General features: G+C 36.1%; 67 protein-coding genes (2 of these 67 only partly in view). 17 read left to right on the top strand and 50 right to left on the bottom strand.

Translation table 11 applies throughout. The features are described from left to right. The 6 genes in view from YQ22_RS12125 to YQ22_RS12100 are tightly spaced (at most 54 nt apart) and all read right to left on the bottom strand, a layout consistent with a single transcriptional unit that may run on beyond the window. Positions 1-1,063: the 5' portion of an MBL fold metallo-hydrolase gene (locus YQ22_RS12125; protein WP_071341404.1), read on the bottom strand. The gene continues 344 nt to the left of window position 1, outside the view; only the first 1,063 of its 1,407 coding nucleotides appear in the window; the start codon lies at positions 1,061-1,063; its stop codon lies off the left edge, out of view. A 54-nt stretch (positions 1,064-1,117) separates the two neighbouring features. Next, on the bottom strand, positions 1,118-2,866 hold the full coding sequence (locus YQ22_RS12120; protein WP_071341403.1) for a SulP family inorganic anion transporter: 1,749 nt from the start codon (positions 2,864-2,866) through the stop codon (positions 1,118-1,120). A 52-nt stretch (positions 2,867-2,918) separates the two neighbouring features. Then, entirely contained in the window at positions 2,919-3,263 is a 345-nt protein-coding gene (locus YQ22_RS12115) for a TfoX/Sxy family protein (RefSeq protein WP_071341402.1), read from the bottom strand. A gap of 3 nt (positions 3,264-3,266) precedes the next feature. Beyond that, entirely contained in the window at positions 3,267-4,040 is a 774-nt protein-coding gene (locus YQ22_RS12110; RefSeq protein ID WP_071341401.1) for an SOS response-associated peptidase, read from the bottom strand. 27 nt (positions 4,041-4,067) lie between these two features. Further along, a complete protein-coding gene (locus YQ22_RS12105; protein WP_071341400.1) occupies positions 4,068-4,853 on the bottom strand; it encodes an aldose epimerase family protein in 786 nt (261 codons plus the stop codon). Beyond that, entirely contained in the window at positions 4,846-6,141 is a 1,296-nt protein-coding gene (locus tag YQ22_RS12100) for a M20/M25/M40 family metallo-hydrolase (RefSeq protein ID WP_071341399.1), read from the bottom strand. Before YQ22_RS12100 ends, YQ22_RS12105 begins: the two co-directional genes overlap by 8 nt. 132 nt (positions 6,142-6,273) lie before the next feature. Between YQ22_RS12100 and YQ22_RS12095 the strand changes: the two genes are divergently transcribed. Both YQ22_RS12095 and YQ22_RS12090 read left to right on the top strand, forming a co-directional pair. Then, positions 6,274-6,516, top strand: coding sequence for a type II toxin-antitoxin system ParD family antitoxin (locus tag YQ22_RS12095; protein ID WP_071341398.1), 243 nt, complete (start codon positions 6,274-6,276; stop codon positions 6,514-6,516). Next, entirely contained in the window at positions 6,503-6,796 is a 294-nt protein-coding gene (locus YQ22_RS12090) for a type II toxin-antitoxin system RelE/ParE family toxin (protein WP_071341397.1), read from the top strand. Before YQ22_RS12095 ends, YQ22_RS12090 begins: the two co-directional genes overlap by 14 nt. Positions 6,797-6,808: 12 nt before the next feature. Here YQ22_RS12090 and YQ22_RS12085 read toward each other — a convergent pair whose 3' ends face one another. Continuing rightward, positions 6,809-8,050, bottom strand: coding sequence for an ABC transporter permease (locus YQ22_RS12085; protein WP_071341396.1), 1,242 nt, complete (start codon positions 8,048-8,050; stop codon positions 6,809-6,811). A 3-nt stretch (positions 8,051-8,053) separates the two neighbouring features. Between YQ22_RS12085 and YQ22_RS12080 the strand changes: the two genes are divergently transcribed. Continuing rightward, positions 8,054-9,289 carry an exo-beta-N-acetylmuramidase NamZ family protein gene (locus YQ22_RS12080; protein WP_071342574.1) on the top strand — a complete coding sequence of 412 codons (1,236 nt, stop codon included), beginning with the start codon at positions 8,054-8,056 and terminating at the stop codon, positions 9,287-9,289. On the opposite strand, the gene YQ22_RS12075 is transcribed toward YQ22_RS12080, so the two are convergent. The 4 genes from YQ22_RS12075 to YQ22_RS12060 all read right to left on the bottom strand — a co-directional run bounded on the left by YQ22_RS12075 (position 9,278) and on the right by YQ22_RS12060 (position 12,143). Continuing rightward, on the bottom strand, positions 9,278-10,150 hold the full coding sequence (locus tag YQ22_RS12075; RefSeq protein WP_071341395.1) for a sterol desaturase family protein: 873 nt from the start codon (positions 10,148-10,150) through the stop codon (positions 9,278-9,280). The two genes, YQ22_RS12080 and YQ22_RS12075, sit on opposite strands and share 12 nt — an antisense overlap. Positions 10,151-10,350: 200 nt before the next feature. Continuing rightward, positions 10,351-10,851: a hypothetical protein gene (locus tag YQ22_RS12070; protein ID WP_071341394.1), complete on the bottom strand. Its 501-nt coding sequence runs from the start codon at positions 10,849-10,851 to the stop codon at positions 10,351-10,353. A gap of 52 nt (positions 10,852-10,903) precedes the next feature. Continuing rightward, positions 10,904-11,626: a tRNA-uridine aminocarboxypropyltransferase gene (locus YQ22_RS12065; protein ID WP_257786204.1), complete on the bottom strand. Its 723-nt coding sequence runs from the start codon at positions 11,624-11,626 to the stop codon at positions 10,904-10,906. A gap of 25 nt (positions 11,627-11,651) precedes the next feature. Then, the gene (locus tag YQ22_RS12060; RefSeq protein ID WP_071341392.1) at positions 11,652-12,143 is read right to left on the bottom strand and encodes a YkgJ family cysteine cluster protein; all 492 of its coding nucleotides are present in this window, start codon (positions 12,141-12,143) and stop codon (positions 11,652-11,654) included. 33 nt (positions 12,144-12,176) lie between these two features. On the opposite strand from YQ22_RS12060, the gene YQ22_RS12055 reads away from it, so the two are divergent. Then, on the top strand, positions 12,177-12,932 hold the full coding sequence (locus YQ22_RS12055) for a class I SAM-dependent methyltransferase (RefSeq protein WP_232231176.1): 756 nt from the start codon (positions 12,177-12,179) through the stop codon (positions 12,930-12,932). A gap of 44 nt (positions 12,933-12,976) precedes the next feature. Continuing rightward, entirely contained in the window at positions 12,977-13,888 is a 912-nt protein-coding gene (locus YQ22_RS12050; RefSeq protein ID WP_071341391.1) for a hypothetical protein, read from the top strand. A gap of 12 nt (positions 13,889-13,900) precedes the next feature. Here YQ22_RS12050 and YQ22_RS12045 read toward each other — a convergent pair whose 3' ends face one another. Further along, a complete protein-coding gene (locus YQ22_RS12045) occupies positions 13,901-14,533 on the bottom strand; it encodes a 7-carboxy-7-deazaguanine synthase QueE (protein ID WP_071341390.1) in 633 nt (210 codons plus the stop codon). Between the two features lie 170 nt (positions 14,534-14,703). Between YQ22_RS12045 and YQ22_RS12040 the strand changes: the two genes are divergently transcribed. The 5 genes from YQ22_RS12040 to YQ22_RS12020 all read left to right on the top strand — a co-directional run bounded on the left by YQ22_RS12040 (position 14,704) and on the right by YQ22_RS12020 (position 18,410). Continuing rightward, the gene (locus YQ22_RS12040; protein ID WP_071341389.1) at positions 14,704-16,209 is read left to right on the top strand and encodes a helicase HerA-like domain-containing protein; all 1,506 of its coding nucleotides are present in this window, start codon (positions 14,704-14,706) and stop codon (positions 16,207-16,209) included. Between the two features lie 3 nt (positions 16,210-16,212). After that, positions 16,213-16,767, top strand: coding sequence for a hypothetical protein (locus tag YQ22_RS12035; RefSeq protein WP_071341388.1), 555 nt, complete (start codon positions 16,213-16,215; stop codon positions 16,765-16,767). 65 nt (positions 16,768-16,832) lie between these two features. Then, on the top strand, positions 16,833-17,672 hold the full coding sequence (locus YQ22_RS12030; protein ID WP_071341387.1) for an alpha/beta fold hydrolase: 840 nt from the start codon (positions 16,833-16,835) through the stop codon (positions 17,670-17,672). A gap of 58 nt (positions 17,673-17,730) precedes the next feature. Then, a complete protein-coding gene (locus tag YQ22_RS12025) occupies positions 17,731-17,982 on the top strand; it encodes a DUF7218 family protein (protein WP_071341386.1) in 252 nt (83 codons plus the stop codon). A gap of 2 nt (positions 17,983-17,984) precedes the next feature. Then, positions 17,985-18,410 (top strand): VOC family protein, encoded by a 426-nt coding sequence (locus YQ22_RS12020; protein WP_058103790.1) that lies wholly within the window; start codon positions 17,985-17,987, stop codon positions 18,408-18,410. 89 nt (positions 18,411-18,499) lie between these two features. Here YQ22_RS12020 and YQ22_RS12015 read toward each other — a convergent pair whose 3' ends face one another. The 3 genes from YQ22_RS12015 to YQ22_RS12005 form a co-directional block, all read right to left on the bottom strand. Next, a complete protein-coding gene (locus YQ22_RS12015) occupies positions 18,500-19,471 on the bottom strand; it encodes an aldo/keto reductase (RefSeq protein ID WP_071341385.1) in 972 nt (323 codons plus the stop codon). Positions 19,472-19,611: 140 nt separating this feature from the next. After that, the gene (locus tag YQ22_RS12010) at positions 19,612-21,342 is read right to left on the bottom strand and encodes an alpha/beta hydrolase-fold protein (protein ID WP_071341384.1); all 1,731 of its coding nucleotides are present in this window, start codon (positions 21,340-21,342) and stop codon (positions 19,612-19,614) included. Positions 21,343-21,450: 108 nt separating this feature from the next. Further along, positions 21,451-22,503, bottom strand: coding sequence for a sensor histidine kinase (locus tag YQ22_RS12005; RefSeq protein ID WP_071341383.1), 1,053 nt, complete (start codon positions 22,501-22,503; stop codon positions 21,451-21,453). 213 nt (positions 22,504-22,716) lie between these two features. Here YQ22_RS12005 and YQ22_RS12000 point away from each other — a divergent pair, with 213 nt between their 5' ends. Beyond that, positions 22,717-22,863 carry a hypothetical protein gene (locus YQ22_RS12000; RefSeq protein ID WP_156894565.1) on the top strand — a complete coding sequence of 49 codons (147 nt, stop codon included), beginning with the start codon at positions 22,717-22,719 and terminating at the stop codon, positions 22,861-22,863. Positions 22,864-22,914: 51 nt separating this feature from the next. Here the strand turns inward: YQ22_RS12000 and YQ22_RS11995 are convergent, their stop codons facing one another. From YQ22_RS11995 to YQ22_RS11985, 3 genes are all read right to left on the bottom strand, one after another. Further along, entirely contained in the window at positions 22,915-23,799 is an 885-nt protein-coding gene (locus YQ22_RS11995) for a bifunctional 5,10-methylenetetrahydrofolate dehydrogenase/5,10-methenyltetrahydrofolate cyclohydrolase (RefSeq protein ID WP_071341381.1), read from the bottom strand. Positions 23,800-23,832: 33 nt separating this feature from the next. Further along, a complete protein-coding gene (gene ffh / locus YQ22_RS11990; protein WP_058103796.1) occupies positions 23,833-25,170 on the bottom strand; it encodes a signal recognition particle protein in 1,338 nt (445 codons plus the stop codon). 234 nt (positions 25,171-25,404) lie between these two features. Beyond that, positions 25,405-27,177 carry a hypothetical protein gene (locus YQ22_RS11985; RefSeq protein WP_071341380.1) on the bottom strand — a complete coding sequence of 591 codons (1,773 nt, stop codon included), beginning with the start codon at positions 27,175-27,177 and terminating at the stop codon, positions 25,405-25,407. A 106-nt stretch (positions 27,178-27,283) separates the two neighbouring features. On the opposite strand from YQ22_RS11985, the gene YQ22_RS11980 reads away from it, so the two are divergent. The 3 genes from YQ22_RS11980 (at position 27,284) to YQ22_RS11970 (ending at position 31,417) form a co-directional block, all read left to right on the top strand. Beyond that, the gene (locus YQ22_RS11980; RefSeq protein ID WP_058104315.1) at positions 27,284-27,796 is read left to right on the top strand and encodes an RNA polymerase sigma factor; all 513 of its coding nucleotides are present in this window, start codon (positions 27,284-27,286) and stop codon (positions 27,794-27,796) included. A 209-nt stretch (positions 27,797-28,005) separates the two neighbouring features. Beyond that, positions 28,006-28,917, top strand: a complete 912-nt coding sequence (locus tag YQ22_RS11975; protein WP_071341379.1) for a FecR family protein — start codon at positions 28,006-28,008, stop codon at positions 28,915-28,917. Further along, positions 28,898-31,417, top strand: a complete 2,520-nt coding sequence (locus YQ22_RS11970) for a TonB-dependent receptor (RefSeq protein ID WP_071341378.1) — start codon at positions 28,898-28,900, stop codon at positions 31,415-31,417. Before YQ22_RS11975 ends, YQ22_RS11970 begins: the two co-directional genes overlap by 20 nt. Before the next feature lies 1 nt (position 31,418). Here YQ22_RS11970 and argS read toward each other — a convergent pair whose 3' ends face one another. Then, positions 31,419-33,200: an arginine--tRNA ligase gene (gene argS, locus YQ22_RS11965; protein WP_071341377.1), complete on the bottom strand. Its 1,782-nt coding sequence runs from the start codon at positions 33,198-33,200 to the stop codon at positions 31,419-31,421. A gap of 113 nt (positions 33,201-33,313) precedes the next feature. Here argS and YQ22_RS11960 point away from each other — a divergent pair, with 113 nt between their 5' ends. From YQ22_RS11960 to YQ22_RS11950, 3 genes are all read left to right on the top strand, one after another. Beyond that, positions 33,314-33,739 (top strand): hypothetical protein, encoded by a 426-nt coding sequence (locus tag YQ22_RS11960; protein WP_071341376.1) that lies wholly within the window; start codon positions 33,314-33,316, stop codon positions 33,737-33,739. Next, positions 33,736-35,169: an SDR family oxidoreductase gene (locus YQ22_RS11955; protein WP_071341375.1), complete on the top strand. Its 1,434-nt coding sequence runs from the start codon at positions 33,736-33,738 to the stop codon at positions 35,167-35,169. The genes YQ22_RS11960 and YQ22_RS11955 overlap by 4 nt, the downstream gene beginning before the upstream one ends. Positions 35,170-35,286: 117 nt before the next feature. Beyond that, on the top strand, positions 35,287-36,153 hold the full coding sequence (locus YQ22_RS11950; protein ID WP_071341374.1) for a lysophospholipid acyltransferase family protein: 867 nt from the start codon (positions 35,287-35,289) through the stop codon (positions 36,151-36,153). On the opposite strand, the gene YQ22_RS11945 is transcribed toward YQ22_RS11950, so the two are convergent. From YQ22_RS11945 to rpsC, 31 genes are all read right to left on the bottom strand, one after another. Further along, positions 36,150-38,330, bottom strand: a complete 2,181-nt coding sequence (locus tag YQ22_RS11945; protein ID WP_071341373.1) for a xanthine dehydrogenase family protein molybdopterin-binding subunit — start codon at positions 38,328-38,330, stop codon at positions 36,150-36,152. The two genes, YQ22_RS11950 and YQ22_RS11945, sit on opposite strands and share 4 nt — an antisense overlap. Next, a complete protein-coding gene (locus YQ22_RS11940) occupies positions 38,331-38,825 on the bottom strand; it encodes a (2Fe-2S)-binding protein (RefSeq protein ID WP_071341372.1) in 495 nt (164 codons plus the stop codon). Positions 38,826-38,834: 9 nt separating this feature from the next. Beyond that, on the bottom strand, positions 38,835-39,443 hold the full coding sequence (locus YQ22_RS11935; protein WP_071341371.1) for a hypothetical protein: 609 nt from the start codon (positions 39,441-39,443) through the stop codon (positions 38,835-38,837). A 106-nt stretch (positions 39,444-39,549) separates the two neighbouring features. Then, entirely contained in the window at positions 39,550-40,479 is a 930-nt protein-coding gene (gene ctlX, locus YQ22_RS11930; protein WP_071341370.1) for a citrulline utilization hydrolase CtlX, read from the bottom strand. Between the two features lie 19 nt (positions 40,480-40,498). Beyond that, entirely contained in the window at positions 40,499-41,413 is a 915-nt protein-coding gene (locus YQ22_RS11925) for a dimethylarginine dimethylaminohydrolase family protein (RefSeq protein WP_071341369.1), read from the bottom strand. A 92-nt stretch (positions 41,414-41,505) separates the two neighbouring features. Continuing rightward, complete coding sequence (locus YQ22_RS11920; RefSeq protein WP_058103808.1) at positions 41,506-42,792, bottom strand: citrate synthase; 1,287 nt, start codon at positions 42,790-42,792, stop codon at positions 41,506-41,508. 115 nt (positions 42,793-42,907) lie between these two features. Then, complete coding sequence (locus tag YQ22_RS11915; RefSeq protein ID WP_071341368.1) at positions 42,908-44,443, bottom strand: glycogen synthase; 1,536 nt, start codon at positions 44,441-44,443, stop codon at positions 42,908-42,910. Between the two features lie 119 nt (positions 44,444-44,562). Then, positions 44,563-45,855 carry a phosphopyruvate hydratase gene (gene eno / locus YQ22_RS11910; RefSeq protein ID WP_071341367.1) on the bottom strand — a complete coding sequence of 431 codons (1,293 nt, stop codon included), beginning with the start codon at positions 45,853-45,855 and terminating at the stop codon, positions 44,563-44,565. A 104-nt stretch (positions 45,856-45,959) separates the two neighbouring features. After that, the gene (gene carA, locus YQ22_RS11905; protein ID WP_071341366.1) at positions 45,960-47,087 is read right to left on the bottom strand and encodes a glutamine-hydrolyzing carbamoyl-phosphate synthase small subunit; all 1,128 of its coding nucleotides are present in this window, start codon (positions 47,085-47,087) and stop codon (positions 45,960-45,962) included. 95 nt (positions 47,088-47,182) lie between these two features. After that, positions 47,183-47,737, bottom strand: a complete 555-nt coding sequence (gene rplQ, locus YQ22_RS11900; RefSeq protein ID WP_071341365.1) for a 50S ribosomal protein L17 — start codon at positions 47,735-47,737, stop codon at positions 47,183-47,185. A gap of 59 nt (positions 47,738-47,796) precedes the next feature. Then, entirely contained in the window at positions 47,797-48,789 is a 993-nt protein-coding gene (locus YQ22_RS11895) for a DNA-directed RNA polymerase subunit alpha (RefSeq protein WP_058103813.1), read from the bottom strand. A gap of 17 nt (positions 48,790-48,806) precedes the next feature. After that, positions 48,807-49,412, bottom strand: a complete 606-nt coding sequence (rpsD, locus tag YQ22_RS11890; RefSeq protein ID WP_058103814.1) for a 30S ribosomal protein S4 — start codon at positions 49,410-49,412, stop codon at positions 48,807-48,809. 88 nt (positions 49,413-49,500) lie between these two features. Next, positions 49,501-49,893: a 30S ribosomal protein S11 gene (gene rpsK, locus YQ22_RS11885; protein WP_027064807.1), complete on the bottom strand. Its 393-nt coding sequence runs from the start codon at positions 49,891-49,893 to the stop codon at positions 49,501-49,503. Between the two features lie 9 nt (positions 49,894-49,902). Next, positions 49,903-50,277 carry a 30S ribosomal protein S13 gene (gene rpsM / locus YQ22_RS11880; protein ID WP_036152167.1) on the bottom strand — a complete coding sequence of 125 codons (375 nt, stop codon included), beginning with the start codon at positions 50,275-50,277 and terminating at the stop codon, positions 49,903-49,905. A gap of 2 nt (positions 50,278-50,279) precedes the next feature. After that, entirely contained in the window at positions 50,280-50,396 is a 117-nt protein-coding gene (ykgO, locus tag YQ22_RS18965; protein WP_013305171.1) for a type B 50S ribosomal protein L36, read from the bottom strand. A gap of 8 nt (positions 50,397-50,404) precedes the next feature. Continuing rightward, on the bottom strand, positions 50,405-50,620 hold the full coding sequence (gene infA / locus YQ22_RS11875) for a translation initiation factor IF-1 (protein WP_013305172.1): 216 nt from the start codon (positions 50,618-50,620) through the stop codon (positions 50,405-50,407). Positions 50,621-50,623: 3 nt separating this feature from the next. Beyond that, positions 50,624-51,967 carry a preprotein translocase subunit SecY gene (secY, locus tag YQ22_RS11870; RefSeq protein ID WP_071341364.1) on the bottom strand — a complete coding sequence of 448 codons (1,344 nt, stop codon included), beginning with the start codon at positions 51,965-51,967 and terminating at the stop codon, positions 50,624-50,626. Positions 51,968-51,981: 14 nt separating this feature from the next. Further along, positions 51,982-52,434 carry a 50S ribosomal protein L15 gene (rplO, locus tag YQ22_RS11865; RefSeq protein ID WP_071341363.1) on the bottom strand — a complete coding sequence of 151 codons (453 nt, stop codon included), beginning with the start codon at positions 52,432-52,434 and terminating at the stop codon, positions 51,982-51,984. A gap of 12 nt (positions 52,435-52,446) precedes the next feature. Beyond that, entirely contained in the window at positions 52,447-52,626 is a 180-nt protein-coding gene (rpmD, locus tag YQ22_RS11860; protein WP_027064811.1) for a 50S ribosomal protein L30, read from the bottom strand. Positions 52,627-52,636: 10 nt separating this feature from the next. After that, the gene (rpsE, locus tag YQ22_RS11855) at positions 52,637-53,161 is read right to left on the bottom strand and encodes a 30S ribosomal protein S5 (protein ID WP_058103817.1); all 525 of its coding nucleotides are present in this window, start codon (positions 53,159-53,161) and stop codon (positions 52,637-52,639) included. A gap of 9 nt (positions 53,162-53,170) precedes the next feature. Continuing rightward, on the bottom strand, positions 53,171-53,527 hold the full coding sequence (rplR, locus tag YQ22_RS11850; RefSeq protein ID WP_058103818.1) for a 50S ribosomal protein L18: 357 nt from the start codon (positions 53,525-53,527) through the stop codon (positions 53,171-53,173). Positions 53,528-53,539: 12 nt separating this feature from the next. Next, positions 53,540-54,082, bottom strand: a complete 543-nt coding sequence (gene rplF / locus YQ22_RS11845) for a 50S ribosomal protein L6 (protein WP_058103819.1) — start codon at positions 54,080-54,082, stop codon at positions 53,540-53,542. A gap of 19 nt (positions 54,083-54,101) precedes the next feature. Further along, positions 54,102-54,500: a 30S ribosomal protein S8 gene (gene rpsH, locus YQ22_RS11840; RefSeq protein ID WP_058103820.1), complete on the bottom strand. Its 399-nt coding sequence runs from the start codon at positions 54,498-54,500 to the stop codon at positions 54,102-54,104. A 65-nt stretch (positions 54,501-54,565) separates the two neighbouring features. Next, a complete protein-coding gene (gene rpsN, locus YQ22_RS11835; protein ID WP_058103821.1) occupies positions 54,566-54,835 on the bottom strand; it encodes a 30S ribosomal protein S14 in 270 nt (89 codons plus the stop codon). Between the two features lies 1 nt (position 54,836). Beyond that, positions 54,837-55,388, bottom strand: coding sequence for a 50S ribosomal protein L5 (gene rplE, locus YQ22_RS11830; protein WP_058103822.1), 552 nt, complete (start codon positions 55,386-55,388; stop codon positions 54,837-54,839). A 2-nt stretch (positions 55,389-55,390) separates the two neighbouring features. Beyond that, positions 55,391-55,705 carry a 50S ribosomal protein L24 gene (gene rplX, locus YQ22_RS11825; protein WP_058103823.1) on the bottom strand — a complete coding sequence of 105 codons (315 nt, stop codon included), beginning with the start codon at positions 55,703-55,705 and terminating at the stop codon, positions 55,391-55,393. Between the two features lie 13 nt (positions 55,706-55,718). Beyond that, positions 55,719-56,087, bottom strand: coding sequence for a 50S ribosomal protein L14 (rplN, locus tag YQ22_RS11820; protein ID WP_027064819.1), 369 nt, complete (start codon positions 56,085-56,087; stop codon positions 55,719-55,721). Between the two features lie 3 nt (positions 56,088-56,090). Beyond that, positions 56,091-56,348: a 30S ribosomal protein S17 gene (rpsQ, locus tag YQ22_RS11815; RefSeq protein ID WP_058104316.1), complete on the bottom strand. Its 258-nt coding sequence runs from the start codon at positions 56,346-56,348 to the stop codon at positions 56,091-56,093. 12 nt (positions 56,349-56,360) lie between these two features. Then, positions 56,361-56,552, bottom strand: a complete 192-nt coding sequence (gene rpmC / locus YQ22_RS11810) for a 50S ribosomal protein L29 (protein WP_058103824.1) — start codon at positions 56,550-56,552, stop codon at positions 56,361-56,363. Positions 56,553-56,564: 12 nt separating this feature from the next. Beyond that, on the bottom strand, positions 56,565-56,993 hold the full coding sequence (gene rplP / locus YQ22_RS11805; RefSeq protein ID WP_058103825.1) for a 50S ribosomal protein L16: 429 nt from the start codon (positions 56,991-56,993) through the stop codon (positions 56,565-56,567). A 20-nt stretch (positions 56,994-57,013) separates the two neighbouring features. Then, a protein-coding gene (rpsC, locus tag YQ22_RS11800; protein WP_058103826.1) for a 30S ribosomal protein S3 crosses the window boundary here: on the bottom strand, positions 57,014-57,263 show its 3' end. The gene runs 467 nt beyond the window's last position; only the last 250 of its 717 coding nucleotides appear in the window; the start codon falls outside the window, past its right edge; the stop codon is at positions 57,014-57,016.

Raw genomic sequence — 57,263 nt, 5'->3', positions numbered from 1 at the left:
CTGCCGCTTTCCAAGCTTCTATTCCGCCTTTTAAATATCCGATGGCAGCATCAAATCCTACTCGGGACAATCTAGTAATAGCCTCTTCTTCTTTACCTTCAGGAATCACCAATAGTAAAGGCTGTTTGGTATCGGCAATTAAATCGCCCACCCAAGGAGCAAAATCACCGTTCAATCCTATAAATATAGACCTTGGTATATGACCTTTTACAAATTCATCTTGGTGTCTAACATCTAACACCAAAGCCTCAGTATCATTAGCTGCCTTTTCAAATGCACCCGGCGATAATTCAACATTACCACGATTAAGCACATCGTCTATATCTTCATATCCCTCCTTATTCATTTTTACGTTTAAAGGAAAATATTTAGGTGGAGGCAAAAGACCATCAGTTACTTCTTTAATGAATTCTTCCTTGGTCATATCCGCTCTAAGAGCGTAATTCATTTTTTTCTGATTACCCAGGGTATCCACCGTTTCTTTCATCATGTTCTTACCACATGCAGAGCCGGCACCATGTGCAGGATATACGGTAACATCATCAGCCAAAGGCATTATTTTAGTACGCAAACTATCAAACAACGTACCTGCCAATTGCTCTTGGGTCATATCAGCAGATTTCTGTGCTAGATCCGGTCTACCCACATCACCTAAGAACAAGGTGTCACCAGAGAAAATTGCATGATCTTTACCATTTTCATCACGCAACAAATAAGTAGTACTTTCCATAGTATGCCCCGGTGTATGAAGCACTTTAAAAGTAAGATTGCCCAACTTAAATTCTTGACCGTCTTCGGCAATGATAGCGTCAAAAGTAGGGTTAGCGGTGGGACCGTAAATAATAGGAGCTCCTGTTTCTTTTGAAAGCGTTACGTGCCCGCTGACAAAATCTGCATGAAAATGGGTTTCAAATATGTACTTGATCTTGGCATTGTCATTTTCAGCCCTTTGAATATAAGGCGTTACCTCACGTAACGGATCAATAATGGCAACTTCCCCATCACTTTCAATATAATATGCTCCTTGAGCCAAACAACCTGTATATATCTGTTCTATATTCATACTAAACTACTTTATATTTTAACAATCGCTACACCTTTAAGGTACAAGATTTTTTTAATTTATATTCCTTTTGGCCTTGGCCATTCTACTATTTTCATAGGCTACTTTCGCTGCCAATAAGGATATCTCATTGGGGTCATCAAAGAAATCGACAGCCTCTTTTGTTTTTACGAACAAAAATTCTCGCTGTAATTCCTTGATAATACCTGTACTAAAAATAATATCCCTTGTTGGTCCAATGGCGCCTGCAATGTAAAATTGCAGTTCACGTTCCCTAATATCGTGTATTAATTTAGTCAACATATCCGCAGCGGTGGCGTCAATGTAATTTATGGATTCTGCATTCAAAATAATTCCTTTAAGTGCCGGACCTTTTGCCTTTATATGCTTAAGCAATTGTTTTTTAAAATAAGCTGAATTACCAAAATACAACTGAGAATCGAACCTAACGATCAAAAGATCGTTACGCACCACCACCTCATCTGCAAAACGAATTACATTTTTATAATAGTCGGAATTGCCAATATTGCCAATCTCTACAAAATGGGGTTTAGAAGTCCTATAGACCATTAGCAATAAAGAGCATAGAACACCTATTAAAATACCTTGTGTAATACCGATGAACAAAGTAATTAAAAAAGTCACCAGCATCACAAAAAATTCATCTTTTCTGTTTGACCATAAATATTTAAAGTACTTAATATCTATAAGTTTTACTACGGATACCATAATGATACTAGCCAAAATAGCATTCGGTAAAAACTTAAACAACGGTGTTAAAAAAAGTAAGGTCAGCACCACCAAAATAACACTGAAAATAGCACTTAAATTGGTTTTTGTACCAGCATCAAAACTAATTGCTGATCTAGAAAAACTTGCTGTCACTGGATACCCTTGAAAAAAAGAACCCACAATATTTGATGATCCTAAGGCTATTAATTCTTGATTTGCCTTTATGGTATCTTCCCCTGTTTTATCTTCCATGGCCTTACCTATAGAAATAGCTTCTAAATAGCCCACCAATGCCAATGCTATAGCAATTGGCGCCAGTTGCTTTACATCTTCAATATTCAATGTAGGCATTATAAAAGATGGCAATCCACTAGGTACGTTTCCTACCAATTTAATTCCGTAAGTTTCTAGCTGAAAAAAGTAAACCGCCACAATCCCCAACACTACGATAATTAATATACCGGGAATATTCTTGGCCCACTTTTTAAACCCAAGCAACAAGGCTATACCAACAAGACCGATTGAGAAATCCACATAATTTATTTCTCCTAGCTTATAAAAAATATTAATTACGGTCTTGTAGATTCTATTACTGCCTACTACGGAAATACCCAACAAATGTTTCATTTGGCTAAAAACAATTATAATAGCCGCGGCAGATGTAAACCCACTTATTACCGGTTTTGAAAGAAAATTGACCAAGAAGCCCATTCGCAAAACCCCCAACAAAAACTGAATAACACCTACCATTAAAGCAAGTACCACCACCATTTTTATATAGTTTTCTACCCCGGTTATAGCCAAGGTACCCAAACCTACAGCCACCAAAAGTGAATCCATGGCCACAGGACCAACCGCTATTTTTCTTGAGGTGCCTAAAAGTGCATAAACAAGGACAGGAAATAAAGAGGCATAAAGACCATGTACGGGTGGCAAACCTGCTATCATTGCATATGCCATACCTTGTGGCACCAATACAATACCTACGGTAATACCCGCCAACAAATCTTTTACAAAGTCGGTTTTTTTATAGGATGAAATCCAATCCAGAAAAGGAAAAATGTTTTTCACGCCGTAAATTTAATCATTTCATAGGGCATGAAAGCCTATTTGACAGCCAAGATCATGTATTTAAAAGTGTATTAAACTCCAAAGCTTTCGCCACCCAAAAATCCAGGTCATTTTCATTATCGAACCCATCAGGTCCAACAAACAAAAAACCACGTGAAGGCTTACCCGTAAAATCCATTGGGCTACTACCCGGTTTATTTAGCAGTTCTTCATAATTGAGTTTCCCTACTCTTACCATTAGCTTGTCTTCTTCGGTTTTTTTATCGAACATAATACCGATGCACATTTTTCCATTGACCATAAAAATGAGTCCGCCCATCATTTTCTTCTCCTCTACAAACCCCTTGCCCTTTAATCTTGGCCTTACCCTATCTGCCAAATATTCATTGTATGCCATTTTCTAAAAGTCCAATCCGTTAGTTTCAAGTTCCATGTATTTTACCTCATCGGCAATTGAAGCAATATTGCCTGCATAATTTTTACCTCGAAGCTTGCCCACGGTATGTGCCTCTAATTCCACCTTGTCATTTCTGTTCAATAGTTCTTTTAATTCCTTTTCAAAATCCGAATGTGAGGAAAGCCATTGCTCTTCCAAATCATCGGATAGTATTAATGGCATACGGGGTTCTTTTAATTTAGGGTTATTATGAATTTTAGACATCATGCCATTTCCAACGGTGGTTACAATTGAAAATGAATGGATAGTACCACCATGTTCAGGGTGTATCCATTTAGACCATAATGCAGCCAAAGCTAATGGTTCATTGTTTTTTCGGTGGATGAAAAATGGATAGGTGTTATTTTTAAAATGATGATGCTCATAAAATCCGTCCACATAAAGTATACAACGTTTCTCATTGGCTGCATCCCTAAAGGCGGGTTTTTCAAAAATGGTTTCTACCCGAGCATTTAATGTACTGTTCCAAATTTTCTTTTGTTGATCCACATTATTTACCCAATGCGGAATTAACCCCCAAGTAGCTACTATGGGATAAAAACGATCTTGATTAGTGTAGATCAACACTTCTGGATGTGAAAACCCCGATGCATGATGAAGCGGTAGATCGGTCAACGGCCCTAATTTTTCAACAATTTCTTCAATTGCCTTTAAATCTTGATTACGTTTCGCTCTTTTTAGCTGCGCTTCCAAACTGGTTTTCACATCATAACACATACGTCTGTTCTTAACGGTAATTTTTGACTACAATGGTTTTAAACTTACCTTAAAAATGGCACGCTCATCTTTTAGCACCATAAATCCTTCCGCTAAATTCTGTTGTGCCACGGCATACGGATAAAAGGTAATCGGCTCTATACAAACCATATTTGGCACCTCTGTCCAAAGCATAAAATGGCTAAATCCTTCAGATGTTATTTGAATGGATTTCTCATCTTTTAAGATAATGGTATCCGTTTTAGGCACTTGTAGCGCCCTACTACCCACCGCCATTACTTCTGGAATAGTTATATCTTGATTGTCCGTTGAGATTACGGCATTTTCTGAATGTAGCATAAATGCCGGGTGATAACCCAACATAAAAGGCATACCTTCTTCTCCTGAAATAGAAAACGTAACTTCTAAAGTATTGTTCACCAATTCAAGTGTTTTTACGAACTCAAAATCATAAGGCCAACTCAACTTTTCTGCAGTTGATTTTGCTGGATATTTAGAGTTTAAAATCTCCGTATTCGCGCTATATGTTTTAGAAAATACGGCTTTACTATCAGTACTATCTTTAAGTACATATTCCATCTCACGCAATAGACCATGTTGATCTTGGGTAGCGAATCCTTTTGGAGTATTTACCTTAAAGTCCGCTTCATTGGTAGGACCGATCAACGGAAACATTTCAGTGTCTACACTTCGCCAACCAGGGTTCCCTTTTTGATGCATAAACTCATGACCAGAAACTTGGTAGCCTACCAATTCTCCTGCTTCAATTTTAACCTGATGTTCTCCTACTTTTAATGTTGTTATATTACTCATTTATCAATCTATAAATTAATAATGCCGTTCTTTTTGTTAATGCTTCTATCGTATTTAAGTTCACTGTTTCCTCAGGAGTATGGGCTGCATTTCCCATAGTACCCAATCCGTCTAAACAATCCACATATTCCGCTACAAAAGAAGTATCTGCCGCACCTCTTTTACCGGGATCATATGCAATTACCTCACCTTGTTTCAAATCAAGGCTTACTTGATTTAGCTTTGCCAACAAAGCTTTATTTCCTTCTGTAGGTTGCATTGCCGGATAACTATCTTTGAAAGTCACCTTTGCAGATGTATGTGGTAAATTGTTAGCAACAACCGTTCTCATATTGTCACGGGCACGTTCCTTTTGTTCTTCGGATATAAAACGCAATCCGCCACGCACCTCTGCTTTTTGCGCTACTACATTGGTCTTACCGAACACCCTACCCTTACTGGTCATTTCATCAAATTCAACAAACGTTCCTCCCACTAAAGTTCCAGGGTTAAAGGTCAATAAATCTTCTCCCTTAACATCGGTATAAAAACCGTTCAATATTCTTGACATTTCAAAAATGGCACCAGCACCCGTGTCTTCACTAAAAATACCCGATGAATGAGCTCTTTTACCTTCCACCTCAACTTTCCAGCCAGATGATCCTCTACGGGCAACGGTAGCATAATTGAACCCTGTAGAAGTTTCAAAACCCAGACCAATATCACTTCTTTTTGCTGCTTCAATTAAATCGTGCCTACTTTTTTCCAATGGGCTACCTGTACTTTCTTCATCTCCGGTAAAAGCTACTATAATCTGGGCATCATCCAGCAATCCGTTTTCCCTTAATGCTTTTAATGCATAGAGCACAATGACATTGCCGCCTTTCATATCATTACCTCCCGGCGCATGGGCAATAGAATCGTTCACCATTTTAAATGTTTGAAACGGACTATCTTCTTCAAAAACCGTATCCAAATGACCTATTAATAATAATTTCTTTCCTTTGGTCCCTTTGATTTCCGCAAATAAGTGTCCCGCTCTATTCATTTCTTCGGGCATAGGTATCCATGTACTTTCAAAACCAATATCAGTAAAAGCAGTAGCAAACTCTTTTCCTACCATTTCTACCCCTTTAAGGTTTAAAGTTCCGCTATTGATATTGACGACTTTCTCCAAGAATGAAATTGCCTGGGCATTATTTTTTTCGATGGTTTTTACAACCTTCTTTTCGTTCTTAGAAAGCTTTTGCGCATTGCTAGTGGTCACTAACAACAATGTAAATAGTGTAAAAAGTAACTTTTGATGCATGTGGTCTGTTTTACATCAAATTTACCAAAAACGCTCAAGTTAATGCTAGAATAAATCACTAACTGTGTTAAGTTTAGAACAGTGTATAATGTGGTGCAAATAATTACTATATTGCACCAAAATCTCTTTTTTATGGCAACGATACGAAAATCTATAACCTTTACTGATCAGCAAGATAATTGGATAAAGTTAAAAGTAGAGAGTGGCGATTACACTAATGACAGTGAATATATACGTGATTTGGTTAGAAAAGACCAACAAGAAAATATGAAATTGGCAGAATTAAAAAATGCCATTGATGAAGGTTTACAGAGCGGAAGAAGTTCGTTAAAAATCACTGATATTATTGAGCAAGTAGATAATGGCAAACTATAATTTATCTACAAAAGCACAACAAGATTTAATTGCTATTTATAAATATGGTATTAAATTTTTTGGACAATCGCCAGCAACAAGTTACCTACAGGAGTTAGAAAATTTTCTGTTGGAATTATCTGACAGACCTAGCTTAGCCAAAAATGCATCACCAATTGCAAATGGATTAAAGTTCTATAATTTCAAAGCTCATGTTATATTTTACCAATTTGAAAACAAGAACGAAATCTATGTGGTAAGAGTTCTAGGAAAACGAATGAACTTTGTAGAACATCTATAATTCAAACTTCTACTACTCAAATCGTATCGCCTTTACCGGTGTAATTCTGGTTATTATATATGATGGAATCAGTAACATCAATAAACATAATAACAAAACACCCGCATTTAAAAGAAGAATAGTCCACAGATCTATACTTACAGGTATGTACTCAATATAATACTCCTTTGGATTTGGAAATTTAAATACCCTAAACTGATCCTGAATAAAGATAATACCCAAACCTATAAGGTTGCCCCAAAACAAACCTACCGCAATCAAATAAGCCGCATTATATAAAAAGACCTTTCTAATACTCCAATTTGTGGTACCTAATGCCTTTAATATACCGATCATGGGCGTTCGTTCTAAAATAAGCACCAACAATGCAGTAATCATATTAATACCGCCAACTATAATCATAATGCCTATGATCAGGGCAATATTAAAATCAAAAAGTCCGATCCATTCAAAAATTTTATAGTACTTATCTTTTATGGTCTTGGTATCTAAACTAGCAACCGTTTCTCCGTAAATCTCATTTGCTTTTTGATCAATATCATCAAAACTGTTCAAGAATATCTCAAAATTACCAACTTCGGTATCTTCCCACTTATTCATGCGTTGAATATGCCTTATGTCGGTGAAAATATAGAGTCCGTCAATCTCTTCAAATCCGCTATCAAAAATACCGGTAATGGTGAACTTCCGCTGATTGGGTATTTTATCCGCTGCATCATCCCGTAAAAAAAAGGTGAAAAACGAGTCGCCCACTTTAAAATTGAGTCGATTTGCCATTATCCTGGAAATCAGCACATCTGAATTCAACTCCCCGGAATAATCTGGCAATACCCCGTCAATAAGAAACTCTTCAAACGGTTTCCAATTATAATCCTTACCTAAACCTTTGGCAATTATACCTTCAAAAGTATCTTCCGTTCTTATAATACCCGCCTTGGTGGCCACCGCCTGAATGTGCTGCACCCCATCTACCATTTTAAAATCCGGATAGAACTCTTGTTCCGTACTCACAGGCACCACAGATACTTCAGAATTATTATTATCGTAATTGTAGATTTGTACGTGACCGTTAAAAGCGGTCACTTTTTCACGGATTTTTTCTTTTAAACCCAACCCCGTAGCAATAGCGATCAACATCATAACCACCCCAATAGCAATTGCGGCAATAGCTATTTTTATTATTGGTGCGGATATACTAATTTTATGCTCCTTACCCTTTATAAGCCGTTTGGCGATAAAATATTCTAGATTCAAATGATGTTATTTTTATCCAATTTCAAAAGTACAGTTTTATTATGGTTTTTGGTATTGGCTACTTGCGGAAACGATTCCGAAAATGTAGCCGAGCGCACGCAAAGCCAAACCGAGCCACAAATAGTACAAGAGAAAAAAGAAATAGTTGTAGCCGCTAACTGTACGGAAGCCTATCTACCAATTTTAAAAGGAAAAAAAATAGCCGTTGTCGCCAACCAGACCAGTGTCATTTTTAAACCTGAAGGTCACACCCATTTGGTTGATAGCCTACTATCTTTAGGTGTGGACATCAAACACGTTTTTGCCCCAGAACACGGATTTAGGGGGAATTTTGATGCCGGTGAACACGTGAACAATAGTAAAGACATAAAGACAGGGCTAGAACTGATATCCTTACATGGAAAAAATAGAAAACCAAACCAGGATCAATTAGAGGGTTTAGACTTAGTTCTGTTCGATATACAAGATGTGGGCGTTCGTTTTTACACTTATATTTCTACCATGCAATTAGTGATGGAGGCCTGTGCAGAAAAAGGTATTCCCGTTTTGGTATTGGATAGACCAAACCCGAACGCACATTATGTAGATGGCCCAACGATGGAAGCAGAACACACTTCTTTTCTTGGCATGACCCTAATACCTTTAGTGTATGGTATGACCATTGGTGAATATGCAAATATGATCAATGAAGAAATGTGGCTTGAAGGAAATAAAAAAGTAAATCTAACAGTAATTCCTCTAGAAAACTGGGCGCATGACATGTTCTACAGTTTACCTATTAGACCTTCGCCAAACTTGCCTAACGATACTTCAATTACCCTATACCCGAGTTTAGGAATGTTTGAAGGTACCAATATCAATGCCGGGCGTGGAACGGAGTTTCAGTTTCAACGTTATGGAGCGTCATTTTTAGATTCAAAAGTGTATGATTTCACCTATACCCCTGAACCTAATTTTGGTTCTAAATACCCAAAGGAAGAGGGAAAACTTTGTTACGGCAAAGATTTATCGGAAACCGAACGAATGAACCAAGTAACGATGGATTTTATTATTGACGCCTATACCAATACCTTGGACAAAAGTAAATTCTTTTTAACGAGCGGATTTACCAAACACGCAGGCAACAATAGACTTCAAAAACAAATTGAAGCCGGTGCTACCAATGCCGAAATTAAAGCGACTTGGCAAGAAGACATTGAAAAGTTTAAAAAAATAAGGGCAAAGTATCTACTTTACTAAAGGCTGTTCATTTACAACGTCTGCTAGGTTACTACCATCTGTGGTAGGTTTTCTATACCCAACAAAAGGATACTTTAGCAATGGTCCAATTTTACCATTGGCAACCTCATCAGGAAAAGTGTCTACGCCGTAGGTAATTTTCTCTCGATCTAAATGCATGTACGTACCGAACAAACGATCCCACCAAGAAAAAATATTACCGTAATTAGAATCTGTATATGGTAACACGTAGTGGTGATGTACTTTATGCATATCTGGCGAAATCAACACCCAGCTAATTGCTTTGTCCACACTTTTTGGCAATTTTATGTTCGCATGGTTAAATTGCGACAATACTACAGATAAACTTTGGTACAACATTATAATGCCTATAGGCGCACCAACGATAAAAACCCCAACAAGGGTAAACATATACCTGATCAAACTTTCTAAAGGGTGATGTCTATTTGCTGTAGTAGTATCCACATTATGATCTGTATGATGCACCAAATGAACCATCCACAACGGTTTTACACGGTGCTCTACCAAGTGGGCCAAATATGCCCCTATAAGGTCAAGCAAGGCAACACCTAAAAACACATAAGCCCATAGTGGCATTTCTGGCAACCAATTAATAATTCCGAAATCATTGGCAACCGTCCAGTCAGACGTTTTCAAAAGAAAAAATGCCAACGGAAAGTTTACGATTATGGTGGTCAAGGTAAAAAAGAAATTGGGTATGGAATGTTTCCACTTATTATAAGCACCATTGAATAAGGGGACAATACCTTCCAGTATCCAGAAAAAGGTAATACCACCCACCAAAATTAAAGAGCGGTGTACAGCAGGTATCGATTCAAAATAGGTTATTAATTGTTCCATTAAATAAGTAAGTAGTTAAATTATAAACTGCAGAAATCAACCTGCAACTCAATTATAGTATCATCAGTAAAATATTCAAATTCTAATGATTTTGTAATTAATTACGTAATATAATAAAGTTTTATTGATTTAACCCGCTACAAATACAGGATACGTATACCATGTCATCCTTGAATTAATGACATTAAAAAATTAAAATTTTACAACAGGGTAAACTTTATTGGGTCCATTACCCGCCAAGTATCTTGTATTTTATATGACTTTTTTAAAACGATCAGAAACTTCTTATCGTTACTTGAACATTCCATAGTAATACTTCCTCTTTCAATAGGCACGTTATGATCAGGGTTACTTTTATAACTTACTTTTTCTAAAATTATATCTTTCCACAATACCCCGAAAGAGTTTCCCCTTTTGCTAATGTTTTTAAAATTCTCGATAGCTTTAATCTCAAAGTTTGAAATTATGGTATCTACTGAAGGAATATTTTCATTAGTCTGAGCATTTTTGACCATTGGAATCAAATATTCCACTTCGTTTCTAGTAGGTAAGATTTTTAAAAATTCTTTTTCACTCTGAGATTTCAGGGCATTAAAAACAGTATTTACAAGCTCAGTATTTCTAAAATCTTCTTGTGCAACGGAAGTATAGGTTACCAATAAGGAAATCATCAATAAAGAAAAATAAAGGGTACGTTTCATCAATAAAGTTTTGGTTGAATAGTATATCTGAGGTAAATGATAAAGCTATTAGCTAATCTAATTCAAAAACAACATTTCTTTCGGTATTTGTCTTATACCTGATTTTGGGAGCAATCTCTAAACTAGCACCATAGCGATAATTTTTACTATTTGGGTTTAGCATATAATCAAGTTGATGTTCAATCATTTTTTCAAACGGGACTAGGAAGTCCGCCGTATCACATTGTTCAATCGTTCCTTTATTCAACAAGTTTAAAACGGTATAGACCGATTCTATGGTGCTAAGACAAAGTGCTTCTGGTTGTTGTTTGATGATGAATTTTGATGCTATGCTATTATCAAAACTAACCCTATTTAACTTTTGCAAGTTCTTACTCAATTTAAGCATCTTTCTAGCACAGGGCCAGGTACCATCAAGAATGTAGATGTTTGCACCTTTACCTATAAAATTATGCATTTCAGCACTACTTTTTTGAGATAGGTTAAAACTGTTTTTACCCGGGTAAAGTAAAAATGAATTTTCATTACTGTCCAATAATTCATTTACACGAGTATTATCACTAAAATCTACGCCCACTATTATTTCAGAATTTTCAAGTTGAAGATTCGTCATGTAGCCTGTACCGTTCCTTTCCTTTTTATACTCCTTAGGGTGCATTAAAATAATGAAACGTGTTTTAGTTTTTACGGCTCTAATATGTTCACAAATACAGGTACTTGAAGGTCTCATGCATTGGTAACATTTTACTCTTGGATTATTTATATCAACTAGCAATCTTAATTTATTTTCAATATTCTACTTACCTAATCAACTTCTTCATCTCCTCTACAATATTATAAGCAGCAGGACAAATAGCCACATTTTTTAAGGTAAGATTACTAATTTGCTGAAACTTCTTTCTATCCGTATGCGGAAATTCTCGACATGCTTTTGGGCGTACATCATAGATAGAACAATAATTATCCGCTCCCAAAAAAGTACATGGTACTTGCTGTAACACATAATCGTTCTCCTCATCTATACGCAAATAGCTTTCAATGAACTTCTGTGGTTTCATTCGGAAAGATTTTGAAATACGTTCCACATCTGCGTTGGTAAACAACGGCCCTGTAGTTTTACAGCAATTGGCACAGGTTAGGCAATCGGTATGTTCAAATTCCGCCTCATGCAGTTCTTGCATGGTATAGTCCAAATCCTTTGGCGGTTTTTTCCTTAGTTTGGCAAAGAACTTTTTATTTTCATTATGTTTTTCCCTTGCCTTTTTGGGCAATAGACGTAAAACCTCTTCCATGTATCAAATTAATTCTTCAAAACTAGGAAAGTAGTGCCAAAAAGCGAGACTTTTGCAGATAGAAATACTAGAATTTTGGACAAGGACATTTTAGGAACAGCGCTCTTAGATTATCAACAAGGTAATTATTCAGAAGATATCATCACCAATTCTTCGCTTGAAGAAGAAGATGTATTACCAATACCCTATATGTTCAGAAATTTTAGGGAAATGCCTAAGATTGAACAAAAAGCTCTGAAATTAAGTAAGGGCAAGGTTCTGGACGTTGGTTGTGGCGCAGGTAGCCACGGTCTATATTTACAGGAAAAAGGTCTATTGGTCACTGGTTTAGATGCATCGGAAGGCGCAATATCCGTAAGCAAGCAACGTGGACTTAAAAGCACATCACATTCAGAACTTTTAAAATACGAAGGAGATAAGTACGATACTATTCTCATTTTGATGAATGGCGTTGGTTTGGCAGGTACTTTAAACGGCTTAGAACCCTTTTTCAGTAAGCTAAAGTCACTACTTAATGAGAACGGACAAATTCTTTTAGACTCCAGCGATATTATCTACATGTTCGAAAATGACGAAGATGGTGGTTATTGGATACCCGATAATGTTAATTACTACGGTGAAGTGAACTTTAGTATGGAATATAAAAACGAAAAAAGCGCTACTTTCCCTTGGCTCTATGTTGATTACAACACGCTTCAAAGGGCTGCAAATTATAGCAATTTAACATGTAATCTTGTAATGGAAGGCGAACATTACGACTATTTAGCAAGATTGACCCATATGAAGTAATAGGTCAACTTTTTTTTCGTTATCCTATGCATACATATATTATTATGACCAAATACAAAGGTTTATTGCTGTTAGGTATTCTACTATTTACCTTTTCTTGCTCTAAAAGCTCTTCTGATTCTGAAGATGTTAACGCTACAACACAAGTGGATAAGAGCGGTAATCTTTTGGCAACAGGAGATTCTGCCTTTGATATACTTTCAAATGACAATTTTGACAAACTTTTAATAGTGATAGCTTACGTAAGTGGTTTCAGACCAACGGAGTCAGCTATGACCCAATTCACCGATTACTTGAAACAGCATACGTTCAAAGAAGATATTGAATTGGTTTACAATGAACTATCCAGTCCGTCAGAAGACGAACTTACCCTTCAAGAAATTGCAGATTTAGAAACTTCTAACAGAACCGTATTTAATACGGGCAGCACTTTGGCAATTTATATTTATTTTGCCGATGCCCCTGCGGAAGGTGATGATCTTGATGGAGGTTTAGTAACCCTAGGTTCGGTATATAGAAACACTTCAATGATCATTCATGAGGTAACCGTTAGGGAATTGGCAAGTTTAAGTTCGTCGATCAACGAGAGCGATGTGGAGACAACAACCCTAAACCATGAATTTGGGCATTTATTCGGGTTAGTGGATTTAGGTACTGAAATGGTCAATGACCACCAATCTCAATCTGAAAACGAAGATGGTCAATTAGTGGGTGATAACCATTGTAATCAAGAGGGATGCCTTATGCGAGCAGAATTACAATTTGGAGGTTCATCAGGAAAATCTTTATCCTCAAATGCTTTGGCCAAGTATGAGGCCGGTATAACATCCGGTTGTACTTTATCTGGAGCCACCGTATTACATCTTTTACAGCAAAACACTGCAAAAGGTGTTGCCACAGTAGGTTTAGACCCAGAATGTTTATTAGATATACAAGCAAATGGCGGTCGCCAATAAGCAAAAAATCAGTTAAGGAATATTAAGGTATTTATGGGTCTGTAAAGACACTTTCCATTTAGGGTTGTTCATTACATAATCTACGATCATTGGAACCACCTTGTCTCTAACACTCCATTCGGGCTGTAAGTACAAAATACAATTTGCATTGGTATTGGCAGCTTGCTCCTCGGCAAAAATTAAATCGTGTTTGTTATAGACAATTACTTTAAGCTCATGCGCTTCGTCATAGATACGACCTTCCGGTAATTTGTTTTTCTTTGGTGACAGGCAGATCCAATCCCACTCACCCGATAAGGTATATGCACCCGAAGTTTCAATATGAGTCTTTAGCCCCTTTTCCTTTAAGGCCTTTGTAATGGGGTTCATATCCCACATTAATGGCTCTCCTCCGGTAATGACAATAGTATCTGAATATTTGGCGGCATTATCCACAATATGTTCTATAGCCGTAGGCGGATGTGTTTCTGCATTCCAGCTTTCTTTCACATCACACCAATGGCAGCCTACATCGCATCCGCCAACACGAATAAAATAAGCTGCAGTTCCCTTATGGAATCCTTCACCCTGTATAGTATAAAACTCTTCCATTAAGGGTAAATACACCCCTTTATTCACTTTCTCCAGTACCTCCTCATTTTTCATTCGGCAAAGATACGCTTTAGTTCACAATTTATATAAGAAGAACATAATGCTTAATTCTGCCTTAGACTAGTACTATAGCCGCGTACAATGTTAAAAAGTAGTGATATTTAAGGGTGATGTTGTTTTTTGGTTTGGTGAAAAATGCCCTATTTTTATCGAAAATATAGAAAATGGCCGGTACCGAAGATTTTTTTGACCATATAGAAAAAGGATATGCCACAAAGGGCGATTATATAAATATGGGTGCTGCCATGTTAAATGGTGAAGCCGTAAAAAATGCCTTCGTAAAAATACCTTTAAAAACCTTAAATAGGCACGGGCTTATTGCCGGAGCTACCGGTACAGGAAAAACAAAAACATTACAGGTTTTGGCAGAAAATTTATCTGACAAGGGTATTCCGGTAATGTTGATGGACCTTAAAGGTGATTTAAGTGGATTGGCACAACCTAGTCCCGGTCATGCAAAAATAGACGAGCGCCATGAAAAAATAGGCTTCCCTTTTGAGGCCAGTAGTTTTCCCGTGGAAATACTTTCGTTGTCAGAGCAAGATGGCGTAAAATTGAGAGCCACAGTTTCCGAATTTGGTCCTGTGCTGTTATCAAGAATACTAGACCTTTCCGAAACGCAATCTGGTATTGTGTCCGTGGTATTCAAATATTGCGATGACCAAAAAATGCCCCTATTGGACCTAAAAGATTTTAAAAAGGTATTACAATACGCAACGGGTACTGGCAAAGCAGAATTCACCAAGGAATATGGTAGAATATCTACAAGCTCTACCGGTGCAATTCTTAGAAAGATCATTGAGCTGGAACAGCAAGGTGCTGAATTGTTCTTTGGTGAAAAATCTTTTGATGTAAACGACCTTACCCGAATAGATGATGAAGGACGAGGCTATATCAATATTTTACGACTGACCGATATTCAAGATAGACCTAAGCTTTTCTCTACTTTTATGTTGAGCTTACTTGCAGAAATCTACGATACCTTCCCTGAACAAGGTGATAGTGACAAACCAGAATTAATTTTGTTCATAGATGAAGCCCACCTTATTTTCAAGGAAGCTTCAAAAGCACTGTTAGATCAAATAGAGAGTATTGTAAAACTAATTCGTTCAAAAGGAATAGGTTTATATTTTGTAACCCAAAACCCTACAGATGTACCAAATGATGTTTTATCTCAATTAGGGCTAAAAGTTCAGCATGCGTTAAGAGCGTTTACCGCCAAGGACAGAAAGGCTATCAAGCTAACGGCAGAGAACTACCCGGAATCTGAATATTACGATACTAAAGAAGTGTTGACTTCCCTTGGTATAGGCGAAGCATTAATTTCAGCTTTAGATGAAAAAGGCAGACCTACCCCACTTGCAGCAACCTTACTACGTGCACCAATGAGCCGTATGGATGTTTTAACAAAAAAAGAATTGAACGAAGTAGTCAACAGCTCTTCATTGGTTAAGAAATACGGTGAAATAATCGATAGGGAAAGTGCCTATGAAATTTTGAACGAAAAAATTGAAACTGCCGAAAAGTTAGCGGAAAAGGAAAAAAACAAACCTGCTGTTCGCAAGACCACCAAAAGAGCCAGTACCAGACAAAACCCCGTAATAAAGGTGTTAACCAGCGCTACATTTATAAGAGGTGTACTTGGAGTATTAAAAAAAGTGATGAGATAACCTATGAAGTTTAGATATACCCTTATATTGATTATTTGTTGCATACTAGCAACTAGTTGTGCCGACCAACAGAACAATGATTTTAAAATTACCGGCAACCAAGTTGGCAAATTATCAAAAGAAAGCTTGGCAAGAGATATAGAGTTAATTTTTGAAAAAGACTCTGTAGTTCAAGATACCGTTAAACTAAATTTTGGCAATGGCGCCAGTAAAATCAAAATCTATGAAAAAGGTGGGGCTTTGCTATTGACCTTAACACCTAATAACGATAGTATAGCCACTATACAAAACGTACTTGTTAACGATGAAAGATTTGAAACCGACAAGGGCATCTCTAAAATGTGCACATTTAAAGAGATTCGTGAAAACTATTCCATAAAAAAGATTATTACTTCTCTTAACAATGTAGTGGTATTGTTAAAAGACAATGACCTTTATTTTACCATAGATAAAAAAGAGTTGCCCGAAAGCCTTAGGTATAATGCCAATAACAATATTGAGGAAGTACAAATACCTGATAACGCAAAAGTAAAATATATGATGATTGGCTGGGACTAACAGAAAACCCTACAAATAAACAGTGATTACCACATCAATAGTTACTAATTTCAAAAAACTCATAGGTGCCCTTATTTCTTCAAAAACTTATTCCTAAACTATACGGCCTATACTTTAATATTCTTGTTTGGTTTGCTCCAAAGAAAACTGCCCACAAAGCTTTTACGGTATTTGCAACCGTACGAAAAGGCAGGGTCTTGCCAAATCAAAAACAATACTTGGACAATGCCAAATTAGAAGTCGTTACCACTGGTGATCACAAAATACAAGTTTATAACTGGCCCGGAAATAATGAAACAGTATTATTGGTACATGGCTGGGAAAGCAATACATGGCGATGGCATAAACTTATTGAAAAACTACAAAGGGAAAATTACAATATCATTGCATTTGATGCCCCTGCCCATGGATATTCTACAGGAAAAATACTTCATGCCCCTTTATACGCTGAATTTGTACAGGTCATGTTACAAAAATACAAGCCCACAATTGCGATAGGGCATTCTATGGGAGGTATGACCATTTTGTACAATGAGTATCAAAATCCAAATTTAGTTTTAGAAAAAATGGTAACCATAGGTTCACCTTCTGAATTTCATGAAATACTAACGCATTACAAAAACCTTCTTGGTCTAAACAGTAAGGTCGTTAACGCTCTCAAAAAATTTGTACATAAAAAATTCAATTTTACAACAGATGAATTTTCAAGTGCCAAATTTGTTGAGAACAATACTAAAAAAGGATTGCTCTTTCATGATCGATTTGATAAAATTGCACCTTACCATGCATCTGTTGATGTACATAAACATTGGAAAGGGAGTGAATTTATAAGCACTGAGGGATTTGGACACTCCATGCACCAAGATGAGGTCAACAACAAAATCATTTCCTTTTTAGCGGAGTAATTTCTTGTTGTATACAGCACGTTCACAGACCATTAATTATTTATTTTTAAAATAAAAAATGGCAAAATCAAATAACATACCGCAAATTAAAAACGAAGAGCAATATGAAGCATTGGTAGACAAGGGCTATAGCAAAGAAAAAGCAGCTAGAATCGCCAATACTGAAAATGCGGGCAAAAAAGGTGGTAAAGCATCTACTTATGAAGACAGAACAAAAGATGAGCTTTACGAACAAGCGAAGAAAATTGGTATTGAAGGACGTTCTAAATTGAATAAAAAAGAGTTAATTTCAGCATTAAGAAACAACTGAATATGCAAAACGTTACACCTTTTCACATTGCCATTCCTGTACACAACTTAGCGGAATGTAGAACTTTTTACAGAGAAATATTGAATTGCGAAGAAGGCCGTAGTAGCGACCACTGGGTAGATTTTAATTTATTCGGACATCAATTGGTGATACACTACAAGCCTAAATCTGAAACCGAAACCGTACATCACAACCCTGTTGACGGTCATGATGTACCCGTACCGCATTACGGAGTTGTTTTACCTTGGGATACATTTCAAAGCTTTTCAGAAGAGCTAAAATCCAAAGGTGTACAATTCGTCATTGAGCCTTATGTGCGTTTTGCAGGTAAAACAGGAGAGCAAGCTACCATGTTTTTTTATGACCCAGCGGGTAATGCTTTGGAATTTAAAGCTTTTAAAGATATGGGACAGTTGTTTGCGAAGTGATTTAACAGCATAACAATATTTAGAAAGCCATCAACTATATATTATGTTGATGGCTTTCTAGATGTAGCGAATATCTTTTAAAAAAATAACTACTGCGACCAAGAAGTAGGCACTCTATCCCAACGATGCTTTAATAATTCTTTGTACAATTCGTTAGATAACAATTTACCATCACTTGTTGCTGTATTCGCCAAGACATTACGTTGTTTACGCATACCTGGAATGGTAGTACCAACATTATCGTTCATCAAAATAAAACGCAGTGCCATTTCGGCCATGGTCATACCTTCAGGAATTAGCGGTCTTAAGGCATCGGCATGCTCTACCGAAGAAATTAAATTCTCAGGCACGAAGTAGGTACCACGCCAATCCCCTTCAGGGAACGTAGTTTCCTTCGTCATAGTTCCTGTCAAAGTTCCTTCATCAAAAGGTACGCGTGCAATGGTTGCGATATCCAACGCTTTACAAAGTGGAAATAAATTATCTACAGGCGCTTGATCGAATATGTTATAAATGACCTGAACGGCATCTAACATTCCTGTTTTTAAGGCTTTTATTCCATTTTCCGGTTCCCAACGATTCATACTAATGCCCATTGCAGCAACTTTACCTGAGGTTTTTAAATCTTCAATAACACGTTGCCATTCTTCTCTGTCGCTCCAACCGTCATCCCAGGTATGAAATTGCATAAGGTCTATTTGCTCCAACCCTAAATTCTTTAAAGTCTTATGGGTGTATTCCATAATATGCTCCGTAGGATAAGATTCCTCAAAAGCATATTCTGGTTTTGCTGGCCACTGAAAGTTTTTAGGTGGAATTTTACTAGCCGTGTATAATTTCTTGGAAGGGTGTCTTTTTACCAACTCGCCCAACAGCTCCTCACTATGACCTTCCCCGTATCCCCAAGCGGTATCAAAGAAATTGACGCCATTTTTAACCGCTAAATCCAACGATCTTGTAGATTGAGCATCGTCACTAGCCGTCCAACCGGCCATTCCCCACATTCCATATCCAACTTCGCTTACCTGCCAATCTGTTCTTCCGAATCTTCTGTATTTCATTACATCTTTACACTATAGTTATTATACATATTTTAAATAGCGACAAGCATCTTTGTATACAGAAACGCTTCTCGATACTAATTTTTCGTGCCTCAAAATTCACTCGAAGTGACATCCTTATTTTGACTGCACAACTAGCATTACTTATACCTCCAACTTGTTAAATCGGCATCTTTTGGAGCACTTTTCTCAATACGCTCCATAATCTTTGGCACATACATACTATTGTAACGTAGGCGCGTTATGGCATTGGGTTGATCAGGATCACCGTTCCAGCAATGTTCATCACGGTCGCCGTATTTTACTTCGCCTTCATAATAAGGATCTGTTGTGCTTTCAAGAAAATCTTCCATTAGGTAGACAGCGTTGTTTAAGTAGTAATTATCCATATCACCACAATAGATATGAATTTTACCTTTTAAGTTATCGCCCAGTTTATCCCAATCACGTTCAAGAATATGTCTTAGATCAAAATTCTCTTTCCAATACTCGGCAACCTCATGGTCTATATCTCCTGTCATTTTATCCCAAATTCTTTCAGGATAGCCATCTTTGCCCTGTGGGGAATAAGTTGCTTCCCAAATATCCCATTGTTGCCCTGATCTAGATTTATCTCCCAACACCAACTCTAAGTGATTTCCCTGTCTTAAGGTAGATTGAATTTGCCCTAAGTAATTTCTATGTGAGGGCACTTCTAATTTTTTATGCGCGCTTGGATAGTAATATGCATTTTCATCTTCATAAATATTGGTCAAGGTATACGCCCTAAAATCTATAGGGTCGGGGCATGCCGCAAAGCACCCATTGTATTCCTCTGGATATTTGACCTGTACCGCCAAAGCTTCCCAACCGCCGGTTGATCCGCCGTATAAAAAACGAGACCACCCCTCTCCCATACCCCTAAACTGTTTTTCAATTTCCGGAATAAGTTCATAGGTAATAGCATCTCCATAAGGACCTTGACTAGCAGAATTTACTGCATATGAATCATCATAATATGGGGTTGGGTGTTGTATTTCAATAATTAAAAAGCGAGGAAAATCGGGCTCGTTCCATCGTTTGTAAAAATCGTAGGCTTCTTGCTGTTGAATAATATTATACCCTTCTAAACTAAAACGCTCAGAATACTCTGGCTTTAAATTAGGGTCTGGTGGTGTAGTTCTAAATCCGCCAAAATCCGAAGGAAAATGACCGTGAAAAACCATCAGTGGGTACTTGGCCTCAGGATGCTCGTTAAATCCCTTAGGCAACAATACATGAGCTCCTAAATAGATATCCCTTCCCCAGAACTCGGATAATTTTTCAGATTTCACCTTTATATGCTTGATCCACTCGGTATCTTTTGGTTCTTCAATGGGCGGAATCACCTGATCTAGTTCTACAGACACATTCTCAAACCCGTTGCTAGCAACCCTTATCTTAAAAGGCTTGCTATATAAATTACCTGGTGATTTATTCCATTGTTGTCCCTCGCCATTATCCATAGGCAACTTTACGGTATGCCCGGTAGAAAGGTTAAACGTTTCATACACATTAAGAAGTGCCTGTACATTATACTCCCCTGGCGGTACATCTTTTAAACTTTCATAAGGGTAACCAAACACAGATTCATCAAAGGTCAAAATAGAATCTTGAACCCAATTCTCTACATTCATACCGAAAATGAGTTGAGTGTTGAGTCCGTCATTAATTTGAAATCGAGGTTCATCACTATCATCAGACGATAACATTAGCAATAAACGACCATCTACAGATTCCTGACCAATATCATTACTAAAAGATACTTGTATAGTTTGAACAGGCTCTACAACCTTTTCACAACTTATAAAAAGACCTAATACCAATGCTACTGCTATTACTTGTTTTATCATGGCAAATAAATTTACATGCTTAAAGATAATTAATGAAACCACTCAAGTGGATATTCAGAAACATTATTATGCCATATTTACCAAGATAATAATACCGGACAGTAAAAATTAGTGCGTAGGAAAAACAATGGTAAACAAAGCCCCTTTATTTAGCTCGCTATCCACCGTGATCGTACCGCCTAGACTATTAATTTGATTATGTATTAAATAAAGACCTACGCCTTTGCCATCTTGTTCGGTATTAAAACGTTCATTTAAACCAAAAATCTTGCTGCCATTTTTAATCATATCAAAGCCTTGACCGTAATCTTTGAAATATAGAACTATCTTACCATCTACAAATTCCGTTTTAATTTCAATTCTTGGTGCTTCACCAGGAATAGTATATTTAATAGCATTGGTAATCAAGTTCAAGAAGATACTTTCCAAATAAGAATTATCGAACAAAACACTTTTGCAAAGTGTAAAATCATAAGAAATTGAGGTTTTAGAATTCTTGATAATCGAACTTAATACGTTTTGGGTTTTGGCAAGTACATTATCAAAATAAATCTCCGTTAATGTGTTTAGCCCTTTACGTGCATTTTCAATTAATTTTAAATAATTCTCCAAAGACTCTTTCACCCCCTTGGCGGAAATCTCCATGTATCTCAAAATCTGCAGCGTATCATCATCTAGGACATTGTAATCGAGAACATCAAAAAGGGAAATTAAGTTATTTAATGGCGCCCTTAAATCATGTGAAGTAGTATAATTTAGCCTTACCAGATCATCGTTGACCGTTTTCATTTTTGCAAATTCAAGAATTCTAGCATTCTTTAAATTCATTTCATGGGTAATGTCCTTGGCTATAGCATAAACAAGTTTTTCACTATCTACCGGTACTGCGCTCCAAGATAACCAGACCACACCGCCGCTCTTGGTCACATACCTATTTTGAAAACTGATTAATTTTTTGTTTTCGTGCAAGCTAGCCCTTGTCTGTTGCGTTACCTCTTTATCCTCTTCAAAGACAAAATCATTAATTTTTCTGGACATTAATTCTTCTTTATCATACCCTAGTAGTTTGATAAATGCCGGATTTACATCTTCAAAGTATCCATCATAATTAGCTATACAAAGCATATCTATGGATGCATCAAAAAAATGGTTCAATTTCATATTCTAGAAGTGTAAAAAAGAAGCCTAAGCGATTGCTAATCACCTAAACCTCTGCTAAACATAGACAAATATCTGTCAGCCTAATAAATACTTATGAAAATTTAACAACCTAACGGTCTCTTATGCATTAATTATTTGGGTTTAAAAACATACCAAATTAACGATAAGAACGTTTTAGTTAAACATTGGGTGATAACATTAAACGTAGTTGTTATGAAAAAAGTAATTTACGCGATTATATTAAGTTGTTCTATAACCATCATGGCAAGCTGCGATTATGATGACAGCAACGATATTGATATTTTAACCCCAAATGACACTACAGAAACCGGAGCAGTGATAAAAAAACTACCTGCATAAAAAAAGCCCTGCGATTGTTCCGCAAGGCTGATTTCATCATTTTATTAGATACTAGTTTCTACTTCTATGTCTCTCACGAGCCAGTAAAGTGTTTTTCAACAACATGGCAATCGTCATAGGACCAACCCCACCTGGTACAGGTGTAATATATGATGCTTTTTTACTAACGTTTTCAAAATCAACATCACCGGTTATATAGTATCCTTTTTCTTTTGTATCATCTGGAACTCTTGTAATACCTACGTCTATAACTACGGCATCATCTTTTACCATCTCCGCCTTTAAAAAATTAGGTACACCTAGAGCTGAAATTACAATATCCGCTTGAGAAATAATCTGGGTAATATTTTTAGTGTGACTATGAGTTAAGGTCACTGTAGAGTTACCGGGCCAACCTTTTCTACCCATTAAAATACTCATTGGTCTACCTACAATATGGCTACGACCAATAACTACTGTATGCTTACCCTTGGTATCAACTTTATAACGCTCCAATAATTCTAGAATACCAAATGGTGTTGCGGGTATGAACGTACTCATATCCAAAGCCATTTTACCGAAGTTGGTAGGGTGAAATCCGTCAACATCCTTATCTGGATCAACGGCCATAATTACCTTTTGGGTATCTATTTGTTTCGGTAAAGGCAATTGAACAATAAAACCATCGATATCATCATCAACGTTCAATTCCTTGATCTTGTTCAATAATTCTTGTTCAGAAGTGGTACTGGGCATTTGAATTAACGTAGATTCAAAACCAATACGCTCACAAGAACGCACTTTACTACCCACATAGGTTAAACTGGCACCGTCACTACCAACAATTATTGCCGCTAAATGTGGTACTTTTTCACCACGCTCTTTCATCTTGGCAACCTCAGCCTTGATTTCTTCCTTTATTTGATTGGATACTTTTTTACCATCCAATAATTCCATATCCGTCTCTTTTTTAGTTGTGTTGTTCGCTTATTATTTCATTCCTTTCATGGCGCCCATCATCTGCATCATCTTTTTACCGCCACCGCCTTGCATCATTTTCATCATCTTGCTCATTTGATCAAATTGCTTTAACAATTGATTGATCTCTTGAACTTCCCTACCGGAACCTTTTGCAATACGTTTTTTTCTACTGGCATTTAATTTAGATGGTGTAGAACGTTCATCTGGCGTCATTGAATATATAATCGCCTCAATATGTTTAAAGGCATCATCATCAATATCCAAACCTTTAAGGGCTTTACCTGCACCAGGTATCATCCCCATAAGGTCTTTCATATTACCCATTTTCTTGATTTGCTGAATTTGGCTCAGGAAATCATCGAAACCGAATTTATTCTTTGCAATTTTCTTTTGGATCTTTCGAGCCTCTTCTTCATCGAACTGTTCTTGAGCTCTTTCTACAAGTGATATTACATCACCCATACCCAAAATACGGTCCGCCATACGTGATGGATGAAAAACATCAATAGCTTCCATCTTCTCACCAGTACCAATAAACTTAATTGGTTTATCAACTACGGACTTAATGGATATAGCCGCACCACCACGGGTATCACCATCTAATTTTGTTAATATAACCCCATCAAAGTTCAAGATATCGTTGAAAGCTTTTGCCGTATTCACAGCATCTTGCCCTGTCATAGAATCTACAACGAACAATGTTTCTTGAGGTTCAATGGCTTTATGTATGTCAGATATCTCTGCCATCATTTTATCATCTACCGCCAAACGACCTGCGGTATCGATTATAACAACATTGTTACCGTCCGCTTTTGCCTTTGCAATACCAGCTTTTGCGATAGCTACAGGATCGGTATTATCCCTGTCCGAATATACCGGAACCCCTATTTGCTCGCCTACTACATGCAATTGATCTATTGCCGCCGGGCGATACACATCACAGGCTACCAATAATGGGTTCTTTGATTTTTTGGTCTTTAGAAAATTTGCAAGCTTCCCAGAAAACGTTGTTTTACCAGAACCCTGCAAACCGGACATTAATATTACCGATGGTTTGCCCGATAAATTTATACCCTCTGACTCACCTCCCATTAACTGGGTAAGTTCATCTTTGACAATTTTCACCATTAACTGACCTGGCTGTAAGGTCGTTAATACGTTTTGCCCCAATGCCTTTTCTTTTACCCTATTGGTAAATTCCTTGGCAATTTTAAAGTTTACATCGGCATCCAATAAGGCACGGCGTACTTCTTTGGTAGTCTCCGCAACATTTATTTCTGTAATTTGACCATGACCTTTTAGTACATGTAAAGCCTTATCTAGCTTATCGCTTAAATTATCGAACATTCTTTTCTTTTTTAAGGGGCTACAAATTTAATAATATCAATGCTAATTCGGTAGCAAGTACCACAAAATATACAAAACAAAAAGAGCACCCATACTAAAATGGATGCTCTTAACTTAGTTGTGGGGCAAAAAAGGAATTACATTTTCATAAATTCCCGTAATAAAACCTCCATCAATACCGCCAACGAGGCCCAACTCTTTACTGTTGACGGTATATTTCTGGATGTTTTAATCTTACTCTCTTTCTAAGACCAGTTGATCATAAAAACCTGTCTCATTCTCATGCTTTAGCTCAATCCTTGTTTCCTCGATCTCAAGAATTTGATAATCATTTGCCAATGGCAAGTAATTACTGCCTGTTTCAAAAGAAATAATCATTTCTAGTTTACCGGTAAAGGCATTTCTATACACAAACCAGTTTCCAGTACTGAAAACGTCTCCGTTTAGGTCTCTTACTTCTAAGGTACCATCATTCTCCATATATAACTTTACATCTGCATAAAGTGCTGTTGACACATCGTTATTTTCTGCGAAGTAAGCTACCTCCCAAGCTGCATTATCAAAAATGTTCTTAATGAACGTAATATCTTCTTCCACATCGTCATCCACCAAACATTTTTTAACGATGACCAATTCATAAAAAGTTTCTTCAACGTTGAACTTAATTATTCGGTCTTTTAAATCTGTTAACAACCATTCAAAACTCACGGCACCTTCATCACCCATAGTAATGGCAACCACAAAACGACCTTCTGCATTTGTAGTAATTTCCCAAGTACCCTCAGTAACGGTTGTATTGTTGGTCAACGTAATTACACCTTCCGCTTGAAATTCAAATTCACCACCTAGTAACCTATTGATATGATCTCCGTTATTTTTAACTCTTTTAATAACCCAAGAACAATCTCTTAAAGTCTCTCTAAGATCTTCAACCGTTATTTCCAGCAAGTCTTCTTCACAGAATTGTTTCATTATAATTCTGTTACCGGCATCATTATATAACTTAATTTGATCATCACCTAAGTCATATACCGTCCACTCTAAATTAAAATCAGTATTAGACTTAAAATCAATGGTTAATTTAGCGCCATCATCGCCCACCGTACTGCTCCAAGTACCTTCTACCGTTGTAGCTCCTCTAAAACCGGTTACTACGGTACCATCTTCTTTAAAGTTTAATATATAATTTACATATTGAGGCGTCTGATCTACATCGTTTCGTATAAAATCTGTTACGAACCAAACACATTCAACAAGTTCTTCTTTAAACTCATCTTCATCAAAGTCATCGTCATTGTAATCATCATCGTCGTCTTCATCACAATCGTCTTTTGCATTTTCAATAGCAATAGCCAATTCTTGATTGCTTTCAACAACAATAGTTGTTTCATCATGTAACTTAAGTGTCACAGGAAAATCAAAACTTACCAAACTATCGTCATCCAAATCTTTAAAGAACAAACGTAACTCACGATCACTAGATACTTCTACGGTATTTGTTTGTTCTAAGTTGACATTAAAGGTGAACATGGTCATTGGATACACAAAATCTATACATTCTATATCATCATCGTCGCCACCTTCTTTACAGTCGGCCGCTAAATCACGTAGATCTTCTAAACCATTAATGGTAATCTCGGTAAAATCACCTGATGTTACCGTAATAGGAAAAATAATGTCCAATAGATTTTCATCATCGTCTATACTATCGAATATATCTTCTATTTGCTCTATATCTTCCTCAGAATCAATAGTCAATTGAATTCCATTTACCTCAACAGCGTACGGAAAATTGATTTCAAAGCAACTGGTACCATCTACAATATTATCACCAGAACCATCATTAGAACTGGTACGTTGTATTAAATCTGCAGTGGAAGAACTTGCGGTTATTGCTTGTGGCTCTTCACCTGTATTGATTTCTTCAAATTCATCTTGACATGCAGTAAAACTAAGTGCAATAGTTAGTAGGCTAACATACATTGCATAATTAAAAATCTTTTTCATAATGACTTGGTATTGTTTGTTATTATGTTTCTAAAACAACCGACTTAAAAAATACCCTACCTTCATTTTTGTTTTTTTTCGGATATCTTTGATAAAAAGTTATGAATTGAACACTGAAAAACATTTAAACGTTTGCGAAGAGTTGGTGTATAAGAGCGTTTTTAATGAAACGTCTAAAACCATCTTCAATTATATTTATTACAAATTTGGCAATGAAGAAAAAGCTCATGATGCCGTTCAAGAGGCATTTGTGAAACTTTGGGAAAATTGTGCTAAAGTTGCCCCAGAAAAAGCAAAATCTTACCTATACACGGTAGCCAATAACTTATACTTAAATGTTATTAAAGCCGAAAAAGTACGATTAAAGTACGCAGACCAAACCTTAAAGACTACTAATGAATCTCCGGAGTTCATCATGGAGGAGAATCAATTTAAGGAAAAATTGGACAACGCGTTGAACAGCTTACCAGACAATCAACGCACTACTTTTTTATTGAATAGAATAGACGGTAAAAAATATGCGGAAATTGCCGAAATGGAAAAAGTGAGCGTAAAGGCAATCGAAAAAAGAATGCACTTGGCTCTAAAAAGTTTAAGGGAGCAGATAGATGGGATATAGGTTAGGAGTTAGGAGTTAGGAGTTAGGAGTTAGGAGTTAGGAGTTAGGAAAAAAAATAGTATTAGGTAAGGAGTATAAAGTATTAAGTGAAAATTTAAAATATTAGATAAAGTACTTCGTACTTATTACTTATTACTTATTACTTGATACGTAACATAAAAGTAGGGTTTTCAAAAACTTAGTTGTTATACTAAAACAAAGCTAAAAATATGCAAGACAATTACTTAGCAAAATGGCTTAATGATGAACTGACCGATGCCGAGTTGGCAGAGTTCAAGAAATCTGAAGCATACGAAACATATAGAAAAATAAAGGAGTCCGCATCAAAATTAGAATCACCTGAATTTGATAAAGAAAATGCATGGAATACTATTGAACAACGTAAAACTACAGAAACACCTAAAGTTTTTGTTTTAACTCCGTTCAAGACATTTCTACGTGTTGCTGCGGTCATTGCGGTATTATTGGCCGGGTCTTTCTTTTACCTTAGTACTTTGAACGAGTCTTTTACGACAACATATGCAGAAAACAAATTAATAACCCTACCAGATAATTCTGAGGTTATTTTGAATGCAGCCTCTGAACTATCTTTTAACGAAAAAAAATGGGACTCTAACAGAAACGTAGACCTTGATGGCGAAGCGTATTTTAAAGTTGCCAAGGGAGAAAAATTTACTGTTCATACCTCCCAAGGTCTGGTTACCGTTTTAGGCACCCAGTTCAATGTAGAAAATAGAAAAGATTATTTTGAAGTAACCTGTTTTGAGGGTTTGGTTAGCGTTACCATTAATGGTAATGAAACAAAATTACCTGCAGGCAATTCAATTTTGACTATTGCCGGCAATAGCAGAAAATCTAAAGCTACCGTAAATGGCGAACCTACATGGTTGTCAAAGGAAAGTTCTTTTCAAAGTATACCGTTACATTATGTTTTAGATGAACTTCAAAGACAATATGATATTGAGATTAGCACAGAACATATTGATACCACTCAACTTTTTACGGGTACTTTTAGCAACAAAAATCTAGAACTTGCCCTTCAAAGTATAAGTGTTCCTTTACAAATTAAGTTTAACTTAGATGGGAACAAAGTGCTGTTCTATGCAGAAGAAGCACCTTAAAACTCTTTCTTATTTATTTTTTGTGCTGATATTCGGCTTAAATAGCTATGCACAGAATTCACCAAAAAAATTGGTGCAATTGCGCAATGTGCTTACTGAACTAGAAAAGACCTATGATGTAAAATTCTCCTTTGCCGACAGTGATGTTGATACCGTACAAATACCGCCACCTGCTTCTCATTCACTTGAAGCCATCATAAAAGAAATTAACAATACAACTGGGATCACCATTAATAAACTTAATGATCGCTATTATACCTTAACCAAAGCCACCACTGTTTCTATATGCGGTTTTGTTTTCGATAATTTCGAAGAGAATACCATACCTGGTGCCACTATTGAAATTTATGGAACAAACTTATCTGGTATCACAAAAGAAAATGGCTCGTTCAGTTTTGACAATGTTCCTATTAATGCAATAATTCAGATCAAACATTTAGGTTACAAACCTACTTTCTTAAAAGCAAAAGAATTCATTAACTCTGCAGAATGTAACATTGTTGCCCTGCCGCTGAGTTACCAAGAGTTAGATGAAGTCATTGTGACACAATTTTTGACTACAGGTTTACAGAAGCTTGACAACTCCAGTATTGAACTTAATCCATCAAAATTTGGCATTCTACCAGGTGTTAGTGAACCAGATATTTTACAAACGGTACAGGCTTTACCAGGTATTAAAAGTGTTGATGAAACTGTTTCAGATATTAATATAAGAGGAGGCACCAATGACCAGAACCTTATTCTGTGGGACGGGATAAAAATGTATCAAACCGGACATTTCTTTGGCTTAATATCTGCATTCAACCCTTATGTTACAGAAAATGTAACGATCATAAAAAATGGAACCTCAGCCATATTTAGTGATGGCGTAAGTGGTACCTTGAGCATGAAATCTATGGGAAAATTACCTTTAAATTTCAATGGCGGAGCTGGTGTAAATTTAATATCGGGTGATGTTTTTGGTAATATTCCAATTAGTAAAAAATCAGCATTACAAGTTTCTGCCCGTAGATCATATACCGATTTCCTTAACACTCCAACCTACACTACCTTCTCAGAAAAAGCCTTTCAAGATTCAGAAGTAAATCAAGAGAGTGAATTTTATTTTTATGATTTCACCACCAAATTCATCTATGAAATAAACCCATACCACAAGGTGAGCACCAGTATGATTACCATGAGTAATAATCTAAACTATTTTGAATCGGTTGAAAACAACACTGCACCAAACCGAAGTAATCTAAATCAAGATAATTTTTCAATTGGTAGTGAATTACAAAGCGAATGGACAGGTAATCTTACATCACAATTAAGTGCCTATTACACTCAATATGATCTGGATGCCCTATCTATATCAAACAATGACACACAACGACTGATCCAAAATAATTTAGTAAAAGAATCTAACATAAAACTTGTAACCAATTACCTTTTAAGACAAAATCTTAAATGGACAAACGGTTATGAATTTACCGAAACAGGAATTAAAAACACTACAAATGTTAATCAGCCTCCATTTGCAAGTAACATAAAAGGGGTTATCCGTAAACATGGTATATTCACTGAAATAAACTATAGTTCAAAAGATGAGAGACTCAACGGATTCATTGGAGGTCGTTTGAACTATATAGAAAACCTAGATACGTTTCAAGAATTCATTTTTGAACCTCGCATCAATATCAGTTATGAGCTACTACCAAATTTTAAAACGGAGGTATTAGGAGAATACAAAAGTCAGGTTACCAATCAGATCATAGATTTAGAACAAAACTTTTTAGGTATTGAAAAAAGAAGGTGGATACTATCTGATGGCGATGCTCTGCCCATTACAAGAAGTAAACAGGGCTCTATTGGTTTCAATTATGATATCAATAAATTATATGTGGGCATAGATGCTTTTTACAAGGAAGTAAATGGTATCAACGTATACACCCAAGGTTTTCAAAATCAGAATCAGTTTAATGGTGAAATTGGATCTTATACAGTTAAAGGAGCTGAATTTCTGATCAACACCAAGAATAACGATTATAGTGCTTGGCTTAGTTACACCTTCAACAAAAACGACTACACGTTCAATGTTTTGGATCCTGCAACATTTCCGAACAATTTAGATGTAAGACACGCAATTACACTTGCAGGAAACTACACCGTTGGTAATTTAAAAATAGGAATGGGCATTAATTACAAATCAGGAAAACCTTTTACCCGACCAGACGAAAACGACCCAATAGATCAAACTGTTTTCCCTACTGAAATAAATTACGAAGAACCAAATAGCAGTAGGCTATCAGAATACTTTAGGACAGATGCATCAGCAAATTACACCCTAAAACTTGATGATAAAATGAATATAGTCTTTGGAGTATCCGTATTAAATTTCACCAATAGACGCAATACATTAAACACCTATTACAGACTACAAGACGATAAAACCATTGAAACTATTGAGCGTATCTCATTAGGTATAACCCCCAATGCCAGCGTACGAATCAATTTTTAAATTACATACGCTCAGGAACCTCTACGCCTAATAATTTGAATGCATCTTGTATAACCTGGGCAACCTTTTTAGATAATTGAACTCGTAATACTTTCTTAGCTTCATCTACCTCTCCCAATATGGAAACCTGTTGATAGAAAGAATTAAATTCCTTTACCAGATCATAGGTGAAATTAGCAATCAATGCCGGACTAAAATTATCTGCAGCCAATTGAATGGTCTCTGGAAATAATTGAAGCTGTTTGATCAATTCCTTTTCTTTTGAATGTAACTCAGAAACTTTGGCATCTTTAGAAATATTGATTCCCATACTTTCTGCCTTTCTCAAAATAGATTGAATACGAGCATAGGTATACTGAATAAAAGGTCCTGTATTACCTTGAAAATCTACCGACTCTTCTGGGTCGAACAAGATTCTCTTTTTAGGATCTACTTTAAGAATATAGTACTTTAAAGCGCCCAAACCTATCATTTGGTAAAGCGTCTGCTTTTCTACTTCGTTATAGTCCTCAAGCTTACCAAGTTCCTCAGAAATATTAGCAGCGGTCTGGGTCATATCTGCCATAAGATCATCGGCATCTACAACGGTGCCTTCCCTACTCTTCATTTTCCCACTAGGCAAATCTACCATACCATAACTTAGGTGGTGCAGTTTTTTTGACCAAGAAAAACCAAGTTTTTGCAGAATTAAAAACAAAACCTTAAAGTGATAATCTTGCTCATTACCAACAGTGTAAACCATACCATTAACATCTGGATGATCTTTAACACGTTGTATGGCGGTACCAATATCCTGGGTCATATAGACCGCAGTGCCATCTGAACGAAGAACAATTTTCTCATCCAATCCATCTTCGGTCAAATCGATCCAAACACTACCATCATCTTTCTTAAAGAATATTCCCTTCTTTAATCCTTCCGCAACAACATCCTTACCTAAAAGGTAGGTATCACTTTCATAATATAGCGTATCAAAATCTACTCCTAAATTCTTATAGGTAACTTCAAAACCTTTATATACCCAACCGTTCATGGTTTTCCATAAGGTTACGATTTCAGGATCACCAGCTTCCCATTTTAAAAGCATTTCTTGAGCTTCTAACAAAATAGGAGCTTCTTTTTCAGCAACCTTTTTATCAATTCCCTTAGCAACTAAATCCGCTATTTGTTCTTTATAAGCTTTATCAAAAGCCACATAGTAATTACCAACCAGCTTATCGCCTTTTAGTCCGGTTGATACGGGTGTCTCCCCATTTCCGAACTTTTGCCAAGCCACCATACTTTTACAGATATGAATACCACGGTCATTGATAATTTGAGTTTTATATACTTTTTTACCCGATGCCTTTAATATTTCCGCAACGGAATATCCTAATAAGTTATTTCTAATATGACCCAGGTGTAATGGCTTATTAGTGTTTGGCGAAGAGTACTCTACCATAACGGCATCATCCGACTCTTGCACATAACCATAATTGGGTATGGTTGAGATCGAGTTGAAAAAATTCAAGTAGAAAGAATCGTTTATAACAATATTCAAGAATCCTTTAATCACATTAAAGCCGGCAACCTCATCTATGTGTTTTTCTAAATATGCACCAATTTGCTCCCCAATTTGTACTGGGTTTCCTTTCACTACACGTAACATTGGAAAAACCACAATAGTAATATCTCCCTCAAAATCCTTACGGGTAGGTTGAAATTCCACATTTGGCAAATCCTTATCAAAAATAGATTTTACCGCTTCTTTTACTTTAACTGATAGTACCTCTTGAATATTCATCAAAACGTTTAATTAAGCCTGCAAAATTAATGATTTTTTATGCTTTAAGGGTAAACAGATGTGGCATTCATGCGGTATTTCGTTAACTTTAGTAAAACTGTACAAAAAATTGCATGCTGTTAAACGTATCCTACAATAATAAAGCCGTCACTAAAAAAATTGAGGAAGAAGTAGGCAAACCTTTTACCTTAAAACAAAGATGGGCCATGAACGGCATTGGGTCACCAAAACTGATCATTACGGAGACAAGCATTGAAATTAGAAATCTTCTCATATTAGACAGCAATAGGGATGTTTGTAATATAGAGATGAGGCCAAATGGAATTATTATTGGGTTTAGATCACTTTTAGAAACATATGCATTGATCATACCCTACTATAAACTATCTATATACAAAGGTCAAGCTTCGGTTTACTCCATTTACCGCGATCAATATTTTATAAAAGTGGAGTCTGATACCAAGGCGGTACAGAAATTCTTTAAAAAAATCATGGACTACAAAGCGAATAACGCGCCTACATCAATTGAAGATTTATGAAAATACTGCTCACAGGTGCCAATGGTTATATAGGCATGCGCTTACTACCGCAGCTCTTAGAAATGGGACATGAAATTGTTTGTGCGGTTCGTGATGAAAGCAGACTATCCGTAGACAAAGAAATTAGAAGTAATATTCAAATCATAGAGATTGATTTTTTAGAAGAACCTAAAGAAAATATTGTACCCAAGGATATAGACGCCGCGTACTTCCTTATACACTCCATGAGCTCATCTACCCAAGATTTTGATGACATGGAAGCAAAAACGGCTGTCAACTTCAACAAATATGTGAACAACACAAATATTAAGCAAGTTATTTATTTAAGCGGTATTGTCAATGATGAAAAACTCTCAAAACATTTACAATCACGTAAAAATGTGGAGGACATTCTGTATCAAGGAAAATATAATTTAACGGTTTTAAGGGCAGGTATCATTGTAGGATCAGGAAGTTCTTCTTTCGAAATTATACGTGACCTATGTGAAAAACTGCCCGTTATGATAACGCCAAAATGGGTGTTGACAAAAACGCAACCCATTGCCATAAGAGATGTTATAGCCTTTTTAACCGGCGTACTAGGACACGAAAAAACCTATAACGACTCATTTGATATAGCGGGTCCAAATGTACTTACCTATAAAGATATGTTGCATAAATATGCCGAAGTACGAGGATTCAAAAACTGGATTTGGACGGTACCTGTGATGACTCCAAAATTGTCATCCTATTGGCTCTATTTTGTAACCTCAACTTCATATAAATTAGCGTTGAACCTAGTGGACAGTATGAAAATTGAAGTCATAGCAAAAGACACTAGATTGCAAGAAATACTTGGTATTGAACCACATACCTACAAAGAGGCCATTAACCTTGCCTTTAAAAAGATAGAACAAAATTTAGTGATCAGCAGTTGGAAAGACAGTATGATCAGTGGTCGTTTTTTAGAAAACCTTGAAAAACATATTCAAGTCCCAAAATATGGCGTACTCAAAGATTACAAACAGATTACGGTAAAAAATCCAGAAGAAGTCTTGGAACGTATTTGGAGAATTGGTGGCGAAACCGGTTGGTATTACGGAAATTGGTTATGGAAAATCAGGGGTTTTTTAGATAAACTTTGGGGCGGCGTAGGATTACGAAGAGGAAGAACACACCCAGACAAAATATTCGCTGGAGACGCATTGGATTTCTGGAGAGTTCTATTGGCCGATAAAAACGCAAAAAGACTTCTATTGTTTGCAGAAATGAAGCTGCCCGGAGAGGCTTGGCTAGAGTTTAAGATTGACGAGAACAACATATTGCACCAAACCGCAACCTTTAGACCTAGAGGATTACGAGGCAGGTTATACTGGTACAGCATTGTGCCCTTTCATTATTTTATTTTTGGCGGCATGATCAGTAATATTGCCAAAACGGGCCACAACTAAATTCCACATGCTAAAGCGTTATTTTTTTATTTTTTAAGGTAATATTCATTTCAATTTTACGACTAGTATTGTACACCTATTTAAGCTGTATTGATCAATGCTTTTAATATTTTGAAGATGAAATATTTACGTTTTTTCCCTTTTTATGTATTGTCCATTCTACCTTTTTGGATGTTATATATGATATCTGACATTACTTACTTTTTAACGTATTATATACTTGGCTACAGAAAAAAAGTAGTGTGTAAAAACTTGCATCTTGCTTTTCCCCACAAATCAGAGAAAGAAATAAACAGCATTGCAAAAAAATTCTACCAGCATTTTTGTGATATGTTCTTTGAGTCAATAAAATTATTAACGATAAAACCAAGTGAGATTGAAAACAGATTTAAGATCAATAACTTATCCCAATTGACCGATCATCTTAAAAATAATGAAAATATAATGCTGTACACTGCACACCAAGGCAATTGGGAATGGCTTACTACGGTTCCATTATTTCTAGAAGTAAACTGCAATACTTTATACAAACCCTTATCAAACACATATTTCAACGACTTATTCATTTTAATGCGAGAACGATTTAATGTGCATTGTATTCCAAGCGATAAAGGGTACCGACACTTATTACACTTAAAAAACAATAACGTAGTCTCTATGAATTGTGTAATTGGCGATCAAAGTCCTTTAGGAAAATCCGGTAAATCCCAAACCCAATTTTTTAATCAGCAAACTTCTTTTTTTACTGGAGCCGCAAAAATTGCCAAAAAGACAGATTCCATAATATTCCTCCCTTATTTGAAGAAAATAAAGCGTGGCACTTATGAATTATTCTTTGAAACAATCGTTAATTCCGCATCTAACTTAGACGAACAAAATATTATAGAAACCTATGCCCATAAATTAGAAGAGGTCATACAAAAGTATCCAGAACTATATTTGTGGACCCACAAAAGGTGGAAAAGAGATGGTATTACCTATTAGCTCAGGTTATTTTTAGAAATTTTTAGGGGCAATTCGGTCAGCCTTTCTCCGGTCAATCTTCTAACCGCATTTGCTATAGCTGCACCAATTGGTCCTAATGGAGGTTCGCCCACTGCCCCCGGTGTATCTTTTCCTTGCAACAAAACTACATCTATTTCTTTTGGAGCATTTTTCATTAAAGCCATTTGATAAGGACCATAGATCGTAGGTGTTAATTCGCCATTTTCCACTTCCATTTTCTCGTACAAAACAGCACTCATACCCATAATTACAGAACCTTCACACTGAGCACGAATCTGATCAGGATTAACCGCTAACCCAGGATCCATGGCCACAGTGACTTTATGCACAATTATTTCATTGCCTACCACTGAAACCTCAGCAACCTGTGCACAAGGCGTATTGGCATCAATAGAAGCTGCAAAACCCATAGCCTTACCATCAATAATATCTTCTGTATAATTCGCTTTTTCAGCTGCCGCCCGAATAACGTTTTTTAAACGAACATCAATGGTATCATCCCCAATTTGTGCCAATCTAAAATCTACTGCATTTTTCTTTGCCTTAATAGCCATTTTATCCATAAAACTCTCCATGGCAAAGGTATTCGCCAACAACCCAAGACTGCGCCACCAACTGGTCGCAAATGGTAAGGTAACATGCCAATGAACCGCCTTAAAATTTGGAACAGCCGTATATTGTATAAAACCACCACGTATAGCACCTACATCGGCACCTAAAAAATTAGTTAGTGCATTAGGAATTAAAGCAGAATCAGTTGCAACATCACCACTTACGAAATCATGTTCAAGAGCTTCTAAAAACCCTTCCGCATTCAGCTTACCCTTAATCACATGGTGCGTGGGAGGGCGAAACATATCATGCTGAAACTCTTCTTTTCTACTAAAAAAATATTTTACAGGATTACCTACAGCTTTTGACATTAAAGCAGCTTGCACCGCATGTGGAGTATGTAATCTTCTACCAAAACCACCTCCTAAATAAGTAGGTATGATATTGACGTTTTCAACATCTATATCTAAACGTTTGGCAACCTCTTTTCTGGTAATACTTACCACTTGGGTTGAAATTTTAACGGTAGCCTTATCTCCTTCTACATAGGCAACAACTCCGTTTGGTTCAATTTGTGCGTGAGCACCGATCGGACTTCTAAACTCCAAAGTTTCAAAATCATCATCTTCGACCAGTGATTGACCGTTCTTTTGTATGACCATGGAATTACCATTACCAACGGTCATCATTCCTATAATATCTGCCGTGCTTAAATCCTCATAACTTTCCCAAACAACCTTAATAGCCTCTTTCGCATGTTCAGCTTCAATGATAGAATTTGCAATTACACCTACAAAATCATTTTCAATAATAATCTTAACGACACCGGGCATACCCTCTGCCTCTTTAATGTCCGCACTTACAAATGTTGCCCCTATTTTAGTAGGTCTTACCACCGCTCCATAGAGCATTCCCTGCATTTCTGCATCCATTCCAAAAATAGGATCTCCGTATACTTTAGCATCTAAATCCACTCTAGAAATAGGCTTACCAATATACTTGTAATCCTTAGCATCCTTTAAAACGGGAACATCTGGAATCTCCCAATCTACAACCCCCTCCGCAACTTGGGCGTAGGTCATTTTATCACCTGCACCAGAAATGATTCCTTTATCTATGGTAAGTTCTTCTACATTTATATTCATTTTGCGAGCAGCTTCATTTAAAAGCATTACCCGCAACATTGCAGCCAACTCTCTAAGCGGTTGCCACAATCCAGATATGGATGTACTTCCGCCAGTAGCAAAGCTATCTACATTACCTGTCGCCGAAGCAGCGTGAACCACATGTATTTGCTCAATACCAACCATAAGTTCTTCCGCTGCCATTTGAGCAATACCCGTAAAAGTTCCTTGGCCCATTTCCATTTTAGGAGAGTGTAATACTATTGTATTATCTGAATTTACCTCAAACCAAACCATAGGTTGGTCGGTATTGTCGGTATAAGGTGCTTCCAATGAATTTACCACCCCTAAAATTTGTCGCCTTATCGGGTTTCTAAAGATATAGGTACCAATGGCAACCACACCAATAGCACCTAGACCGCCCTTGATTAAAAATTTACGTCTAGATACTTTTTTTGAACCATTTTTTTTATCAGCCATTTACTTCCCCTCTTTAACTGATTCAATATCCATGTTTGCTTGCAACTTAGCTGCCTTATGTATTGCTTTTCGCATTCTATAATACGTACCGCAACGGCATACGTTAATAATATTATTATCGATATCTTCATCTGACGGATTGGGAACCTTATTTAAAAGTGCCGCCGTTGCCATCATAAAACCGGGTTGACAATAGCCACATTGAGGAACAATTTCTTCAATCCAAGCTTGCTGTACGGGGTGTGGACGATCTCTATTTCCTAAACCCTCTATGGTAGTTACCTTTTTACCATTTGCAAATTTCACCGGATACGAACAAGAACGCACTGCCTCTCCATCTACATGTAATGTACATGCGCCGCAAGCCGCTTTTCCACAGCCAAATTTTGTTCCTTTCAAATTTAACGTATCTCTTATGACCCAAAGCAATGGCGTATTATCATCTGCAATATCAATTGATTTTACAGCTCCGTTAACCGTTAAGGAAATTTTCATATAGATATATTATTTTACAGGAATAACCGCCCCATTAGCAAACCAATTTTCTACCGCTTTTTTAAAATCTTCTTTTGAAACTGGTGGTAAAGTACGTGGATCACCATCCGCATCTACCCCGGGTTCCCAAGCCCAAAGTACCAACTCATCTTCTGTCATATGCTTTACAAGCGCTGCGTGACTTCTATTGCCATTGGTGGTTTTATCTAACAAACGCTCAGCTAGTTCAGTTCTAGTGAGTCCTTCCCAAGCCATTGATGCCGGAGCCAACGCCCAATGTGGTGCACCTGGCACACCTGAATTCATATTATTTTCTGACTGATGACAAGTATTGCAATTGGTAGCCTCAAAACCATGATCGTTTTCACCTCTTGCCATATCAAAATAATGTGGATGACTATCGTCTCCTTGTTTGGGAATATGATCATTTGGGTGACAGTTTACACAACGTTGATGGGTAAGTACATCCATCATTGTATTGAAGTCATCATCATTTTGATTAGAAAGAGCCTTTTCTTCTATAATTTCATAATCAGTAATTATAGGTGAGCTTGCCCATACAAGAATAAATCCTGCAAAAGAGAATGCCAATAAAATATAAATTGCTTTTAACCTCATAAAGACTTTGAATTCTAAATAGCTTCAATCTCTATGAAGATAGCGAATACAGTTTTAAAATGTTACCCCATTAAGTTTAATTATTTTAATAGGGTAACAAGTATCATTATTCTTTTGGAAGAAAAACTTCAGCCATCATGCAACGGGCACTACCACCACCACAGGTTTCAATAGTATGTAAAGAACTATGTAAAATTGAACAATGGTTTTCTATTTTAGTAATCTGCTCGTTGGTCAAACTATGAAATGCAGCTGAGCTCATCACCATATATCTTTTATCTTCGCTACCCAAAACCTGCAACATATTACCGGCAAAATGATGCATTTGCTGCTCGGTAATCGTAATAATCTCTTTACCATCTTTTTTTAGATGATCTAATACGTTCTTTTTTTCCTTCTTATCATCAATAGAATCTGCACAGATTATTACAAAATTTTCTGCCAATGCCATCATTACGTTAGTATGGTAAATTGGTAATCTTTTACCGTCTACAGACTGGTTTGCGGTAAATATTACCGGAAAAAAATCGAAATCTTCACAGAACTCAATAAACAATTCTTCATCTGCACGTTCAGACAATGCGCAATAAGCTTTTTTGTTTACACGATCTATAAGAATGCTACCTGTGCCTTCAAGAAACAACTCTTCCTCTTCAGCAGAAGTATAATCAACAACATCATTGATCTTAAAACCGTTAGATTCCAAAATATCAAAAATATCATCGCGCCTTTCACTTCTTCTGTTCTCTGCGAACATTGGGTAGACACCAACGGTACCATTTGCGTGAAATGATATCCAATTATTTGGAAAAATACTGTCTGGAGTATCAGGCTCTTTAGTATCTTGAACAACTAATACGTTTACTCCTTTATTTCTTAATTCTACCACAAAAGCATCAAACTCCTCTTGGGCCTTCTTGTTAATTTCTTGATTCTTCAAGTCAATATCCTCCATAAAGTAGTTATTGACAGCCGTTTGCTCATTCATTCTAAATGACACAGGGCGAATCATTAGTATTGTGTTAGTAATTTGCATAGGGGTACATTTATTTAAATTATACTCTAATTAAGGGTAAAGTACTACAGCGCAATAAACCCTCTTGTTTTGATATTTCGCCATACGGAATCTCCTCTACCGTAAAGCCTTGTTCTCTTAACCAATTATTCAAACGGGTGAAATTGCGTTCAGATACTACAACATCTGGTGAAATAGAAAATACATTGCTATACATATGGTACATTTCTAAGGCATCTATTTCAAAAACATTTTCTTTTCCAAAAAAATCAACCAACCATTGGTATTCTTCCTCAACCAAAAATCCGTTTTTATGAATAATAGCTTTCCCTTTACCCAAAGGCTGAAAACAACAATCTAAATGCAAAGCGTTGTCTTTAGCTACTGTATTGGACTTGCGAAGCTCAAACGACTTTATAGTTTTATGCGGAAACTGTTTAGCTAAATATTCTACCGCGGCCTTATTTGTTCTTGCAGTAATATATGATGGATAATCATCCGCTGTATAGGTACCAACAAAAATATAATCGTTCCATGGCATTACGTCACCACCTTCAACATGCACGTCCTCAGGCGGTGTAAGAATGTTGTCATCCTCTATTTTATCAAGTACATGTAAAATAGCCTCAACCTCTTGTTCACGATCAGGTAAGATGTTGGCTTTTATCAACTTATTTTCTATTACAAAAGCGATATCTCTTGTAAAAATCTGATTACAATCTTCTAGAACCTCAGGTCTAAAAACCTTTACACCATATTTTTCAAAGACTTCTCTAAAAGCTTCCATTTCTTTTATCATGTCAGCTTCTAACGGATAAGTCCCTGCCTTTATATGTTCCTTGGATTTTGGATCATATGCTTCCTCTAAAGTGGGTGTAGGTCCTGAGCTTTTAGCAATACCTAATACCACTGCCTTTAAAAGTGAAATCTCATCATTGATATTTAATTGTAACATATGTGTTTATTTAAATAAAAATTAAAATTTGGCACAAAAAAAAGCTCCTTTAAAATTAAAAGAGCTTTTGTTTTTTTATTAACGGTAGCAATCTACCTTTTGTCAAGTTCGACAAAAGATCTTAAATTTTCACCAGTATATACTTGTCTTGGTCTACCAATTGGCTCACCATTTAATCTCATTTCTCTCCATTGTGCAATCCACCCTGGCAATCTACCTAATGCGAACATTACTGTAAACATTTCTGTTGGTATACCCAAAGCTCTATAAATAATACCTGAGTAGAAATCTACATTAGGGTATAATTTTCTATCCACAAAGTACTGATCTTCCAAAGCCTCTTTTTCCAAGCCTTTGGCTATATCAAGAATAGGGTCATTAATACCTAAATCTGCCAATACCTCGTCAGCTGCAACTTTAATGATTTTGGCACGAGGGTCAAAGTTCTTATATACTCTATGTCCAAAGCCCATTAATCTAAAAGGATCAGATTTATCTTTAGCCTTGGCCATATATTTTTTGGTGTCACCACCATCCGCTTCAATTGCTTCAAGCATTTCTAAAACAGCTTGGTTTGCACCACCGTGTAGTGGTCCCCAGAGAGCTGAAATACCAGCAGATAACGATGCAAATAATCCAGCATGTGAAGAACCTACAATACGAACAGTACTTGTAGAACAGTTTTGTTCATGGTCTGCATGTAATATCAACAACTTATCTAAGGCTTCAATGACAACTTTATTCTTTTTATAATCTTGGTTAGGACGCTTGAACATCATTTTATGAATGTTCTCAACATACCCTAAACTATCATCTCCATAATCTAATGGAAGACCTTTCTTTTTACGTAAAGTCCAAGCTACAAGAACTGGGAATTTTGCAAGTATACGTACAATTGCGTGGTACATATCCTCATCTGAACTTACATCAACAGTAGAAGGATTAAATGCAATTAGTGCACTTGTTAAAGATGATAGAACACCCATTGGATGTGCGGACTTTGGAAAACCATCCAATATCTTCTTCATCTCTTCATCTACGTGAGATTCATCTTTAATATCCTTGTGAAACTTTGCCAGTTCCTCCTTATTAGGTAGGTCTCCAAATATTAAAGCATAGGCAACTTCTAAGAAATCAGCTTTCTCGGCTAATTCTTCAATTGAATACCCTCTATAACGTAAAATACCTTTTTCGCCATCTAAAAAAGTAATAGCACTTTCACATGATCCTGTATTTTTAAAACCCGGATCAATGGTTATCATTCCTTTGGTTGCTGAACGCAATGATTTGATATCTATTGCAAGTTCATCTTCGGTTCCCTTAATTACCGGAAACTCATATTTTTCACCATTATATTCTAAAATAGCTTTGTCTGACATTTTTAATTTTTACGTTTTAAATACTCCTCGTAAAGTTAACAAAACAGGATTGGTCTACCAATTTCATAAATCTGTTTTGGGTAAAATTAACAATAAGTACTATGAATAGCTTTCATTACAACAGATATAGTTTATCATAATACTCATTTAAGGATTTCTCCCAAGTAAATCTCACTTTTTTCGCATTGGATTTAATTTTTTTCCAAGTGTCTTTATCATGCTCCCAAATAGTCAATGCTTCATCAAAGCTCTTCACCATATTACTAATCTGTTCATCATAGGTATTTCCACTAAAAGCAAAACCAGTTTTTAAATGTTCTACCGTATCTTTTAGACCGCCTGTATGATGAACTAGGCAAGGATTTCCATTTCTCATTGCTAACATTTGACTTATACCACAAGGCTCAAACAAACTTGGCATAAAATAAAGATCGGTTTCCAAGTACATAGAATCTATTAAATCTTCTGATTGACCGTTCGTAAAAACAAAATTCTTATGATGATAACTCATATGACGAAAGAATTCCTCATAATCAGGATCACCAGTCCCCAAAAGCATAAAAATACCATCCACTTCACTTAACCTAACCAACATCTTTTCAAAGGCCTCTGGTGAGCGTTTTAAAAAATAAAATTTCTGCTCTGTAAGCCTTGCTACACTAGACACAATAAATTTAGGTCTATTCCCTACATACTGCATTATTTTTTCACCAGTATGGGCTAAAAAATCAGCTTTGTATTTCTTGGAGTTTTCTTGCAACCATCTAAAAAGTGCTTTTACCGTATTCCTATACAAAAGACCTTTTTCCGCAACTCTAATATTACCGTAATTACTTGCGTTCAAAATTCCAAATAAACGACCTTCATTATCTGCCTTCAACAAATCATTTTCCAAACTTTCACCGCCAATAAACTCTGGTCTTCTACTAGGCAGTAGAACATCTTCTTTATAAGAAGGCGATACCGTATGAACGGCATCTGCCAAGCGTATGCCCACAGCCATTAAATTTATACAGTCTTGATATCTTAAATCCTTTAAAGCATTATGATCCAATTGTATTTCTGGAAACCAATTGTTAACCGAAGCATAATTATTATAAAAGGGACGAATACCTTGTATAGCCAAATTATGAATAGTGTAGACGTATCTCATCTTTTTTAGATCATTATAACTTGGATGATAGGTCTTTATAAATAAAAGTGCCGCTGAATGCCAATCATGCATATGCACAATATCCAGATTACCAAAAGCTCCAATTTTAATAGCCTCTGCTGTAGCAGTGCAAAAAATAATAAATTTTACAAAATCATTAAAAAATGGCTCGGTAGGATCATCATGATAAATATGAGCAATTCCACCTTCTAAGATTTCTGGATGATGAATTACATAATGTGTAATATTTTTATCTACCCTTTTTGGAATTACCTCATATAATTCTGCCGTATACGGAACACCACGTAAGCTAAATTCTAGTTTGGTCTTAAAAATTCCGTTTTTATGTAATCTAGAATAAGCTGGTACGACAACGTGAACTTTATCTTCTCGTTTCGAAATTTCCCTAGGCACATCTCTAACAACATCACCCATTCCACCAGCTTTACAATCTGGAATAGCATCGTTTTCTGCTGAAACAAAAAGAAAATTATTCATACGCCAATAAAATGGTATTAAATGTGGTTTATTCTCAAAAGGTAGTTAAAGTTTTGAAGTACGCCAAAAAAAAAAGCCTTTCTAATAAGAAAGGCTTAATTATAATTTTAGCACAGAAATTAACCTAATTTAAAGGCTTTTTCTTGAGGGTAGTAAGCCGTACTCCCCAATTCTTCTTCTATTCTAAGTAGTTGGTTATATTTAGCCATACGATCAGACCTTGATGCTGATCCTGTTTTAATTTGACCTGTATTCAATGCAACCGCTAAATCAGCGATAGTATTATCTTCAGTCTCTCCAGAACGGTGAGACATTACTGAAGTATAACCTGCATTTTTAGCCATATTAACCGCCGCTATAGTTTCTGTCAATGTACCAATCTGGTTTACTTTGATCAAGATGGAATTTGCGATTCCTTTTTCAATACCTGTAGACAAACGCTCAACATTGGTTACAAATAAATCATCACCAACTAATTGAACTTTATCTCCAATTTTGTCAGTTAAAGATTTCCAACCATCCCAATCGTTTTCATCCATACCGTCTTCAATAGAGATAATAGGATACTTTGCACTTAGATCAGCTAAATACTGAGCCTGTTCTTCTGAAGTTCTAATAACACCAGATTCTCCTTCAAATTTAGTGTAATCATATTTTCCATCCACAAAGAATTCCGCTGCAGCACAATCCAATGCGATCATTACATCATCTCCTAAGGTATAACCTGCGTTTTTAACCGCTTTTGCAATAGTATCCAAAGCATCTTCAGTACCACCTGCTAGGTTTGGCGCAAAACCACCTTCATCACCTACTGCAGTACTAAGTCCACGGTCATGTAACACCTTTTTAAGATTATGGAATATCTCCGTACCCATCTGCATAGCGTGTGAAAAGCTTTTTGCTTTAACAGGCATTACCATAAATTCCTGAAATGCGATTGGTGCATCTGAGTGAGACCCACCATTAATAATATTCATCATTGGAACCGGTAATGTATTAGCGCTAACACCACCAATATACCTAAAGAGTGAAAGACCTAATTCATTGGCAGCAGCTTTAGCAGCAGCAAGAGAAACACCCAAAATAGCATTAGCTCCTAATTTAGATTTATTTGGAGTACCATCTAAATCTATCATTGTTTGATCTAATAAATTTTGATCAAACACGTTCATACCTAAAATTTCTTCAGCAATAACACTATTTACGTTATCAACAGCTTTCATTACACCTTTACCCATGAAAGTTTCACCTCCATCACGCAACTCAACAGCTTCATGCTCACCTGTAGAAGCACCAGAAGGAACCGCTGCTCTACCCATTACACCATTTTCTGTAACTACATCAACTTCAACAGTTGGATTTCCTCTAGAATCTAATATCTGCCTTGCGTGAACATTTAATATAATACTCATTTTTAATCTTTTTATTTGTTGTTTGTATTAAAAAGTAAAGATACGAAACAGGGAAATCAATGAGTTTGTTTGCACCCCTGATTTCCCAATAATTTAATGTTTATTTAAACTATTTCGTTATGTTTTAAACTTTTCTCAATTAATTTGAAAAAATCATCAAAAAGGTAATCTGCATCATGTGGTCCTGGACTTGCTTCTGGATGATATTGTACAGAAAATACATCCTTATCCTTCATTTTTATACCAGCTACTGTTTTATCATTTAGATGCGTATGGGTGATTTCCAAATTAGAATTTGCTTCAGTCTCTTCCCTATTAATTGCAAAACCATGGTTTTGAGAGGTTATTTCACCTTTACCTGTAACCAAGTTCAATATTGGATGATTAATTCCTCTATGACCATTGTGCATTTTGTATGTAGAAACACCGTTTGCCAATGCCAAAACTTGATGACCCAAACAAATCCCAAAAAGAGGCTTGTCCGTTTCAATCATCTTTTTTACAGCTGCTATAGCATCTACTAATGGTTCTGGATCTCCAGGTCCATTAGATATAAAGAAAGCATCAGGATTCCACGAAGACATTTCCTCAAAACTACTGTTGTATGGAAATACTTTTATATATGCCCCTCTTTTAACCAGATTTCTTAAAATATTCTTCTTTATACCAATATCTAAAGCTGCAATTTTAAAAGTTGCATTTTCATCACCAACAAAATATGCTTCTTTTGTAGATACTTTTGATGCAAGTTCAAGACCCTCCATACTTGGGACCTCACTTAAACGTTTCTTAAGATCTTCAATATTATCAACATCTGTAGATATAACCGCATTCATAGCTCCGTTATCACGTATATAACTAACCAATGCACGAGTATCGACATCTGAAATTGCAAAAAGATCATTCTGTTCTAGAAATCCCTGAAGGCTATCATCTGCTAAAGGTCTAGAATATTCATAACTGAAATTTCTACAAACTAATCCAGAGATTTTTATTGATTCAGATTCTATTTCGTCTTTATTAACACCATAGTTACCAATATGAGCATTAGTAGTTACCATTATTTGCCCAAAATATGAAGGATCTGTGAAAATTTCTTGATATCCGGTCATGCCCGTATTAAAACATACCTCACCAAAAGCAGTACCCTCTTTATCACCAACAGATTTACCGTAAAAAATAGTTCCGTCTGCAAGTAGTATTAATGCTTTTCTTTTTGCTTGATATTTCATCTTGTACTTATAATTTATTCGTTAACAAAAAAACATAAAAAAAAGGATAAGCTAGATAGCTTATCCTTTTTCATTATTAATATTTATTGACAATGTTATTCCTTTGAATCATCTGTCTTAGCTTCTGTATCGGTTTGTGCTTCAGCTTCAGGCTTAGTCTCTTCAACTACCTTAACTTCCTTTTCAGCTGCAGGAGCTTCAGTAGCAGCAGAGCCAGATCTTCTACTTCTTCTAGTAGATTTTTTCTTAGGCTTACCAGCATTGTATAATTCGTTGAAATCAACCAATTCTATCATTGCCATATCAGCATTATCACCTAAACGATTACCAAGTTTAATGATTCTTGTATAACCACCTGGTCTATCGGCTACCTTCTCAGAAACCACACTGAATAATTCAGTTACAGCATTCTTATCACGTAAGTTTTTGAAAACTATACGTCTATTATGGGTACCCTTTTCAGCACTTACATTGTTCTCAGCTTTTGATTTAGTAATCAAAGGCTCAACAAACTGTTTTAAAGCTTTCGCTTTCGCTACAGTAGTATTGATTCTTTTGTGTTCAATTAATGAACAAGCCATGTTTGCCAACATAGCTTTTCTATGCGCTGTTTTTCTACCTAAGTGATTAACTTTTTTACCGTGTCTCATGTTTTTGTTTTATCATCTTGCTACCAAACTCGATAGAACGAGGAGCAAAATATGATTATTTAATCTTTGTCTAATTTATATTTTGATAAATCCATACCAAAACTTAATCCCTTGTTGATCACAAGTTCTTCAAGTTCTGTTAAAGATTTTTTACCGAAGTTTCTGAACTTCATTAAATCGTTCTTATTGAAAGAAACTAAATCTCCTAAAGTATCAACTTCAGCTGCTTTTAAACAGTTTAGAGCACGAACAGAAAGATCCATGTCTACTAATTTAGTTTTCAACAATTGTCTCATGTGTAAAGACTCTTCATCATAAGTCTCCGTTTGAGCAATTTCATCCGCTTCTAAAGTGATACGCTCATCAGAGAATAACATGAAGTGATGAATAAGAACTTTTGCGGCTTCTGTTAAAGCATCCTTAGGATGAATAGAACCATCCGAAGAAATTTCAAAAACTAATTTTTCGTAATCGGTTTTTTGCTCTACACGAAAGTTTTCAATACTATATTTTACATTTTTAATAGGTGTAAAAATAGAATCAACAGCAATAGTACCTAATGGAGCACCAGACTTTCTATTTTCTTCCGCAGGAACATATCCTCTACCCTTTTCAATAGTAATCTCCATATTGATGCTAACTTTTGCATCCATATTACAGATAACCAAATCTGGATTTAATACTTGATAGCCAGAAATAAATTTTTGAAAATCACCGGCAGTCAATTGATTCTTTCCACTTACAGAAATTGAAACAACTTCAGCTTCAGAATCTTCTATTTGCTTCTTGAAACGAACTTGTTTCAAGTTTAATATAATCTCTGTTACATCTTCAACAACGCCAGGAATCATAGAGAACTCATGCTCTACTTTATCTATCCTAACCGAAGTAATTGCATGACCTTCTAACGAAGACAGCAATACTCGTCTTAATGCATTCCCAACAGTTAATCCATAACCAGGTTCCAAAGGGCGAAATTCAAACTTCCCTTCGAAATCAGAGGAATCGATCATTATTACTTTATCGGGTTTCTGAAAATTAAATAATGCCATAATTGGATCGTTGTTGTTTATTTAGAGTATAACTCCACGATTAATTGTTCTTTGATATTTTCTGGAATTTGCATTCTTTCAGGAATAGAAACGTAAGTCCCTTCCTTCTTTTCGCTATTCCAAGAAATCCACTCATATACTGCACTACTGGCAGCTAATGAATCTTGAATACTTTGTAATGATTTAGATTTCTCTCTAACACCAACAACATCTCCCGCTTTTAATGAATAAGAAGGTATGTTTACCAACTCACCATTAACCGTAATGTGTCTATGAGATACTAATTGTCTTGCACCGCTTCTAGTTGGAGATATACCCATTCTATAAACTACGTTATCTAAACGTGACTCACATAATTGAAGTAAAATCTCACCAGCAACACCTTCTTTTCTCTTAGCAGTCTGGAATAAGTTTCTAAATTGTTTTTCTAAAATACCGTAAGTATATTTGGCTTTTTGTTTCTCCATCAATTGAACAGAGTACTCAGATTTTTTACCTCTTCTTCTGTTATTACCGTGTTGTCCTGGAGGGTAATTTTTCTTTTCGAAAGATTTGTCGTCTCCGAAAATTGCTTCGCCGAATTTACGAGCGATCTTTGATTTTGGTCCTGTATATCTTGCCATTTTCTAAAAATTTGAAAGTGAGATTATGAATTAAGGCTTATCCTTCGATAATCGTAATTACACTTTCGGTGAAATTATTTGTAATTAATTAAACTCTTCTTCTTTTTGGAGGTCTACATCCGTTGTGAGGCATTGGAGTAACATCAATGATTTCAGTTACTTCGATACCTGCATTATGCAAAGATCTAATAGCAGATTCTCTACCATTACCTGGACCTTTTACATAAACCTTAACTTTTCTCAAACCTGCTTCATGAGCAACTTTTGAACAATCCTCAGCAGCTACTTGAGCAGCATAAGGAGTATTTTTCTTAGACCCTCTAAAACCTAACTTACCAGCAGATGACCAAGAAATAACATCTCCTTTTTTATTTGTCAAAGAGATAATGATATTATTGAAAGAAGCGCTAATGTGTGCTTCACCAACAGAATCAACTATAACTTTACGCTTCTTGGTAACTTTAGTACTTGCCTTTGCCATACCTAATTATTATTTAGTTGCTTTCTTCTTGTTAGCAACTGTTTTACGCTTTCCTTTTCTAGTTCTAGAGTTGTTCTTAGTTCGCTGACCTCTTAAAGGTAAACCTGATCTATGACGAATTCCTCTATAACACCCAATATCCATTAAACGCTTAATGTTCAATTGAGTTTCAGAACGTAATTCACCTTCAATTGTAAATTCAGAAACAGCTTCCCTGATACGTCCTATTTCATCATCATTCCAATCAGAAACCTTAGTATCTTCGCTAACTTGGGCTTTACTCAATATTTCTTGTGACCTACTTCTTCCAATTCCAAAAATGTAGGTTAAGGCGATAACACCTCTCTTTTGTTTTGGTATATCTATACCTGCGATTCTTGCCATAATTACCCTTGTCTTTGTTTAAATCTAGGATTCTTTTTGTTGATTACGTACAACCTGCCTTTTCTGCGAACAATCTTGCAGTCGGCACTTCTCTTTTTAACTGATGCTCTTACTTTCATCTTGTATCTTAGTATCTATATGTAATTCTTGCTTTTGTAAGGTCATACGGACTCATCTCCAATTTAACCTTATCCCCAGGTAATAGTTTAATATAGTGCATACGCATCTTACCTGATATATGCGCTGTTACCACATGTCCGTTCTCCAATTCTACACGAAACATTGCATTTGACAATGCTTCAATGATAGATCCATCTTGTTCTATTGCTGCCTGTTTAGCCATAAATTATGCTACTTTTCTATTTTTACCGGTTTTCATTAAACCATCATAATGTCTGTTCAACAAATATGAATTTACCTGTTGTACCGTATCGATAGCAACACCAACCATAATTAACAGGGAGGTACCACCATAAAATAACGCCCATCCAGCTTGAACATCCATCAACTTTACCACAACCGCTGGTAAAATAGCCAGCAAAGCTAAGAAAATAGATCCAGGTAACGTTATTAAAGACATAATCTTATCTAAATAATCTCCAGTTTCTTTCCCAGGACGAATTCCAGGTATAAAACCACCACTTCTTTTTAAGTCATCTGCCATCTTATTGGTAGGAACCGTAATAGCAGTATAAAAATATGTGAAGATTATAATCAATATTGCAAAAAGTAAATTATAAGCCCAACCGAATACATCACTGAACTGAACTTGCATCCACTGTCCAAAAGATGTATCATCAAAAGCACCACCTATCATACCAGGTACGAACATGATTGCCTGAGCAAATATTATAGGCATTACACCAGAAGCATTTAACTTCAATGGTATATATTGTCTAGATCCAATGATGTTCTTCTCATAACCACCAGAAGCAGTTCGTCTTGCATATTGTACAGGAATCTGTCTTGTAGCCATTACTAAAAGAATACAAGCCAAAATAACCAAGAACCAAATAATAACCTCAATTAAAATGAACATTAGTCCACCATTATTATTTGTTGTTCTTGAAATAAATTCTTGAACAAAAGACTGTGGCATAGTAGCTATAATACCAATCATTATCAATAACGAAATACCGTTACCAATACCTTTATCAGTAATTTTCTCACCTAACCACATTGCAAAAACCGTACCTGTTACCAATATAATAACAGCTGGCACCATAAAATCAAGTCCCTTTCCTAATAAGAAAGCACTATCCCTAACACCAAAGGCTTCTAAACCATACAAATAAGCAGGAGCTTGAACAATACAAATACCGATAGTCAACCATCTAGTGATTTGATTGATGGTCTTACGACCACTTTCTCCTTCTTTTTGCAATTTTTGAAGATAAGGAATTGCAATACCCATTAACTGAACTACAATAGAAGCAGAGATATATGGCATAATACCTAATGCAAAAACAGAAGCATTAGCAAACGCCCCTCCTGTAAATGCATTTAAAAGACCAAAAATTCCTTGGTCAGTACCATCTGTTAACCCACCTAATTGTGTTGAATCTATACCTGGAAGTACGATTTGACAACCAAAACGATAAACCAACAAAAGACCTAGTGTAATAAGAATTCTATTTCTTAGTTCTTCTATTTTCCAAATATTGGATATTGTATCAATAAAATTCTTCATGCTCTCGTCTATGCTTACAAACTTATTGCTTCACCACCTGCTGCTTCAATTGCTGCTTTGGCAGATGCTGTAAATTTATGTACTGAAACTTTAAGAGAAGCTTTTAACTCGCCATTTCCTAAAATTTTCACTAAATCATTTTTACCAACTAAACCATTCTCAATTAAAATGTCTAAAGACACCTCATTGGTAATAACTTTATTATCTACAAGTTCTTGTAACTTTTCTAAGTTGATACCTTGGTAATTCTTACGGTTAATATTCGTAAAACCAAATTTAGGTACACGACGTTGCAAAGGCATTTGACCACCTTCAAAACCGATTTTCTTAGAATAACCAGATCTTGATTTCGCTCCTTTATGCCCTCTAGCAGCAGTTCCTCCCTTACCAGAACCCTGACCTCTACCAAGGCGTTTTCCGTCTCTATTTACTGAACCTTCTGCAGGCTGTAGACTATGTAAACCCATTTTATTCTAAATTTAAGCTTCCTCAGTGGAAACTAAATGTTTAACTTTATTTATCATTCCAAGAATGTTAGGAGTATCATCATGCTCAACTACCTGACCAATTCTCTTTAAACCAAGAGCCTCTAAAGTTCTTTTTTGATTTTGAGGTTTCTTAATTCCACTTTTTACCTGTGTAACTTTAATCTTTGCCATAATTTTCCTCTTAGCCTTTAAATACTTTTTCTAAAGAAACACCTCTCTGTGTTGCAATGGTTTTTGCATCTCTAAGTTGCAATAAAGCATCAAAAGTAGCTTTTACAACATTATGTGGGTTTGAAGAACCTTGAGACTTAGACAATACATCATGCACACCAACTGATTCAAGTACTGATCTTACAGCACCACCAGCAATAACACCGGTACCATGAGATGCAGGCTGAATATATACTCTAGCCCCACCGAATTTACCTTTTTGCTCATGTGGTAAAGTACCTTTGTTCAAAGGTATACGCACTAAATTCTTTTTACCATCTTCAATTGCTTTGGCAATTGCAGTAGCAACTTCTTTAGATTTACCTAAACCGTGACCTACGACACCATTTTCATCACCTACAACAACAATTGCAGAAAAACCGAATGCTCTACCACCTTTTGTTACCTTAGTTACACGCTGAATACCAACTAATTTATCTTTTAAATCTAAACCACCTGGCTTAACAGTTTCTACGTTTTTATATTTTTGGAACATACTAGTATATTAGAATTTTAGACCTGCTTCTCTTGCACCTTCAGCTAGAGACTTAACTCTACCATGATACAAATTACCCCCTCTATCAAAAGCTACTTTATCCAAACCAGCTTTTACAGATTTCTCAGCGATTGTTTTACCAACCAAAGCAGCAATCTCGGTTTTATTTCCTTTTACTTTTGCAATATCCTTATCTCTTGAAGAAGCAGATACTAAAGTGACTCCTTTAACGTCGTCTATAACTTGAGCGTAAATTTCGCTATTACTTCTAAATACAGATAACCTTGGTCTAGCTGCAGTCCCAGAAGAAACCTTACGAATTCTACGACGGATTCTTAATTTTCTTTGTGTTTTTGATAATCCCATAATATCCTATTATTAAGCTGACTTACCAGCTTTTCTTCTTAATATTTCACCTACAAACTTGATACCTTTCCCTTTGTATGGCTCTGGCTTACGGAAAGATCTGATTTTCGCTGCTATATGACCAACTAGTTGTTTGTCATGTGAAGTCAGCTTTACGATAGGATTCTTACCCTTTTCTGATATAGTTTCAACTTTTACCTCTGGGGCCAAGTCAAAAACAATGTTGTGTGAAAAACCTAAAGCCAAATCAAGTTTTTGCCCTTGATTACTTGCTCTATATCCTACACCAACTAATTCCAATTCTTTAGTCCAACCTTTAGAAACACCTTCAACCATATTAGTGATAAGTGATCTATACAAACCGTGCTTAGCTTTATGCTCTTTAGAATCTGAAGGTCTTGTTACCCAAGCCTGACCATCTTCTACTTTAATCGCTACACCAGAGAATTCTTGAGTCAATTCACCTAATTTTCCTTTTACAGAAATTATATTGTCATTGATTTCAATTGTAACTCCTTCTGGAATTGCGACTGGATTATTACCTATTCTAGACATTTTCTAAATCTTTAATCAATTAATAAACGTAGCACAAAACTTCACCACCAACTTTCTCTGCCTTGGCCTGCTTGCTAGTCATTACACCATGAGATGTAGAAACAATTGCAATACCTAAACCATTCAATACACGTGGCAATTCTTCACTGCCGGCATATTTTCTAAGACCAGGCTTACTTATACGCTGTATTTTCTTGATAACAGGCTCTTTTGTAAGCTTATCGTATTTCAAAGCTATTTTAATAGAACCTTGAACCTTGTCTTCTTCAAACTTATAACTTAAAATATATCCTTGATCGAACAATATTTTAGTTATCTCTTTCTTTAGATTTGACGCAGGGATTTCAACAACCCTATGTCCCGCTCTACTAGCGTTTCTAACTCTCGTTAGGTAATCTGCAATAGTATCTGTTACCATGTATATATAATTCGGGAACGGTTTTCAGCAATAGGCTAAACCTGAACCCATTAATAATCTTTTATTTACCAGCTAGCTTTCTTAACCCCTGGAATTAATCCAGCGTTAGCCATCTCCCTGAACATTACCCTTGAAATACCAAAAGTTCTCATGTAACCTTTTGGTCTACCAGTTAATTTACATCTGTTATGCAAACGTACCGGAGATGCATTTTTAGGTAATCTCTGCAACGCTTCATAATCACCAGCTTCTTTCAAAGCTTTGCGCTTTTCAGCATAATTTGCTACAGTTCTTTCCCTTTTTCTCTCACGGGCTTTCATTGATTCCTTAGCCATACTAATTCTTTTTAAAAGGTAATCCTAATTCTGTTAATAATGATTTTGCTTCCTTATCCGTATTGGCAGAAGTTACAAATGTAATATCCATACCGTTAATTCTATTGATTTTATCAATATTAACTTCAGGAAATATAATTTGTTCCGTAATACCTAAGTTGTAATTTCCACGACCATCAAAACCTGTTGCTTTGATACCTTGAAAATCTCTAACACGTGGTAAAGCAGAAGTAACCAAACGATCCAAAAATTCGTACATACGCTCACCTCTTAAGGTAACTTTTGCACCTATCGGCATACCTTTTCTTAATTTAAAGGCAGCAACATCCTTTTTAGACATTGTAGCAACAGCTTTCTGACCAGTAATCATAGTCATTTCATCTATTGCATGGTCTATAAGCTTCTTGTCAGCAACGGCAGCACCTACACCTCTACTCATTACTATCTTTTCTAACTTAGGAACCTGCATTACATTACTGTAACCAAACTCTTCGGTAAGGGCAGCTATAATTCGCTCCTTATACTCTTTCTTTAATCTTGCAACGTATGCCATAACTAAATTACTTCATTGGATTTTTTGGAAACCCTAACTTTTTTACCATCCCTTACTTCGTAACCTACTCTAGTTACATCTCCAGTTTTACTGTCGATTAAACCTAAGTTAGAAATATGGATTAAAGCTTCTTTTTTTACAATACCACCTTGAGGATTCTTAGCACTAGGCTTCTCATGCTTAGATACCATATTGGCACCTTCAACGATGGCTTTATTTTTCTCAAGATCAACACGCATAACTTTACCTTCGGTACCTTTATGGTCTCCAGCAATGATTCTTACCGTGTCTCCTGTTTTGATTTTTAACTTTTTCATCTTGTCCGTTATATTATAATACCTCTGGGGCCAATGATACAATCTTCATGAACTGCTTATCCCTAAGCTCTCTTGCAACAGGTCCGAAAACACGTGTTCCTCTCATTTCTCCGGCAGGATTCAATAACACACAAGCGTTATCATCAAATCTGATATAAGACCCATCAGGCCTTCTAACCTCTTTCTTTGTACGAACTACAACAGCTGTTGACACCGCACCTTTCTTGATACCTCCATTTGGAGTTGCCTCTTTAACAGTAACAACAATTTTGTCACCTATAGAAGCATATCTTCTTTTGGTACCACCAAGAACACGAATAGTTAAAACTTCCTTTGCTCCGGTGTTATCCGCTACTTTTAGTCTAGATTCTTGCTGTAACATAACTTATTTAGCTCTTTCTAAGATTTCTACTAATCTCCAACATTTGGTTTTACTCATAGGACGAGTTTCCATAATCTTTACAGTATCACCAATGTTACAATCGTTCTTTTCGTCATGCGCAACATACTTCTTTGTCTTCAAAACGAATTTACCGTACATAGGATGTTTTACTCTTTTCACCTCAGAAATAACTATGGACTTCTCCATCTTATTACTAGTGACAACTCCTACTCTCTCTTTTCTTAAGTTTCTTTTTTCCATAAAGCCCACCAATTATTGGTTTTCCCTATTAGTTAATTCAGTTGCTATTCTTGCCACCGTTCTCCTTACTTTTCTAATCTGAAGTGGATTTTCTAACGGAGTTACAAAATGCGCAATTTTCAAATCTGAATGTTGCTTCTTGTACTCGGCCAGTTTCTCCGTAAGTCCTTCCACAGACATTTCTTTAATCTCTTGTTTTTTCATTATTCCTTACGTTTAATTTCCAGCCTCGTAATCACGAGCTACAATAAATTTAGTTTTAACAGGAAGTTTTTGAGCCGCCAATCTTAAAGCTTCTTTTGCTACTTCCATAGGAACTCCGGCCACTTCGAACATAATTCTACCTGGTTTTACCACGGCTACGAAATATTCTGGAGCACCTTTACCTTTACCCATACGTACTTCTAATGGTTTTTTGGTAATCGGCTTATCCGGAAATATTTTAATCCACAATTGCCCTTCCCTTTTCATATATCTAGTAGCAGCAATACGTGCAGCTTCTATTTGACGTGAAGTTAAAAATGCAGCATCATCAACATTCTTTATACCGAACATACCATTTGAAAGTTGGTGTCCTCTTCCAGCAAGACCTTTCATACGGCCTTTCTGCATCTTACGGAACTTTGTTCTTTTCGGTTGTAACATTACTTTAGTTCTTTAAAAAATTACTTTCTACGACGTTGTTTTCTTCCACCTTCTTGTTTACCACCTTTAGAAGAATCCTTTTGCATTCCAACTAACGGAGATAATTCTCTTTTACCGTAAACCTCACCCTTCATAATCCAAACTTTAATACCAAGTTTACCATATGTTGTTTGAGCTTCCTGTAAAGCATAATCAATATCAGCTCTAAAGGTCGATAATGGAATTCTACCATCTTTATATGATTCAGAACGTGCCATTTCAGCACCGTTT

The organism is Maribacter sp. 1_2014MBL_MicDiv (genome assembly GCF_001865655.1).
GTDB lineage: Bacteria > Bacteroidota > Bacteroidia > Flavobacteriales > Flavobacteriaceae > Maribacter > Maribacter dokdonensis.
The sequence above is the reverse complement of the archived record's forward strand: the minus strand, read 5'-3'. Positions and strand labels throughout refer to the sequence as shown.

What these genes read in the sequence shown, in the direction of transcription:
- rpsE (WP_058103817.1), bottom strand. Translation starts at nt 53,161, where the DNA reads ATGTTCCAAAAATATAAAAACGTAGAAACTGTTAAGCCAGGTGGTTTA.
- rplN (WP_027064819.1), bottom strand. Translation starts at nt 56,087, where the DNA reads ATGTTACAGCAAGAATCTAGACTAAAAGTAGCGGATAACACCGGAGCA.
- YQ22_RS11945 (WP_071341373.1), bottom strand. Translation starts at nt 38,330, where the DNA reads ATGGCTGATAAAAAAAATGGTTCAAAAAAAGTATCTAGACGTAAATTT.
- YQ22_RS12020 (WP_058103790.1), top strand. Translation starts at nt 17,985, where the DNA reads ATGCAAAACGTTACACCTTTTCACATTGCCATTCCTGTACACAACTTA.
- ykgO (WP_013305171.1), bottom strand. Translation starts at nt 50,396, where the DNA reads ATGAAAGTAAGAGCATCAGTTAAAAAGAGAAGTGCCGACTGCAAGATT.
- YQ22_RS12100 (WP_071341399.1), bottom strand. Translation starts at nt 6,141, where the DNA reads ATGCATCAAAAGTTACTTTTTACACTATTTACATTGTTGTTAGTGACC.
- rpsN (WP_058103821.1), bottom strand. Translation starts at nt 54,835, where the DNA reads ATGGCTAAGGAATCAATGAAAGCCCGTGAGAGAAAAAGGGAAAGAACT.
- YQ22_RS12010 (WP_071341384.1), bottom strand. Translation starts at nt 21,342, where the DNA reads ATGATAAAACAAGTAATAGCAGTAGCATTGGTATTAGGTCTTTTTATA.
- rpsD (WP_058103814.1), bottom strand. Translation starts at nt 49,412, where the DNA reads ATGGCAAGATATACAGGACCAAAATCAAAGATCGCTCGTAAATTCGGC.
- YQ22_RS11895 (WP_058103813.1), bottom strand. Translation starts at nt 48,789, where the DNA reads ATGGCATTATTTAATTTTCAGAAACCCGATAAAGTAATAATGATCGAT.
- YQ22_RS11970 (WP_071341378.1), top strand. Translation starts at nt 28,898, where the DNA reads ATGCAGAAGAAGCACCTTAAAACTCTTTCTTATTTATTTTTTGTGCTG.
- YQ22_RS12105 (WP_071341400.1), bottom strand. Translation starts at nt 4,853, where the DNA reads ATGAGTAATATAACAACATTAAAAGTAGGAGAACATCAGGTTAAAATT.
- YQ22_RS11960 (WP_071341376.1), top strand. Translation starts at nt 33,314, where the DNA reads ATGCTGTTAAACGTATCCTACAATAATAAAGCCGTCACTAAAAAAATT.
- YQ22_RS12005 (WP_071341383.1), bottom strand. Translation starts at nt 22,503, where the DNA reads ATGAAATTGAACCATTTTTTTGATGCATCCATAGATATGCTTTGTATA.
- YQ22_RS11985 (WP_071341380.1), bottom strand. Translation starts at nt 27,177, where the DNA reads ATGAAAAAGATTTTTAATTATGCAATGTATGTTAGCCTACTAACTATT.
- rplF (WP_058103819.1), bottom strand. Translation starts at nt 54,082, where the DNA reads ATGTCTAGAATAGGTAATAATCCAGTCGCAATTCCAGAAGGAGTTACA.
- YQ22_RS11950 (WP_071341374.1), top strand. Translation starts at nt 35,287, where the DNA reads ATGAAATATTTACGTTTTTTCCCTTTTTATGTATTGTCCATTCTACCT.
- rplX (WP_058103823.1), bottom strand. Translation starts at nt 55,705, where the DNA reads ATGAAAAAGTTAAAAATCAAAACAGGAGACACGGTAAGAATCATTGCT.
- YQ22_RS12070 (WP_071341394.1), bottom strand. Translation starts at nt 10,851, where the DNA reads ATGAAACGTACCCTTTATTTTTCTTTATTGATGATTTCCTTATTGGTA.
- YQ22_RS12035 (WP_071341388.1), top strand. Translation starts at nt 16,213, where the DNA reads ATGAAGTTTAGATATACCCTTATATTGATTATTTGTTGCATACTAGCA.
- rpsK (WP_027064807.1), bottom strand. Translation starts at nt 49,893, where the DNA reads ATGGCAAAGGCAAGTACTAAAGTTACCAAGAAGCGTAAAGTTATAGTT.
- YQ22_RS12045 (WP_071341390.1), bottom strand. Translation starts at nt 14,533, where the DNA reads ATGAAAAATGAGGAGGTACTGGAGAAAGTGAATAAAGGGGTGTATTTA.
- YQ22_RS12040 (WP_071341389.1), top strand. Translation starts at nt 14,704, where the DNA reads ATGGCCGGTACCGAAGATTTTTTTGACCATATAGAAAAAGGATATGCC.
- argS (WP_071341377.1), bottom strand. Translation starts at nt 33,200, where the DNA reads ATGAATATTCAAGAGGTACTATCAGTTAAAGTAAAAGAAGCGGTAAAA.
- YQ22_RS11935 (WP_071341371.1), bottom strand. Translation starts at nt 39,443, where the DNA reads ATGAGGTTAAAAGCAATTTATATTTTATTGGCATTCTCTTTTGCAGGA.
- YQ22_RS11925 (WP_071341369.1), bottom strand. Translation starts at nt 41,413, where the DNA reads ATGTTACAATTAAATATCAATGATGAGATTTCACTTTTAAAGGCAGTG.
- carA (WP_071341366.1), bottom strand. Translation starts at nt 47,087, where the DNA reads ATGAAATATCAAGCAAAAAGAAAAGCATTAATACTACTTGCAGACGGA.
- rplP (WP_058103825.1), bottom strand. Translation starts at nt 56,993, where the DNA reads ATGTTACAACCGAAAAGAACAAAGTTCCGTAAGATGCAGAAAGGCCGT.
- rpsH (WP_058103820.1), bottom strand. Translation starts at nt 54,500, where the DNA reads ATGGTAACAGATACTATTGCAGATTACCTAACGAGAGTTAGAAACGCT.
- rpmC (WP_058103824.1), bottom strand. Translation starts at nt 56,552, where the DNA reads ATGAAAAAACAAGAGATTAAAGAAATGTCTGTGGAAGGACTTACGGAG.
- YQ22_RS12015 (WP_071341385.1), bottom strand. Translation starts at nt 19,471, where the DNA reads ATGAAATACAGAAGATTCGGAAGAACAGATTGGCAGGTAAGCGAAGTT.
- rpmD (WP_027064811.1), bottom strand. Translation starts at nt 52,626, where the DNA reads ATGGCAAAGATTAAAGTTACACAGGTAAAAAGTGGAATTAAGAAACCT.
- YQ22_RS11915 (WP_071341368.1), bottom strand. Translation starts at nt 44,443, where the DNA reads ATGAATAATTTTCTTTTTGTTTCAGCAGAAAACGATGCTATTCCAGAT.
- rplO (WP_071341363.1), bottom strand. Translation starts at nt 52,434, where the DNA reads ATGGGTTTACATAGTCTACAGCCTGCAGAAGGTTCAGTAAATAGAGAC.
- YQ22_RS12110 (WP_071341401.1), bottom strand. Translation starts at nt 4,040, where the DNA reads ATGTGTTATGATGTGAAAACCAGTTTGGAAGCGCAGCTAAAAAGAGCG.
- YQ22_RS12000 (WP_156894565.1), top strand. Translation starts at nt 22,717, where the DNA reads ATGAAAAAAGTAATTTACGCGATTATATTAAGTTGTTCTATAACCATC.
- rpsQ (WP_058104316.1), bottom strand. Translation starts at nt 56,348, where the DNA reads ATGGAAAAAAGAAACTTAAGAAAAGAGAGAGTAGGAGTTGTCACTAGT.
- YQ22_RS11975 (WP_071341379.1), top strand. Translation starts at nt 28,006, where the DNA reads ATGCAAGACAATTACTTAGCAAAATGGCTTAATGATGAACTGACCGAT.
- YQ22_RS12080 (WP_071342574.1), top strand. Translation starts at nt 8,054, where the DNA reads ATGTTATTTTTATCCAATTTCAAAAGTACAGTTTTATTATGGTTTTTG.
- rplR (WP_058103818.1), bottom strand. Translation starts at nt 53,527, where the DNA reads ATGGGATTATCAAAAACACAAAGAAAATTAAGAATCCGTCGTAGAATT.
- rplE (WP_058103822.1), bottom strand. Translation starts at nt 55,388, where the DNA reads ATGGCATACGTTGCAAGATTAAAGAAAGAGTATAAGGAGCGAATTATA.
- YQ22_RS12075 (WP_071341395.1), bottom strand. Translation starts at nt 10,150, where the DNA reads ATGGAACAATTAATAACCTATTTTGAATCGATACCTGCTGTACACCGC.
- YQ22_RS11940 (WP_071341372.1), bottom strand. Translation starts at nt 38,825, where the DNA reads ATGAAAATTTCCTTAACGGTTAACGGAGCTGTAAAATCAATTGATATT.
- YQ22_RS12060 (WP_071341392.1), bottom strand. Translation starts at nt 12,143, where the DNA reads ATGGAAGAGGTTTTACGTCTATTGCCCAAAAAGGCAAGGGAAAAACAT.
- YQ22_RS12115 (WP_071341402.1), bottom strand. Translation starts at nt 3,263, where the DNA reads ATGGCATACAATGAATATTTGGCAGATAGGGTAAGGCCAAGATTAAAG.
- YQ22_RS12090 (WP_071341397.1), top strand. Translation starts at nt 6,503, where the DNA reads ATGGCAAACTATAATTTATCTACAAAAGCACAACAAGATTTAATTGCT.
- infA (WP_013305172.1), bottom strand. Translation starts at nt 50,620, where the DNA reads ATGGCTAAACAGGCAGCAATAGAACAAGATGGATCTATCATTGAAGCA.
- ffh (WP_058103796.1), bottom strand. Translation starts at nt 25,170, where the DNA reads ATGTTCGATAATTTAAGCGATAAGCTAGATAAGGCTTTACATGTACTA.
- YQ22_RS11995 (WP_071341381.1), bottom strand. Translation starts at nt 23,799, where the DNA reads ATGGAATTATTGGATGGTAAAAAAGTATCCAATCAAATAAAGGAAGAA.
- rplQ (WP_071341365.1), bottom strand. Translation starts at nt 47,737, where the DNA reads ATGAGACACGGTAAAAAAGTTAATCACTTAGGTAGAAAAACAGCGCAT.
- YQ22_RS11920 (WP_058103808.1), bottom strand. Translation starts at nt 42,792, where the DNA reads ATGTCAGACAAAGCTATTTTAGAATATAATGGTGAAAAATATGAGTTT.
- ctlX (WP_071341370.1), bottom strand. Translation starts at nt 40,479, where the DNA reads ATGCAAATTACTAACACAATACTAATGATTCGCCCTGTGTCATTTAGA.
- YQ22_RS12050 (WP_071341391.1), top strand. Translation starts at nt 12,977, where the DNA reads ATGACCAAATACAAAGGTTTATTGCTGTTAGGTATTCTACTATTTACC.
- secY (WP_071341364.1), bottom strand. Translation starts at nt 51,967, where the DNA reads ATGAAGAATTTTATTGATACAATATCCAATATTTGGAAAATAGAAGAA.
- YQ22_RS12025 (WP_071341386.1), top strand. Translation starts at nt 17,731, where the DNA reads ATGGCAAAATCAAATAACATACCGCAAATTAAAAACGAAGAGCAATAT.
- YQ22_RS12095 (WP_071341398.1), top strand. Translation starts at nt 6,274, where the DNA reads ATGGCAACGATACGAAAATCTATAACCTTTACTGATCAGCAAGATAAT.
- YQ22_RS11955 (WP_071341375.1), top strand. Translation starts at nt 33,736, where the DNA reads ATGAAAATACTGCTCACAGGTGCCAATGGTTATATAGGCATGCGCTTA.
- eno (WP_071341367.1), bottom strand. Translation starts at nt 45,855, where the DNA reads ATGAGTATTATATTAAATGTTCACGCAAGGCAGATATTAGATTCTAGA.
- rpsM (WP_036152167.1), bottom strand. Translation starts at nt 50,277, where the DNA reads ATGGCAAGAATCGCAGGTATAGATATACCAAAACAAAAGAGAGGTGTT.